Raw genomic sequence first — 55,320 nt, forward strand, 5'->3', positions numbered from 1 at the left:
GATGCTTGTGCGCCTTCTTGGCTACCGGGGCGGAAGCGTCGGCCTTGGCGGCTTGGGCTTTTTGCGCGGCGGAAGCTTCTTTCTTGGCGGCATGCTTTTTGGCGGCGTGCTTGTGAGCCTTCTTGGCTTTCGGAGCGGAAGCGTCGGCCTTGGCGGCTTGGGCTTTTTGCGCGGCCGGAGCGGAAGCGTGCTTCTTCACGCCGACTTTCTTCTTCACGACCTTCTTGGCCGGAACGGAGGCGTCAGCCTTGGCTGCCTGGGCCTTCTGGGCGGAAGCGGTGACTTTCTCGGCCTTCTTGGCGTGGTGGATCTTGGCCGGGGTTTTCTTTTCAACTTTCTTGGCGGCCGGGGCTACCTTGGCGGCCGGGGCGGAGGCCGGAACGGCTTGAGCGGCGAAACCAGCGGCGGAACTCAGGCCAAATACGGCGGACAAGGCAAGAAGGGTCAGCTTTTTCATGATTCATCTCCAGGTCGGTAACGGAGGCTTTCGGCCTTCCGGAGGCACCGTGTTTGGTGTTTCCTTGAGACGTATCCTAGCCCTGCCCCTTCCCGCCGTCTGTTAGTCGCATGTAAGGCCATGTAACGCTACGTACATGCCGCAATTTCAGTCTTTGCGCCGCGCCAGCGCGATCTGGTACACGCCACCGAACACCGTGCGCTTGCTCCAGTCGAAACGCTCCGCCTCGCGCGCGTAGGCGCGGATCTCCTGGTTCCACAGCGCCTCGGCGAACGGCTCCAGCGCGCGGTTCACCCATTTGAGCAGCCAGCCTATCGGCTGCCACGGCTGAGGCCGGTGGTAATCGACGAACAGCGCGCGGCCGCCAGGCGCCACCTGGGCCAGCATATTGTCGACGATGGCGGCCTTCATCTCCTCCGGCACCTCGTGCAGCAGGAAGAAGCTGCACACTAGGTCCTGCTTGCCGTCGGTGTGATAGCGGGCCGCGTCGGCGCGCACCACTTCGGCCTGCGGCAGGCCGGCCAGCTTGCCCGCGGCCAGTTCCACCTGGATGGGCGTGACGTCGGTCAGCGTGAAGCGGCCGGCCTCGCCGACGCGCGCGGCGGCGCGCTGCACCAGGTCGCCGTAGACGTGCGCCACCTGCCACACCCGCTCCCCGGGCCGGATTTCATCGAGATAGGCGCGCATCAGCCGCTGATCGTTGCCGAACAGCAGCGTGCGCACCACCAGCTTATGGTCCAGCAGCCTGGCCTTGCGCGGATTGACGTAGGCCCAGTCGTAGACCTCGGTCATGTAGGCGGGCACGTCCTGATAGTAGGGGTCGCCCGCGCTGGCGCGGGTATGCAATGTGGTCATGGTGGGTTACCGGCGGATGAGTGACGAAACCAGCTTAGCAAGCGGCGCGGCCCGCCGGCTTGAGCCAGGCCAAACCTTGGCCCGACCACCCGGAAGGCATATTCCATCATCGTTATAAGCGCCGGCAGCGTCCGGCGACAGCCGCCGGCCCCGCCAAAAGGAACGGCCCGGCGTCAAAGCCGGGCCGTCGCGCGTCCGTCGCCGAAGCGGAATCAGTCGGCCAGCGTCAGCACCACCGGGGTGTGGTCGGACGGGCGCTCCCACTTGCGCGGCGCCTTGTCTATCTCGCAGGACGCTGCGCGCGGCTTGAGCGCGTCGCTGACCAGGATGTGGTCGATGCGCACGCCCTTGTTGCGACGGAACATCATCTGGCGGTAGTCCCACCAGCTGTACTGCTTCTCCTCCTGGTTGAACAGGCGGAAGCTGTCGGACAGGCCCAGACCGATCAGGCGGCGGAAGGCCTCGCGTTCCGGCGTGCTGCACAGCACCTGCTCGTGCCAGCCTTCGGGGTCGTAGACGTCGCGGTCTTCCGGCGCGATATTGTAATCGCCCAGCAAGAGCAGCTGCGGATGCGCGGCCAGCTCGGCGGCGACATGGCCTTCCAGCTTGGACAGCCATTCCAGCTTGTACGGGTACTTGGGCGAGTCCACCGCCTCGCCGTTGACGAAATAGGCGCAGATCGTGCGCACGCCGGCGATGGTGGCGGTGATGACGCGGCGCTGCTCGTCGCCGTAGCCGGGAATGCCGGACACCACGTCCTCGATCTCCAGCGGCGCCTTGGCCAGGATGGCCACGCCGTTGTAGGTTTTCTGGCCGAACCAGACCGCGCGGTAGCCAGCGGCTTCGATCTCGGCCAGCGGGAAGACGTCCTGGTCCATCTTCAGCTCCTGCAGGCACAGCACTTCCACGCCGGTATCGGCCAGCCATTGGATCACCTGCGGCAGGCGGACTTTCAGGGAATTGACGTTCCAGGTGGCAAAGCGCATCGGCGGGTTCTCCGGAAAGGGACTAAAGGCCGACACCATAGCAGCAGCGCGGCCGGCTGTGCAGGGTTCGGCGCATAAAAAAACGCCCCCGCATGCCGCGGAGGCGTGTAATAGACACTTATCACTACCCCTGATACGCGTCTGGCTCGCTTGCTGCTCCGGAAGACAACCCTGAGCAAGTGATTAGAGCCAGCGCGGCGCCGGGGAGTTCCGGAAGTTTCCGATTTTTTTACGCGGCGTCCGCCACCATGCCGGAATGGCGCAGCAGCGCGTCGATTTCGGGGTCGCGGCCGCGGAAGGCGCGGAACGACTCCAGCGCCGGACGGCTGCCGCCGACCGCCAGAATCTCGTTCCAGAAGCGCTTGCCGGTCTCGGCGTCGGCGCCGCCCACTTCCTCGAACGCGGCGTAGGCGTCGGCCGACAGCACCTCGGCCCACTTATAGCTGTAATAGCCCGCCGCGTAGCCGCCGGCGAAGATGTGGCTGAAGCTGTTGGGGAAGCGGTTGTAGGCCGGCGGGATGTTCACCGCCACCTCGGCGCGCACTTCGGCCAGCAGCTGCAGCCAGTCGCCGCGCTCGGCGTCGAAGTTGCTGTACAGCGTCAGGTCGAACAGCGCGAATTCCAGCTGGCGCACGGTGGCCATGCCGCTCTGGAAGTTCTTGGCTGCCAGCATCTTGTCGAACAGCGCGCGCGGCAGCGTCGCGCCGGTTTCGGCATGCGCGGTCATGCCCTGCAGCACGTCCCATTCCCAGGCGAAGTTTTCCAGGAACTGGCTGGGCAGCTCCACCGCGTCCCATTCCACGCCGTTGATGCCGGACACGCCCAGCTCGTCGACGCGGGTCAGCATGTGGTGCAGGCCGTGGCCGAACTCATGGAACAGCGTGATGACTTCGTCGTGGGTGAACAGCGCCGGCTTGTCGCCGACCGGGCGGGTGAAGTTGCAGGTCAGGTAGGCTACCGGCGTCTGCAGCGCGTCGCCCTTCAGGCGGCGGCCGCGGGCGTCGTCCATCCAGGCGCCGGAACGCTTGCCGTCGCGGGCGTAGAGGTCGAAATAGAAGCTGCCCAGCAGCTCGCCGTCCTTCAGGATGTCGTAGAAGCGCACGTCCGGGTGCCAGACCGGCGCGCCGCTGTCGCGCACTTCCACGCCGAACAGCTTGTTCACCACGCCGAACAGGCCCTGCACCACCTTGGCCTCGGGGAAGTACTGCTTCACTTCCTGCTCGGAGAAGGCGTAGCGCGCCACGCGCAGCTTTTCCGCCGCGTAGGCCAGGTCCCAGGCCTGCAGCGTGTCCAGGCCCAGTTCGGACTTGGCGAAGGCTTCCAGCTCCTGGCGATCCTTCACCGCGAACGGCTTGGCCTTGGCGGCCAGGTCGCGCAGGAAGGCGATCACCTGTTCCGGGCTTTCCGCCATCTTGGTGAACAGCGACAGCTCGGCGAAATTGGCGAAGCCCAGCAGCTGCGCCTCTTCGCGCGCCAGCTGCAGCTTTTCGCGGATGATGGGGCCGTTGTCGCGCTCGGCGGGGCCGAATTCGGACGCGCGCTGCACGTAGGCCTGGTACAGCTTCTCGCGCAGCGCGCGGTTGTCGGCGTACTGCAGCACCGGGAAGTAGAACGGGAACTGCAGCGTGATCTTGTAGCCCGGCTTGCCGTCGCCCTCGGCCGCGGCGGCGAACAGCTCCAGCGCGTCTTCCGGCACGCCGGCCAGCTCGGCCTTGTCGTCGAGATAAAGGGTGAAGGCGTCGGTGGCGTCCAGCACGTTCTGCTCGAATTTGGCGGACAGCTCGGCCAGGCGGGTCTGGATCGCGGCGAAGCGCTCTTTGGCCGCGTCGTCCAGTTCTGCGCCGGACAGGCGGAAGTCGCGCAGATCGTTTTCCACTATCTTCTTGCGCGCCGCGCCGTACGACGCGTACTCGCCGCCGCCGGCCAGCGCCTTGAAGCGGGCGAACAGGTCCAGGTTCTGCCCCATCTCGGTCCAGAATTCGGAAATGCGCGGGATGTTGGCGTTGTAGGCCTCGCGCAGCTCCGGCGTATTCACCACCGCGTTCAGGTGCCCCACCACGCCCCAGGCGCGCGACAGGCGCTCGGTGGCGTCGGTCAGCGGCGACACGAAGCTGTCCCAGCCCGGCTCGCCCGGCTCCGCCGTCAGCCTGGCCACCGCGGCGCGCGCTTCCTCAAGCAGCGTCTCGATCGCCGGTCCGATGTGCTCGGGGCGGATTTCGGCAAAACGCGGCAGACCGGAAAAATCGAGTAGGGGGTTCTGGCTCATGGCTTCAACGTCCTGTTTGGTGAGGCTGATATGATAGGGGAATTTGCGCGCCGCCGGGCGGCGCCGGCACAATTCGGTCATGACCGAGATGAGGACAAAACGATGAAAAGCAATATCCGCCCGTACGACGGCCACCATCCCGACATCGCCGCCGGCTGTTACATCGACCCTGCCGCGGTGGTCATCGGCGAAGTGGCGCTGGAGAAGGGTGCCTCCGTCTGGCCGTGCGCGGTGCTGCGCGGCGACGTCAACCATATCCGCGTCGGCGAAAACAGCAATGTGCAGGACCACGCCATGCTGCATGTCAGCCACAAGACGGCGTCCGACCCGGCCGGCGCGCCGCTGATCATCGGCAAGCATGTCACCATCGGCCACCATGTGACGCTGCACGGCTGCACCATAGGCGACGAAGTGCTGATCGGCATCGGCAGCATCGTGCTGGACCGCGCGGTGATCGAGGACCGGGTGCTGATCGGCGCCGGCAGCCTGGTGCCGCCGGGCAAGCGGCTGGCGTCCGGCTACCTGTACCTGGGCAATCCGGTGAAGCAGGCGCGGCCGCTTACCGACAAGGAACTGGCCTACTTCAAGTACTCCGCCGAGCACTATCTGCGCGTGGCCGACAAGCACAAAGCCAATCTGGAGGACTGAGCCATGCATCCGACACCCCAGGCGCATGACGCCGAAGAGCTGGAATACGTGGGTTTCTGGCTGCGCGCGCTGGCGTCGCTGGTCGACACCGCGCTGCTCTTGATCGCCTCGCTGCCGCTATGGTGGCTGCTGGAGCCGAAGGCAGCGCCGGAACCGGCCGCCGGGACGCTGGATTTCTCCACGCTGCTCGGCATCGGCGGCCTGGGCGACATCCTGACCAACTACCTGCTGCCGGCGCTGGCGGTGATCCTGTTCTGGCTCTACAAAAGCGCCACGCCGGGCAAGATGATGCTGGGCGCGCGGGTGGTGGACGCCGACAGCGGCCAGGCGCTGAAGCCCGGCCAGGCGGTGCTGCGCTACCTCGGCTATTTCGCCGCCGCCATTCCGTTCTGCGTCGGGCTGATCTGGGTGGGGCTGGACCCGCGCAAGCAAGGCTGGCACGACAAGCTGGCGCGCACGGTGGTGGTGCGGCCCAAGCGCCGGGTGGAAGCCGTCTCCTTCCAGCCGCCGCGCTGAGCGTCAGCGCGGCGCCGGGGCGGGCGCAGCGAAGCGAACCTGCGTATCCGCGCCGCGCGCCGCCGCCGGCAGGCGGAACCAGGCCAAAGCCTGGTTGAGCCCGCTGGCCGACGCCGCCAGCTGCAGCATCAGCGGCTCCGCCTGCCCCATCTGGCTTTCGATGTCGTGCGCCAGGCTGGCAAGCTCGTGGCCATGCTGGCGGATGCTGCCGCCGGCGCGGCTTTGCCGCTCGCGCGCGTCGCTAATGTCCTCCATCAAGCCGGCCAGGCCGGACAGCGCGCCGTCCACCGTATCCAGCGCCTGCTCCAAGGCCAGCTGCGCATCCTGGCTGTCGCGGCTGGCGCTGCCGGCGGCGGCGATCGCCTCGCCCAGCGCGCCCTGCGCGCGCTCCATCTGCCGCAGGCTGTCGAAAATGCCGCTGGTGGCCGCCGCCGTCCGCTCCGACAGCTTGCGCACCTCGTCCGCCACCACCGCGAAGCCGCGGCCGGCCTCGCCGGCCCGCGCCGCTTCTATCGCCGCGTTCAGCGCCAAGAGATTGGTCTGGTCGGCCACCTCGCGGATCAGCGCGCTGATCTGGCCGATGGCGCCCACCGCCCGCCCCAGCTCGCGCATCTCGCGGGTGGCGGTATCGATGCGTTCGGCCAAGCGCTGCATGGTGGCGACATTGCGTCCGCCCAGCTCGCGCGCGCCGCCGGTGACCGCCGCGGCGCTGCGCGAACTGTCCTGCGCCGCTTCGACATGCTGCGCCACCCTTTCGGCGTGGCCGGCGATCTCGCCCGCCGCCTCGTTGCTCAGCCGGCTTTTCTGCGTCTGCTGCCGGCTGGCGTCGGCGCTCTGCCGCGTCAGCAGCTGCAGGCGCTGGCTGTCGCGCAGATTGTCGCCGGCATGCCGCCGCACCTCGTCCAGCAGCCCGGCCAGTCGGTCCAGGAAACGGTTGATGCGCGCAGCGGCATGGGCCAGCTCGTCGCCGCCGCTATCCGGCAGCCGCACGCCCAGATTGCCCTCGCTCAGCGCGTCGGCGGCCCTGGCCATCGCGCCCAGATGGCGCTTGAGCCGGCGCGCCAGCGTCAGCTGGATCAGCACCACCAGCGCGCTGGCCAAGGCCAGCGGTCCCAGGATCAGCGGCGCGAGCCAAGATAGCGCGGCCGCCAGCTCGGCTTTCTCGCGCCGCAGCTCGCCGTCGCGCCTGGCCACCTGGCTGTCGATCTGCGCCGCCAGCGGCGCCAGGTCCTGCTGATATGCCTGCTCCGGTATCGACAGCGCGTCCTGCGGCGCGGTTTCGGCGATATGGATGGCGCTGGCCAGGTTGCGGACGTAAGCCTGCCAGTGGCCGCGCAACGCCGCGCCTAAGGCCTGGCCGTCGGCCGCCGGCAAGTTGGACTGGATATCCCGTTGCAAATCAGCGACTTGCCGCTGCGCCGCCTGCAAGCGCAAACCGGTTTCCGGCAGCAGGGGATCGGCGCGCGCGAACGACAGCGCGATGGCCTTGAGCTGCTGCAAATCGCTGGCCAGTTGCTGCAGGCGGTTGTAGTTGTCGACATGGCGGGTGAAAGCATATAGCTGCTGCCCGGTGACCGATATCACCAGCGCCAAGCTGGCGAGGGTAAAGGCGATGGTCAGCCACAAGCGTTTGATCAGAGACATGGCGGGTACTGCGTGAGACTTCGGGGACCCCATCGTAGCCGCCATTGATGACACAAAGATTTCAAGACATATAAGTTGTAGCAAAAATTGTTCACATTACGTTACAATCCGCGCACCCGAAAATTCGGGTCGATATGTCGGACAAAATTCAGAGAAACGCCCGCAGTCGGGGGCAACATCATGATTTCCGTCGTCGGCCGCTGCCGGCCGTTTCGACCCCCCAGGCCGCTGCGGCGCTTCCGCCGACGCGGTCCGCCTGCCCAGCAGGCAGGCGCGATTTACATAAGACCGGGCCCACCCGGCTATGTGGGCAACCTCCTCCGGACACGTCTGGCGCGTGCGCGCCGCCCCGGCAGAGTCGTTGCCCGTCATCGTTCAAATGACAGGAGATTCGCCCTTGCAACAACAACACTCCCGCCACATCGGCCCGGTTGCGCTGATGCTGACCGGCCTGGGTTCCATCATCGGTTCCGGCTGGCTGTTCGGCGCCGCCCACGCCGCGCAGATCGCCGGCCCGGCCGCCATCGTCGCCTGGATCGTCGGCATGGTGATCATTCTTTCGATCGCGCTGAGCTACGCCGAACTGGGCGCCATGTTCCCCGAATCCGGCGGCATGGTGCGCTACGCCCGCTACTCGCATGGCTCGCTGCTGGGCTTCATCGCCGCCTGGGCCAACTGGATCGCCATCGTGTCGGTGATTCCGATCGAAGCCGAAGCCTCGGTGCAGTACATGAGCACCTGGCCCTACGAATGGGCGCACAACCTGTACCGCAACGGCGAGCTGAGCACCATCGGCCTGTCCTTCGCCGCGGTGCTGGTGATCGCCTACTTCCTGCTCAACTACTGGGGCGTCAAGCTGTTCGCCAAGGCCAACAGCGCCATCACCATCTTCAAGGTGATCGTGCCGGCGGTGACGGTGGGCGCGCTGGTTTACAGCGGCTTCCACTCGGAAAACCTGAACAACCCGGCGCTCGGCGGCTTCGCGCCGTTCGGCTGGGCCAGCGTGATGACCGCGGTGGCCACCAGCGGCATCGTGTTCAGCTTCAACGGCTTCCAGAGCCCGATCAACCTGGCCGGCGAAGCCCGCAATCCGGGCAAGAGCGTGCCCTTCGGCGTGGTCGGCTCCATCCTTCTGGCCGCGGTGATCTACGTCGCGCTGCAAGTGGCCTTCCTCGGCGCGCTGTCGCCGGCGGAACTGGTTCACGGCTGGAAGGGCCTGGACTTCAGCTCGCCGTTCGCCCAGCTGGCGATGGCGCTGGGCCTGAACTGGCTGATGATGACCCTGTATTTCGACGCCTTCGTCAGCCCCAGCGGCACCGGCGCCACCTATATGGCGTCCACCTCGCGGATGATCTACGGCATGCAGCGCAACGGCACCATGCCGGCCATCTTCGGCCGCATCCACCCGCTGTACCGCATCCCGCGTCCGGCGATGTGGTTCAACCTGGCGGTGTCCTTCGTATTCCTGTTCTTCTTCCGCGGCTGGGGCACGCTGGCGGCGGTGATCTCGGTGGCGACCGTGATCTCCTACCTGACCGGCCCGATCAGCGCCGCCGCGCTGCGCCGCTGCGCGCCGGACCTACCGCGCCCGCTGCGCCTGGCCGGCCTGAACATCGTCGCGCCGTTCGCCTTCGTCTGCGCCTCGCTGGTGCTGTACTGGGCGCGCTGGCCGCTGACCGGCCAGATCCTGTTCCTGATCGTGGCCGCGCTGCCGGTCTACATCTGGTACCAGGCCAAGGCCGGCTGGCCGGAATTCTCCCGCGAGCTGAAGGGCGCGATGTGGATGGTGCTCTACCTGCCGACGATGGCGCTGCTGTCCTGGATCGGCAGCACCGACTTCGGCGGCCTCGGCATCCTGCCGTACGGCGTGGACATGGCTGTGGTGGCCGCCGCTTCGCTGGGCTTCTACTTCTGGGGCGTCAACAGCGGCTGGTACACCCGCTACCTTCGCGACGAGCACGATCCCAAGCTGGTGGAGGCGATGCAGGCGGAAAACCAGCCGTCCGGCAAGCCCGCCGTCCAGCGCGGCTGATCCCGCGGGCCTCGCCCATGAAAAAAGCCGCCCTCCCGGGCGGCTTTTTCTTTTGCCAGAAGCCGACGCTTACAGCGCGGCCAACGCGGCGGCGTAGTCCGGCTCGTCGGCGATCTCGCCCACCAGCTGGCTATGCAGCACCTTGTTGTCGGCATCCAGCACCACCACCGCGCGCGCGGTCAGGCCGGCCAGCGGGCCGGAGGCCAGCTTGACGCCGTAGGCTTCGGCGAAGGCCGGATTGCGGAAGGTGGACAGGTTCACCACGCCCTCGATGCCTTCGGCGCCGCAGAAGCGTTTTTGCGCGAACGGCAGGTCGGCCGAGATGCACAGCACCACGGCGTCGGCCAGGCCGGCGGCCTTCTCGTTGAACTTGCGCACCGACATCGCGCAGGTGGGGGTATCCACGCTCGGGAAGATGTTGAGGATCTTGCGCTTGCCGGCGTAGGTATCCAGCGTCACTTCCGCCAGGTCGCCGCCGGTCAGTTGCAGCGCCGGCGCCGCGGCGCCTTTGGCCGGCAGCGCGCCCGCCACTTCCACCGGATTGCCGCGCAGGGTAACAGTTGCCATGTCTCAGTCCTTTTCAGGGTTGGGGATGGCGCTAGTGTGGGGCAAAGCCGGCGGAATGCAACCCCATGCCCGATATGGTTGCCGTGGATACCGCCCGGCCGCCGACCATCCCCACCCGCACTAAATGCCCAACTGGCCTAAATGGCGGCGAAAAATAAAACCATTCGTTATATAAAGAGCGGGTGACGCCGCTACCGTGGCGCCACGGCAAGCAAATGGGATGCGCGCTTACCGGCGCCATCAACCGTCATCCGATTTCACAGGAGTCCACATCATGGCTAACCAACTGGATCGCGATCAAAAGGCCGGCTTGTTCATCGTCAGCTACAACGTTTTCAAACCGGGCGTAGACGGCGGCTACAAGCTGCAGTTGAAGCTGTCGGTTTATCCGCCGTCTCGCCGCGTCAGCGGCGAGGCCGTCATCACCCACGCCACCGCCCAACCGCTGGTATTCAAGAGCCCGGTGCAAGGCCATTACGAGGAAAACGGCAGCAATATCGAGCTGTTCCTCTTCGGCCACCAGCTGCCGCAGGCCCAAGGCCAGCATCCGCAGCAGCAAGCGCACGCGCCGCTGGGCGAAGACTTCCACTTCGACGGCCAGCTGAAGGGCGGCTGGCAGGCCGACGCCGGCTCCAAGGCCCGCTACGCCTTCCTGCAAAACGGCCACTGGACCGAAGTGAGCGGCCAGGACATCCATTTGTCCGATGAGCTGCGCCACGCCGCGAAGTCGCTGAACCTGCGCTAAGCGCCGCAGGCCATCGCGCCGACCGCCAGCGCCTCCGGGCCTGGCGGTTTGCCCATTTTCGCCGCCGGCCTGTCCGTACTGCCATGCCCGGCGGCGCAATGCCGCCAACCGTGCTTGCATGCTGGATTAATATGCTTTTGCAGGCCGCGCCGCCGAGCGGGGCGCGGCTCCGCCCACCTCATCAGGGAGAATTCAGATGCAAGACTCGCCCATCGTCCGCGCGCAGCCGGAACTGGATCGCCGCGGCTTTCTGCTGGCCGCGGCCGGCAGCCTGGCCGCCATCGCGCTGCCCGCGTGGTCGCCGCGCGCCCGCGCCTCCTCCGCGCACGCGCTGCCGCCGCTGCCCTACGCCGACAACGCGCTGGAGCCGGTGATCTCGGCGCGCACCATAGGCTTCCACTACGGCAAGCATCACAAGGCCTATCTCGACAACCTGGCCAAACTGACAGCCGGCCGCGACTACGCCGATCTGTCGCTGGAAGACATCATCGCCCGCTCGGCCAAGCAAGCCGGCGACGCCGCCATCTTCAACAATGCCTCCCAGCTATGGAACCACACTTTCTACTGGAACAGCATGCGGCCCAAGGCCGGTGGAGCGCCGCCGCAGGCGCTGCGCGAGCGGATCGAGGCGTCGTTCGGCAGCGTGGATGCCTGTAAACAACAGCTGGCCGGCGCCGCCATCTCGCAGTTCGGCAGCGGCTGGGCCTGGCTGGTTCAGGACGGCGACAAGCTGCGCGTGGTGAAGACCGCCAACGCCGACACCCCGGCCACCGCCGGCCTGACGCCGCTGCTGAACGTCGACGTCTGGGAACACGCCTACTACCTGGACTACCAGAACCGCCGCGCCGATTACGTCAACGCGGTGCTGGACAAGCTGGTCAACTGGGAATTCGCGCAACAGAACCTGAAAGCCTGACCACCCTCACAACTGGTCGTAGACGCCGCCCAGCGCGCGCAGCACCGCGGCGGCGGCGTCCAGCGACCGCTCGTCCATATCGCGCAGCGCGCGCTCCAGCACCTCGGCCAGCAAACGCTCGCGCTCGCGATGGCGCGCCAGGCCCAGTTCGGTCAGTTGCACCAGCACCGAACGCTTGTCCAGCAAGGACTTCGCCTTCTCCACATAGCCCTGCTCGCTCAGGCCGTTCACCAACTGGGTGACCCCGGCGCCGGTGGTCTCGGTCAGTTCGGCCAGCCGCGCCACCGGCAGCGCCCCCTCCTCGGCCAATATCCGCAGCACTCTGGCATGCGACAGCGACAACGCGCCGGCCTGGCGCGTGGCGCGGCCGCGCAGCCGCGCGTCGGCGGCGCTCAGGCTGTAGGCGGCGCGGCTGAGACGCGCCAGCGCCTGGCGGCGGGCGTCTTCGGCCGCGCTGGACGCAGCGTCCCCTTGGGGCTTGGTTGACATGGGTTCCGGCTCCGCAATAATATAACTAAGTACTTAGTTATTTTTTGGTACGATCAATATACGAGGTGAAAATTATGTCACGTTCAGAAGCGCAAAGCTGGTCGCTGGACATCGCGCTGGCCCAAGGCGGTTTCGACGCCCTGCACCCGGAAGGCAAGAACACCCTGCTGCAGCTGGGCCACGACCCGGCGGATTTCGACGCGGTGTTCGCGCAGGTGAAAAGCGGCGCGATGCTGCCCAAGGCCTGGGCGGAAGTGGCCGCCCGCGCCGAACGGCGCGCCGCCCACTACGAGCGCGACGGCTACCGCCGCACCGCCGCCGACCTCTATCTGCGCGCCGCGGTGATGTGGGGCCGCGCCCAGTACTCGATCTTCGATGCCGCCGATCCGCGCAAGCTTGCCTTGCGCGCGCGCTGCAATCATTGCGTGGAGCGCATCGGCGAGCTGCGCGGGGGCCGAGTGCGGCGGGTGGAAATTCCATTCGAGGGCGGCGTCATCCACGCCTTGCTGCACCTGCCCGACGGCGAAGTCCGCCAGGCGGCGGCGGTGATCCTCGGCCCCGGCATGGACATGATCAAGGAAGACTATCTGTACGCCGCCGAGCGCTATTACACCTCGCGCGGCATGGTGGCGCTGTCGATAGAAGGCCCCGGCCAGGGCGAAAGCCGCGCCGGCGGCCTGACCGTCACCCTGGATAACTATGAGCGGGCGCTGGAAGCCTACGCCGGCTACCTGGCTGGCCTGCCCGAAGTGGACGCCGGCCGCATCGGCATGTTCGGCATCAGCATGAGCGGCTATTGGGGACTGCGCGCGGCCGCCGGCCGCACCCGGCTGGCCGCGCTGGCCGCCTACGAGCCGGTGTGCGGCGACTTCCTCACCATCTTCGAACGCGCCCAACCCAGCTTCAAGAAAAACTACATGTATATGAGCGGCTATCAGGAGGAAGCCCGCTTCGACCGCGACCTGCGCGATCAAATGCCGCTGGGCGCGCTGGCGGCCGACATCCGCATCCCGGTGCTGCTCGGCATCGGCGAATTCGACGAGCTGACGCCGCTGGAACAGGCACTGGCCTGCTACCAGCGCATCCGCGCGCCCAAGGAGATGCGCGTCTACGAAAACGAATTCCACCCGCTGGGCGGCGTGGCGGCCGAAGTCTTCCGCTACGGCGCGGAATGGCTGGAGCGGGCGTTGAACGGCGACCCGGCGCTGCGCGAAGCCGGCCGCGACATTCGCCACTATCTGCGCCGCGACGGCCATATCGGCGACGGCAGCGCCGCGCCGGACTGGTGGCAAGGCGCCGACCCGACCCGCCTGAGCGGAAACGGCTGACTCCGCCTCGCGCCAGGCAAAGCCCTTGCGCCTGCGCCACCGCTTGGTGCGCACGGTATTCGCCGACGATGGAGGAAGCGTGTAGCGGCCGCTAGCGGTTCACACCCCCAAGCCTATCGGCGCACGGCAGCGCTGCTCGATCTGCCGCCCGAGCGCGTTTGCCTGGTGGCGGCGCGCGATGGCGACCTGGCCGCCGCGCGCCGCTGCGGCCCCCGCACCGCCTTCGCCGCCCGGCCGCGAGCGTTCTGCCAGGAACAGACGAGCGATCCGGCGATCGGCAGGATTGGGATTGGCAGGCGGCAGATCTGCCGAAGCTGGCTGGCATGCTGGGCGGCTGAGCCGCGCAGTCCGGGCCCATGCGTGAAAAACGGGGCCGCTTTCGCCGCCCCGTTGCTGTTTACGCCTGCTCGCCGCCATCCACCCGGCGCCGCGTCTGCAGAATCGGCGGCGCCCAGGTTTCGCCGGGCCGCTTCTTGCGGGTGGCCAGGGTCAGCTCCGACGGCGCGAAGATATTGATGTTGTGGGTATTCGGCGTGGTGATCAGGTACTGCGCTTCCGTCGCCTTGAGGAAGCCGGCCACGCGGTCGATGTTGAAGATGTCGAGGTGGGCGAACGGCTCGTCGATGAAGACGAAGCCGGACGGATTGGACTCGTCCATCATCAGGCCGATCAACAGGATCAGCGACTTCATCACCTGCTGGCCGCCCGACGCCTCGCCGTCGTTCATGCCCATCATGCCCTTCTGGTCGAAGTTGAACTTCAACACCAGCCCGGCCTGCGCCAGCACCGCGTCGTCGTTGGACAGCTGCGGCAGCTCCACTTCCACCTGGATGCCGGCCAGCTCGCCCAGCCGCTTCACGTTCTGGCCGTAAGCGCGCACGGTGGCGCGCAGCTTGCCCATATAGGCGGCGCGCGCCTCCTCGGTCAGCTCGCGCGAACGATCCACCTCGCCCTGGCGGCGCTGGCGCTCGCGGTCGAGCTGGGTCAGGTCGTCCACCAGCTTGTCCTTCAGCATCAGCACCGCTTCGTCCTGCTCCCAGTCGCCGTTCTGCAAGCGCTCTTCCAGATAGCTCAGCTGATGGCGAGCGTCGGCGGCGGTGTCGAACTCGTTTTCGAGCGCGGCGACGTTGTCCGCCGCCAGCGCCGCGTCCGGCAGGCGCTCGGCCCACTCGCGCAGCTCGCCGATCAGCCGGCGCAACTGGCGGCGCGCCTGTTCCACGTCCTGCAGCTTCTGCTTGTACTTGGACAGGCTTTCCATCTCGCGCTGGCAGACGCGGTCGTGCGCCAGCCGCGCGTCGCCGTGGCGCTGGTCGGCGGCGTCCTTCTCCGCGCCGGCGTCGGCCAGCGCCGCGCCCTGGCGGGCGATCTCGGCTTCCAGCTCGGCCTTGCGCGATTCCAGCGCTGAAAACTCGTCGGCGCGGCTGTCGAGTTGACGGATGGCGTCCATGCCGCCCAGGTACTCGGCCAAGCCGGCCGCCTCGCGGGTGGCGGCCACCAGCCGCTCCTCGTCCCCCAGGATGCGCACATTCAGCGCTTTCAATTCGTCGCGCACCGCCAGCAGCCGCGACTGCCGCGCCGCCTCGCCGAACGCGTACTCGTGCGCCGGCACGCCGATGTGGCGCGCGCCGCGACGCTCGCGGAAATAGCCGTCGCGGGTGATCCAGTCTCCTTCAGCGCTAGCGCCTTCTAGTGCGTTCTCCACCCGCGTCACGCTGTTCATCTGCCGGTACAGCCATTCCGGCGCGTCGGCAGAGAAGCGCACCACTTCCAGCAGGCTGCCCTTGGCGGCGCGCGGCGGCGCGGCGCGTTCCGGCACCACGAAGTGCCGATAGCGCAGCTTTTCGCCGATTTTCCACGCCTCGCGGCGATCGGACTCCTTGTCCAGCAGCACCACGTGGCGGTAGCCGCGCAGCAAGGCCTCCACCGCGCCCTGCCAATTGGAATCCATCACCTCGACGATGTCGGACAGCATCGCGTGGGCAATGCCGGCCTCGTCCAGCGCCGCCTTGAACTGGCGCACATCCTCCGGCGAGCGGCCGCGGCCCACCTCCAGCGCCTGCAGATGCTCGGAACTGTCCTGGCGCTGCTTTTTCAGCCCGCGCAGGCCGTCCTTCAGTTGCTCCGCCTCGGCGCGCAGGGCAGAGAGCTTGTCGGCCAGCTGCGCGGCGTCGGCGCCGTACTCCTTGCCGGCCAGCGCTTGCAGCCGGTCGCGCTCCTTCAGCTGGCCCGCCACGCCGGCGTGCTCGCCCTTGGCCTTCATGAAGGCTTCCTGCGCCGCCAGCCGCACCGTTTCCGCCGCGCCGCGCGCCTCGCTGGCGCTGACCTCGGCCGCCTTCAGCTTGGCCACCAGCGCCAGGGTATCGGCATGCTCGGCGCGGGCCTGGTTCAGCACATGGTAGCCGCCGCGGTAGTCATGCCACTGCTTGCCAAACGATGACTTGGCGTCCAAATAGGCCAGCACCGGCAAGGCTTCGTCGCGCAGCCGGGCGATGCCGGTCTGCAGCTGCTTCCATTCCAGATAGCGGTTGGCGCGGTTCTTCATCGCCTCCACCCGCACCTGCAGCGCCTCTTCCTGGCGGCTCAGCGCCTCCAGCTCCAGCTCGGTGGCGCGCTGCTCGTCGCGCGCGCGCTGGTAGTTGTCCAGCACGTCCTTGTCGCCGAACACCTGGAACACCAGGTCCAGCAATTGGCGCGGGCTGTATTCGGTCAGCTTGTCGGTGTCGCCCTGCTCCAGCGCCAGCACCTCGGCCACCGCCGGGGTCAGGCCGGCGGCTTCCAGCCGGCGGCGATATTCCTGCACGCCCAGCCATTGCGCCTGGCCCTCGGCGTGCTCCAGCGCGATGTCGCCGTCCAGGATCGCGTAGTGGCGCACCCAGTCGCCGCCCTGCTTCTTGATCCGGCACAGCAGCGTCACCGACTCGGACACGATGGGGAAGAACGGCGTCGGATACAGGCCGCCGCTGGGGCGGCGCGGATTGTCGACCACACCGCGCAGATAGGCGAAGGCTTCCTTGTTGTTGCGCACATAGCGCTTGTAGTCGCGCTTGCCGGAGCATTTGATCGCCAGCAGCGTGCGCATCGCGTCGAGCAAGGTGGTCTTGCCGGAGCCATTAGGCCCGATGATGGTGACAATCTGGGCGTCCAGCGGCACGCTCAGCCGCTGCCAGAAGTCCCAATGCACCATTTCCACCGATTTCATCTGGAACATCAGCGCGCCTCCCCGTCGGCCGCGTCGTCCGGCGGCAGCTCAAACAGCGGGCCGGCCGACGCCATGTCGTCGTCCGCGCCTTCTTCTTCGATTTCGTCGTCGACTCGCTTATCCACCAACATGTCGCGGCCCTCGCGCCGCAGCAGCACGTCGGCCAGCGCGCCCTCGATGATGCGCGGCGCCAGCTGCGCGTAGTCGATCATCAAGTCCAGCATCGGCCCCTCGTCCAGCCAGCGGTTGCGGCGCACGATGAAGCCCAGGTTGACCAACCGGCCCAGATTGGCGCTGAAACGGGTGCGGCCGCCCAGCGCCTTGCCGAAGTCGGCGTACAACGCGTCCTCGGAAATGCCGGTGGACACCGTCTCGCCGGTTTCCAGCGGCTTTTGCGCGCCGAACATGTCGCTCTGGTTCTCCTTGCCGGCCTCGACGCGGGCGATCTGCCGCTCGCGCTTGGGCAGGATGATCAGCGCCCACAGGATCACCAGCAGCGCCACGCCGTCGCGCGGCAGGCCCAGATTATTGTTGAGCCAGGCGTCACCGGAGCCGAACACCGGCTCGGTCATCTCCGGCAGCAGCGCCGCGGCGATGTGCTCGGCGTACGGGTTCTCCACCAGGCGCAGGCCGACGGCGGCCAGGCTTTTGTCCAGCTCGGCGCGGAAGATGTCGTCCAGCAAGGCCTTGCGCGCCAACGCGTCGGCTCGCGGCACCACACGCTGCGCCAGCAAACGGGCGGTGAGGGTTTTGATTTCGTGTTCCATATCTTCTCTTGCCACGAACCCCACGAAAAACACGAAAATATCCAAAGAAAGATTGATTTGAAAGCTGTCTTCTTCAGCCCTCAGCGAGAGGACTAAGCATCTCGCTGAATTTGCACTTTTCGTGTCTTTCGTGGTTTTCGTGGCGAAATAAAGGGTTCAACTCTTGGGTTGCGCCGCCACCAGCCTGGCATCCGACAAAGTCGCCACCTCGGGGTGATCCATCTCTATCACCGCGTCGCCGCCCTGCAGGCTGAACGGCAGCTTGGCCAGCGCGGCGACGATGCTTTGATCGTTGCTGGTTTCCGGGTCGCCGATCAGCGACAGCAAGGACAGGCGGTACGCTGTTTCGTTGTAGCTGTCGGCCAGCACCGCCTGGCTGATGTGGGCGTCGGCCGCGCCGCTCATGCCCAGCTGCAGCAGCAGGTCGTACATCTCCTCTGCCTCCAGCAGCCGCTCCATTTCCGGCGCGTCGGCCACCGGCGCGGCTTCGCTGCCGGGCAGCACCTGCGCGCCGGCCTTGGCGCGCTCGCGGGCCAAGAGCTCGAACTCGGCCACGTCGGCCAGCTCCGGCGTGGACAGGAAGGCCGGCTCCGGACAGATGGACCAGGCGCCGGCCAGCTTGCCGGCCAGCGTGGCCGCCCCCTGGCGGCGCAGCCAATCGGCGATGTCGGTGGAGGTGAGGCCGGAATTGCCGAGGTGCACGCGCTGCGCGGCCAGTTGCGCCAGCCGGCGCTCGAAGGTGCCGGCCAAGGCCAGCATCCGGCTTTGCGCCAGCGCGATGGCCTGCGCCTGGTTCAGCACGGTCAGGCTCAGCGTGTCGTCCTGCGTCAGCCCCTTCACCACCTCGGTGGACTTGGCCACCCAGCGCCACACCGCTTCCAGCCGGTGCTGGGCGGCGCGGATGCGGAATTCGGACTGCGACTCCAGCGCCTCCTCGAATTCCGCGTACAGCTCGTTCAGCCGCGCCAGCAGATGCCGCAGCGCCTCGTCGGACACCTGGCCCACCGCCTGGCCGGCCGCCACCTGGCTAGCCAGATAGCCCAGCTCGACGTCGTCGCCGGAAAAATCGATCAGGGTAGCCAGCGCCGCCAGCGCCACGCGCGCGCCCTCGGACAGCTGGTAGACGCCGCCGTCGCTGTCGTAGACCAGCAACTCGCCCTCGCGCAAACGCCCCAGAATGGTGGCCAGTTTGGTATCGTTAAGATAAGAGAAGCGCCGGGCGATTTCCTGCGGCGTCCACAACGGCGCCTCGGCGCGGCCGCCCAGTTCGCGCAGCACCAGGAGGCGCATCAGCACCTCTTCGTCGCCGCCGCGGAACAGCGTGACGAACACCGACAGGTAGGACCAGGCGCCCTGCAGCCGCGATACCGCCTGCAACGAGCCGGGCTCGATGCCGGGCTGGAAGAAATCGGACAGTGAATCCAAGCGCGCTCCACGGACGGGGATGAATCGAAGCAGCGATTGTCCCGACCGCCTGCCGCTTAGTCAACGCGGCGGCGCGTTTTATGCCGTAAGCAAGCCGATAACAATCCAATGAGGAGATCCCATGCTAACCCGCCACCATCCGCTGCTGTCGCCCAGTCTGGGCAGCCAGCGCGCGCTGACCAGCTTCCACTTCGGCCAGGCCGGCCGCGGCGAGAAAGTGCACATCCAGGCCAGCCTGCACGCCGACGAGCTGCCCGGCATGCTAGTGGCCTGGCACCTGAAGCAGCGGCTGCTGCAGCTGGAAAGCGAAGGGGCCATCCTGGGCGAAATCGCCGTGCTGCCGGCCGCCAATCCGATCGGCCTCAACCAGAACCAGCACAACCGCCTGCTGGGCCGCTTCGAGATGATGAGCGGCCAGAACTTCAACCGCCACTACCACGCGATGGCGCAGCCGGTGTTCGCCGCCGTGCGCGGCCAGCTGGGGCCGGATCCCAGGGCCAACACCCGCCTGATCCGCGCGGCGATGAAGGAAGAACTGGCGCGCCAGCAGCCGCAGAGCGAGCTGCAATCGCTGCGCCACGCACTACATAGCCTGGCTTTCGACGCCGACATCATGCTGGACCTGCATTGCGACAGCCGCGCCGAGCTGCACGTCTACACCGGCACGCCGCTGTGGGACCAGTGCGAGCCGCTGTCGCGCTATCTGGGCGCCTGCGCCAGCCTGCTGGCGGAAGACTCCGGCGATCAGCCCTTCGACGAAGCCTGCAGCCAGCCCTGGTGGCAGCTGCGCGAGCTGGCGGTCCAGGCAGGCATCGACGCGCCGATCGAGATGGCTTGCCTGGCGGTGACGATAGAGCTGCGCGGCGAAAACGACGTCAACCATGAATACGCCGCCAAGGACGCCGAAGCCATCATCCATTTCCTGCAGCATCGCGGCGCGATCGCCGGCGACGCGCCGCCGTTGCCGCCGCTGCGCCACCCGGCCACGCCGCTGGCCGGCTCGGAAGACTTGCTGGCGCCGCATGCCGGCGTGGTGGTGTACCGCGCCGCGCCCGGCAGCCTGCTCAGCCCCGGCGACCTGGTGGCCGACGTGATAGACCCGCTGAACGACACTGTCAGCCAGGTCTGCACCCAGCGCGGCGGCGTGCTGTACGCCACCAGCGACCGGCCCTATGCCACCGCCGGCCTGGGCCTGGCCAGGGTGGCCGGCAGCACCGCGTTCAAGAGCGGCAAGCTGCTGACCGCCTGACGGAATTTTTGCCGGCGGCGGCCATCCAACCGCTTTTGATGCGCCGCCCGGACTTCCGCCATGAAACCCTCGCTCCCCGCCCTGCTGCCGCTGTTGCTGCTGCCCTTGCTGTCTCCCGCGCCGGCCCGCGCCGGCGACGCCGCCACCGCGGTGTTCGCCGAACTGCCGGCCCAGCCCGCCTACCACGCCGCCTGGCAAACCATGCTGGCCGGCGAAAAAAAGGTGCCGCGCTGGGTCAGCCGCGCGCGCGCCACCAGTTCGCCCTACCAGGCCGCCAGCATAGACGGCCAAAACTATCTGGCCGGCGAGATGTGCAAGCCGCATGATTGCAGCGCCAACCGCTTCTACGGCGTCTTCCGCGCCGACAAGCGCCAGGCCTGGGGGCTGCTGGTGACCGTGGCCGACGTGCCGGACGCGGTGGAGCATCCGGCCCGCCATGCCCGCTACCGCTGGTTCGGCAAACCCGGCGCCAAGATCAAGGCCTATCTCAACGATCAGCTCAAAGCCGATCCCAACTGGAAATGAAACAATGAAGATTCTCGCGATCGCCGCCATCCTGGCGCTGGGCCTGGCCGCCTGCGCGCAAACCCCGTCCGCGCCGCCGCGCGCCGTCGGCATGGCCAATCCGGCCTCGGTGTTCTGCGTGCAGCAAGGCGGCACGCTGCTGCCGCAAAAAGACGCCAACGGCGGCGAATACGCGCTGTGCCGGCTGGCCGATGGCCGCGAAGTGGAAGAATGGACGTATTTCCGCGAAATGCATCCGCATTGATCCCGGCCCGCCGACGGGCCTGAAATCGAGGCAAGGCCGTCGCGCGCCGGCTTATCCACAGCCATCGGGAAATATCGAAGATATCCACAGCGACAGGCAAAAACAAACCCGCCGGCTAACCGCTCCGGCGGGTTTCCCACCCCCTTTGGCAGGGATGGTTTTACTTTAGACTACCGGACAGGAAAGCTTTCAGCCGTTCGCTCTTGGTATTGCCGAACACTTCGTCCGGATGGCCTTCTTCTTCCACCAGGCCCTTGTGCAGGAACATCACGTGGTTGGACACGTTGCGGGCGAAGCCCATCTCGTGCGTCACCACGATCATGGTGCGGCCTTCCTCGGCCAGCGCCTGCATCACCTTCAGCACTTCGCCCACCAGCTCCGGGTCCAGCGCCGAGGTCGGCTCGTCGAACAGCATCACTTCCGGCTCCATCGCCAGCGCGCGGGCGATGGCCACGCGCTGCTGCTGGCCGCCGGACAGGTGGGCCGGATACTTGGCCTGGGCGCGTTCGTCCAGGCCCACTTTTTCCAGGTACTTCTTGGCGCGGGCGACGGCCTCGTCGCGCGGCAGGCCCAGCACGTGCACCGGCGCCTCGATGACGTTTTCCAGCACCGTCATGTGGCCCCACAGATTGAAGTGCTGGAACACCATCGCCAGCTTGGTACGCATGGTCTGCAGCTGCTTCTGGTCGGCCGGGATCAATTCGCCGCGCTTGTCCTTCGCCAGGCGGATTTCCTCGCCGTTGAGGGCGATGCTGCCCTGGTTCGGCTTTTCCAGGAAGTTGATGCAGCGCAGGAAGGTGCTCTTGCCGGAACCGGACGAGCCGATGATGCTGATGACGTCGCCGGCCTTGGCCTTCAGCGAGATGCCTTTCAGTACTTCGTGGTCGCCGTAGCTCTTGTGAATGTTGCTGATGTTCAGCTTGTCCATCTTGAATTCCCCAGTCATTCTCAGCTCTTGATCGGACGCAGGTAGGCGAGCCAGCGCGACTCCGCCTTGCGGAACAATCCGACCAGGATAAAGGTGATGCTCAGATACAGCAGCGCGGCCAGGCCAAAGGCGTTGAAGGAATCGTAGGTGGCGGCGTTGGCGTCGCGCGCGACCTTCAGGATGTCCGGCACGGTGGCGGTAAAGGCCACGGTGGTGGCGTGCAGCATCAGGATCACTTCATTGCTGTAGGCCGGCAAAGCGCGGCGCAGCGCCGACGGGATGATGACCCGGCGGTACAAGGTGAAGGTGCTCATGCCGTAGGCGCGCCCGGCCTCGATCTCGCCGTAGGGCGTCGCCTTGATCGCGCCGGCGAAGATCTCGGTGGTGTAGGCGCAGGTATTGAGCGCAAACGCCAGGATGGTGCAGTTGTAGCCTTCGCGGAAGAAGTGGTTGAGGAAGCCTACCTCGCGCACCACGTCCAGGCTGTACATGCCGCTGTAGAAGAACAGCAGCTGCACGTAAAGCGGCGTGCCGCGGAACACATAGGTGTACAGCCACACGCTGCGGGCCAGCCATTTCACCTTGGACACCCGCGCCACCGCCAGCGGCACCGAAACCACGAAGCCGAAGGCTATCGACAGCACCAACAGCCACATGGTAACAGCCAGGCCGGACAGGTGGTAGCCGTCGCTCCACAGAAACGCGCGCCAATATTGCTGGATGATGTCTATCATAGCTCGGCCTCCCTCACGCCCATCGAATAGCGGCGCTCCAGCTTCATCAGCACGAAATTGGACAGCGTGGTCAACAGCAGGTAGATGGCGCCGGCCACCAGGGTGAAGAAGAACACCTTGTAGGTGCTCTTGCCGGCGTCGACAGACGCCTTCACCACGTCGGCCAGGCCGATGATGGACACCAGCGCGGTGGCTTTCAGCATCACCTGCCAGTTATTGGAAATGCCGGGCAGCGCGAATCGCATCATCTGCGGGAACTGCACGCGGCTGAAAACCTGCCAGTGGCTCATGCCGTAGGCGATGCCGGCCTCGATCTGGCCCTTGGGCACCGACAGGAAGGCCCCGCGCAGCGTCTCGGTGAAATAGGCGCCGTAGATGAAGCCCAGCGTGACAATGCCGGACACGAACGGGTCCAGGTCGATTTGATCGATATGCAGCGCATCGGTCAGCTTGTTCATGCCGATCTGCAGGCTGTAGAAGATCAGCAGCATCAGCACCAGGTCGGGCACGCCGCGCACCAAAGTGGTGTAGATGGTGGATAGCCCGCCCAGTACGGGATTGCTGGACAATTTTGCGCCTGCGCCCGCCAGGCCGATGACGAAGGCCAGCAGCAGCGACAGCACCGACAGCTCCAGCGTCACCAGGGTCCCCTGCCAGATAATGGGACCGAATCCGTCCAGAAACATGATGTTCCCCCTTCGAGTGGCCCGCGCCTGCGGCTTATCTTGCCGGATGGCGGCGGGTCCTCCAGATTAATACGCCCCGGCGGACCGGGGCGCATCGCAACAGCAGACGGGCGGCGCGCCGCCCGTCCGTCAGCACTTAGTTGCCGTATACGTCGAAGGAGAAGTATTTCTTCTCGATCTTCTTGTAGGTGCCGTCTTTCAGCATGCCGGCGATGGCCTTGTCGATGGCGGCCTTCAGGTCGGTGTCTTCCTTGCGCAGGCCGATGCCGGCGCCTTCGCCCAGGGTTTGCGGATCGACCAGATCCTTGCCGGCGAAGGCGAAGCCCTTGCCTTCAGGCTTTTTCAGGAAGCCCATGTCGGCTTGCACCGCATCCTGCAAGGACGCGTCCAGACGGCCCGCGGTCAGGTCGGCCAGCACCAGGGTCTGGTTCTGGTAGGGAACCACTTCCACGCCGGCCGGCGCCCAGTGTTTCTTGGCGTAGGCTTCCTGGATGGTGCCCTGCTCCACGCCCACGCGCTTGCCCTTCAGCGATGCCGGGGTCGGCATCAGGCCGGCGCCGGTCTTGGCGATCATGCGGGTCGGGGTGTTGAACAGTTTGGCGGAGAAGGCGATTTCCTTCATCCGGGCTTCGGTCATCGACATCGACGACAGCACGCCGTCGAACTTCTTGGCCTTCAGCGCCGGGATCATGCCGTCGAAGTCGTTCTCCACCCATACGCACTTGGCTTTCATGCGCTTACAGATTTCGGTGCCCAGGTCGATGTCGAAACCGACGATCTGGCCGTTGGCGGCCTTGGATTCGAACGGCGCGTAGCTGGCGTCCACGCCGAAACGCACTTCCTTCCAGTCCTTGGCGTAAGCCCCCATCGATGCGGCCACCAAACCTACGGCCAGCGCAGCAAGTGCCTTCTTCATGTGATTCTCCTCATCAAAGCAAACTTCTTTGTTGGTCTGTCCGGCTTGTGCCGGACTTTGTCTCCCAGGCAAACCGCGCCCGGACCGGGACAGCAAACTGCAATCGATGCCACGTGGGCGGCCAGCTCCGCTGCCGCGGGGATGGCTGCACCATGTTATATAGTTAGAGCAATTTGTCTAGCAAGCCCGATTTTCTGAAAATGCCATCTTCATCGATGAAGCATATGGCGCTTCACTTAGCAGAATTCATGCCATCTCTATGGAAAACCGGCTGCCGCCGTGGTGTTTGTCTGAGGACAAAATACAACATCCAATCGACTTGAGAAGTAACGACACGTGAAGAGATCGGTGTACAGCAAAGCGACAAAAATTGGCAAAAACCCGTCAAACCCCTGCATTTTGCCCAATGTGAATAAAAAAACGGGTCAGATATGCCTCTGACCCGTTTGCCTATCACATAAACATGAACCTGCCGTTACGCTTGGTCGCCTTCTGTTGCCGATGACGGCGCTTCCGGCGCGATCACGGTCTGGCGCGCGGCGGCGGCGGCTTCGCGCTCCTTCTCCGCCTGCTTGCGGGCGGCGGCGCGCACCACGTCGAGGTAAGCCATGATGGCGAAGGTCAGCTCGCGGGTGCCTTCGTGGTTCAGCGCGGAGATGGAGAACACGCGCGGCGCCTTGATGTCGAAGCCATCGCTGTCGTCCGGCTTGTCCGCCGGCCAGCCGTAGGCGTTGAGGAAGGCCGACACCGTCAGTTCGCGCTCGTCCGGCGGCAACATGTCCACCTTGTTCAGCACCAGCCAGCGCGGCTTCTCATGCAGCTCTTCGTCGTACTTCTTCAGCTCTTCGACGATGGCGCGCGCCTCGCGCACCGGGTCGACATCCGGATCGAACGGGGCGATGTCCACCACGTGCAGCAGCAAACCGGTGCGCTGCAGGTGCTTCAGGAAGCGGTGGCCGAGGCCGGCGCCTTCGGCCGCGCCTTCGATCAGGCCCGGAATGTCGGCGATCACGAAGCTGCGGCTGTCGTCCATCCGCACCACGCCCAGATTCGGGTGCAGCGTGGTGAACGGGTAATCGGCCACCTTGGGGCGCGCGGCGGAAACCGAGCGGATGAAGGTGGATTTGCCGGCGTTGGGCATGCCCAACAGGCCGACATCGGCCAGCACCTTCAGCTCCAGCTTCAACGTGCGCTGCTCGCCCTGCTCGCCCGGCGTGCATTGGCGCGGCGAACGGTTGGTCGACGACTTGAAATGGATGTTGCCGAGGCCGCCCTTGCCGCCCTTGGCGATCATGATGCGCTGGCCGTGGTGGGTGAGGTCGGCCACCAGTTCGCCGGTGTCGTGGTCGGTAATCACCGTGCCCACCGGCATTTTCAGCTCGATGTCGTCGCCGCCCTTGCCGTAGCAGTCGGCGCCGCGGCCACGCTCGCCGTGCTCGGCCAGGTATTTCTTGACGAAGCGGAACTCCACCAGGGTGTTGACGTTCTCGTCGGCCACCGCGAACACGCTGCCGCCCTTGCCGCCGTCGCCGCCATCCGGGCCGCCGAACGGAATGTATTTCTCGCGGCGGAAACTGGCCACGCCATTGCCGCCGCGGCCGGCCATCACTTCAATCCGGGCTTCATCGATGAACTTCATGTCTACAACCTCTGTATCTGCGAGGAGTCAGGGGTCAGGACTGGCGCCAGCCCTCACGCCTTGCCCCTCGGTATGAAAAAAGCCCTATCGTAGGATAGGGCTTTCTCGGATGCTGGAAAGCGAATTATTCGCCGTCAACACCGGTGTACGGAATCACGTTAACGGTCTTGCGCTGTTGCGCGCCCTTAACGGTGAATTCAACGTAGCCATCAACCTTGGCGAACAGGGTGTGATCCTTGCCCTGGCCAACGTTTTCACCAGCGTGGAAGCGGGTGCCGCGCTGACGCACGATGATGGAACCAGCCGGAATCAGTTCGCTGCCGTAAACCTTAACGCCCAGGCGTTTGGCTTCGGAGTCACGACCGTTGCGGGAGCTACCGCCTGCTTTTTTGTGTGCCATGACTGTTTATCCTTACTTCGAAATCGCGTCGATGCGGATTTCGGTGAAGTTTTGACGATGACCCTGGTGTTTCTGGTAGTGCTTACGACGACGCATCTTGAAGATGCGGATCTTGTCGCCACGACCGTGGGAAACAACGGTGGCCTTAACAGTGGCGCCGGCAATCATCGGGGCGCCTACAACAACCTGTTCACCGTCAGCAATCATCAGCACTTCTTCAAGTACGATCTGGCTGTCGACGTCTGCAGGTATCTGTTCTACTTTGAGTTTTTCACCAACGACAACCTTGTACTGCTTGCCGCCGGTTTTTATGACCGCATACATTCGCATGAGCTCCTGATTTGAAAATCCCCACGCCTGTTGCGCAGGGAACGCGAGAATATACGTGCCTGAAGTCAAGTTGTCAATGATTTCATCAACTTAAGGCCCCACTACGGTGGCATGGCGAGCGGCGGGCCTTTTCTGGTAAGATTCTGCACTTTGGCGTAGCCATCGCAACGATACTGGTTGAAAACGTGTCCACCCCGCTTTTCCGTACCCTGATAGCCGACGACATGCAGACGGTAGACCGCGTCATACGCGCCCGCCTGCACTCCGACGTGGTCCTGATCCGCCAGGTGGCGGAATACATCATCTCCGCCGGCGGCAAACGCTTGCGCCCGGCGCTGACCCTGCTGTCCGGCCGCGCGCTGGGCTACCAGGGGGAACACCTGTTCGAGCTGGCGGCGATGATAGAGTTCATCCACACCGCCACCCTGCTGCACGACGACGTGGTGGACGAATCCGACCTGCGCCGCGGCCGCAAGACCGCCAATGCGCTGTTCGGCAACGCCGCCAGCGTGCTGGTGGGCGACTTCCTCTATACCCGCGCGTTCCAGATGATGGTCACCACCCGCAACATGACCATTCTGGAAGTGATGGCCGAAGCCACCAACATCATCGCCGAAGGCGAGGTGCTGCAGCTGTTGAACATCGGCAACACCGACGTCAGCGAAGACGAATACCTGAAGGTCATCCAGTACAAGACCGCCAAGCTGTTCGAAGCCGCCGCCCGCGTCGGCGCGCTGATCGCCGACGCCGCGCCGGAACAGGTGCAGGCGATGGCCGACTACGGCATGTACCTGGGCACCGCCTTCCAGATCATCGACGACGTGCTGGACTACAGCGGCGACGCCGAAACCATAGGCAAGAGCCTGGGCGACGACCTGGCCGAAGGCAAACCCACGCTGCCGCTGATCTACACCATGCGCCACGGCAGCCCGGAAGCCTCCTCCACCGTGCGCGCGGCGCTGGAAAATGCCAGCCGCGACGGTTTCCAGGATGTGCTCGCTGCGGTACAATCCTGCGGCGCGCTGGACTACGCCAAGAACGAAGCCACCAAAATGGCCGAAAAGGCCATCGCCGCCTTGCAAGCCATCCCCGATACGGAAACCCGCCAAGCTCTGACCGAGCTGGCCCGCCTGTCGGTGGACCGCAGCGCCTGACCACAGTTTTCCGTCGTGTCTCCGTAGTTAAATGGATATAACGGCCCCCTCCTAAGGGGCAGTTACAGGTTCGATTCCTGTCGGGGGCACCACCCACACTTCCAAAGCAGTCCAAGAAAGTCCACAAACCCGCGCCAAATAAGGCTTTGCGGGTTTTTTTACGTCCAGAGCCATCCAAGACCATCCAGTAACATCTACATTTTTTGTGTATAGATTTGTGCACATGCGCCAAACCATCGATAAAATCTATACACAACGTCCCTAGCACCTTTTGCAATCCATACTCTGGTTGGAAAAATGCATGAATGCCAACAACCAGATGTAGGCCCTGGAGCCTTGAGAGCAACGCCCTCAAGACCGCAGCAGCCTCCCCGCAGAAATCGCATGGTGACGATGGTGACGTAGTGACATTTTTGATTTGCAAAGGCTTCCCTTCCTCATCGACTGGTGACGATTGCACACAGTCACTAGTGACGGACAAGCCGCACCTTCGCCCAGCGCCTGATAGCAAAAGCTTCAGGCCCCAAAAATAAGCGCTGAGCGGGCCCTGTACGCCCGACTAACTGGTCTGTCCCATTCCCCGTGGACACTAACTTAAGGTGGATAATCCCCACCAAGGAGCAGTGTTCATGACCAAGACCAGACGTACTTTCCCGGAGGCCCTCAAGCGCGAAGCGGTTGAGCAGGTGCTTGCCGGCACCCCGTTACGGCATGTTGCCCAAGCCTTTGACATTACCGAGTCGCTGCTGGGCAAGTGGAAGCGTCAACTCCAAGACGCAGGACCCGATGCCTTCCCTGGCCGAGGCAAACAGACCGGTGAAGCCGCCGAGCTCAAGCGACTGCGGGATGAACTGGCCCGCGTTACCATGGAGCGCGATGTCCTAAAAAAGGCGCTCGCCATCTTCTCGCAACCCACGAAGTGAAATTCCGCGCGATTCAGGCGCTGTCGGACCGCTACCCGGTAGCCCCGATGTGCCAACTGTTTCGTGTGTCCCGCAGTGGCTACTATGCGTGGCTACACCGCCCACCTTCGGCGCGAGAGATGGCGAACCGACAACTACTACGTGAAATCCGGCTGGTGCATGCCGAGGTCAATGGTATTTATGGCCATCGGCGTATTCATGCCGAACTTCTTGCACAGGGCTTCGCCTGCGGGCGGCATCGCATCGCGGGCCTGATGCGGCGAAACGGTATCAGGGTTAGAACGCGTAAACATTGTCGACCCGTCAGTGGTGGTCAACACCTTCTACCCGTGGCGCCTAATCTGCTGCAGCGACAATTTGCTGCTGGTGGCGACATCAATCAGCGTTGGGTGTCGGATATGACCTATATCCGGACCGGTGAAGGGTGGCTGTACTTGGCGGTGGTGCTCGACTTGTACTCCCGGGCGATAGTGGGCTGGGCCATGCATCATCGAATGCCGCAAGAACTGGTGCATGCTGCCCTGACGATGGCAGTGGCGCGCCGCCAGCCTTCAGGAGAGGTGATTCTGCATTCGGACCGCGGGAGTCAGTACTGTGCCTTTGACTACCAGGCATTGCTGAAACGGCACGGAATGGTACCGAGCCACTCCCGCACCGGGAACTGCTGGGATAATGCAGCAATGGAGAGCTTCTTCCGTTCATTGAAGTCGGAACGTGTTTATCTGACCCACTACCGGAGCTACGAGGAGGCGCGTACGGATGTGTTTGATTACATCCGCTTTTACAATCACCAACGACGTCATTCAACCCTGGGGTATCTGACCCCGGTTGAATTCGAACGCCGCCGTTCAGAGCTTAGTGCTTAACCCGCTGTCCATGGGGAGTGGGACAGACCATTACATCCCACTGCGTTCCATATCCCATCTACACACATGACAGCCTATCAAGTAGCTCTCGGCCCTCAGCTTCCTAACGCATGACTCACAACAGACCACTGCCGACACGGCAACGCATCCTAGGCGCCACCCTCCACCCGGTTGCGGCCGCCGGCCTTGGCCTGGTACAGCGCCTGGTCGGCGCGCTTCACCACCGCTTCCGGCTGTTCATCGGCACGGCCGGCCACCGCCAGACCGATGCTGACGGTGATGCGGCCGACATCCGGCGCTTGCGATTGCTCGACCACGGCGCGGATCTTCTCCGCCAACACCGCCGCGCCTTCGGCATCGGTGGCCGGCAGCAGCAGCAGAAATTCCTCGCCGCCGTAGCGCGCGACGAAATCGGTGGCGCGGGCCGCCTGGCGGATGACTTGGGCGAGATGGGCCAGCACGCGGTCGCCGGCGTCGTGGCCGCAGCTATCGTTGACGCGCTTGAAATGGTCGATGTCCAGCAGCAGCACGGCATAGGGTTCGCCGCTGCGGCCATAGCGCTGGTGCTCGTCCTGCAGCTGCTCGTTGGCGGCCATGCGGTTGTTCAGGCCGGTCAGCGCATCGTTGCGCGCCAGTTTGGCCAGCTGTGTGGCCTTGGCCACCAGCAGCCGGTTGGCCTCGCGCAATTCATTGGTGCGGTCTGCCACCGCGCCTTCCAGGCTGGCATTGATGTCGGCCAGTTGCTGCTTGCGGGCCAGCAGCGCGGTGGTCATTTCACGCATGGATTCCGACAGCTGGCGCAGCTCTTGCGCGCCGCCATGGATTTCCCAATCGGCCCCCTCTTCCCCGCGGCCGACGCGCTCGGCGATCTCCGCCAGTTCCTCCAGCGGCCGGCTGAACGAGGTCGCCAGCCGGTACACCGCCGCCATCAGCAGCACGCTGGCCGCCAGCCCCAGCAGCAGCAATACCCCGCGCAGCTGATTCAAGGCCGCCAGCGCCTGCTGCCGCGGCTGGCGGACAATCACGCGCCAGCCCACCCCGGCATGCTGCGCCCAGGCTTCGCTGTACAGGTAGTCGCCGCCGTCCGGCCAGGCGCCCAGGCGGAAGGTTTGGCCGACGGGCAGCGGCGCGGGCGCCCGCGTCCGCCCTATCGCCTCGAACGGCGACAGGATGTTGTTCTGTTTATCGACGATGAAAGCCTCCAGCCCGCCCTTGGCCGGTAGCCGCGTCCGGATGATTTCTTCCACCCAATCCCATAGCGCGTGGGTAGCCAGCACGCCGCGCAGCTTGCCCGAGGCGTCGTACAGCGGCGAAGCGAAGTCGACGAAGCGCAGCGGCTCGCCCTGGAGCTTGGCCGACGGCAGCAGCTTGGCCAGCAGCACCGCCTGGTGGATGTCGCCGACGAAAGGCGCGTGCCGGCCCTGGATGAACCACGGCCGCTTGGCCACGCTTTGGCCCAGCAGCATGCCGCCGGTGGAGGACAGCACCTTGCCCTGAGTGTCGGCGACGCCGATCCAGGCGTAGTAGCGGTAGGTTTGCTTGGTGCGCTCCAGGCTTTGGCGCAGCTCGTCGCCATCCAGCGGCGCGCTGACGTAGGTGGGCGTCTGCGCCAGCAGCATCACCTCGCGGTGGCGTTCGCGCAGATTGCTTTCTATCGCCTGGGCGATGCTGCCGGTCAGGCTGCCCATCGCTTCGCCCTGGTCCCGCAGCATGCGCTGGGACAGCACCTGATCCAGGCACAGCCCTGCCACCAGCGCCGAGGCGAGAAACAGCCCCCCAAACAACGCGGCCAGCCGCAAGCGGAAACTGCCGGGCAAGGCGAAACGATGATGGCTCATTGCTACCCTTCGCTCAGGACTAGGACATGGATGCACTATCCTACCCCAAAGCGCGCCGCCTCTTTCAATGCCCGGCCGCCCCGGTTAGCCACCGCGTTCCGCCAGCAGCCGGCGCGCCCGCGCCTGCCCGGCCGTGGAAATGGCCAGCGCCGCCGCCACCAGCAGCGCGGCCGCCGCGAAAGTGGCGCGCATGCCGGCGGCCGCCGCTTCCGCCGGCCCGGCGCCGGAGTGGGCCGATGCCGCCGCGAATACCGCGCCCAGCGCCGCCGCGCCGGTGATCAAACCCAGATTGCGCGACAGGCTGAGCATGCCGGCCGCCACGCCGCGGCGCGCCGCGCCGGCGTTCGCCATCAGCGCCGTATTGTTGGCCGCCTGGAACAGCGCGTAGCCGGCGGTGGTCATCCCCATGGGGCAGAGATAGCCGAATATGCCCAGGCTGGACGGCAGCAGCGCCAGCAGAAGCGTCCCGCCCAGCATGCCCAGCAGGCCGGCGCGGCTGACGCGCCCGCCGCCGAAACGATCGACCAGGCGGCCTGCCGGCACGCCGCAGCAGGCAGACAACAGCGGGCCGACCGACAACGCCAGCCCCACCCGCGCCGCTTCCAGCCCCAGCGCGCGGGACAGGTAAAAGGGCCCGACCACCAGCGTGGACATGATGACCGTGGACACCAGCGCGCTCATGGCCAGACCCGCGGCCAGCTCCGGTTGGCGCAGCATGGCCGGCTGCAGCAACGGCGATGCCGCGCGCGCCTCCACCCGGATGAACAACGCGGCGCCGGCCGCGGCGGCCAGCAGCAAGCCGCCGCCCAGCGCGCCGAAGCGGCCTTGCCCCTGCGTCATCGCCAGCGCGTAAGCCGCCAGCGTCAAGGCCAACAACAGCGTGCCCAGCGGGTCGAAATCCTGGCGTCCGGGTTTGGCCGCCCGCCGGTCGGCCGGCAGGTAACGGCGCGCCAGCGCGAAATTGACCAAACCCAGCGGCACGTTGACCAGGAAAATGGCGCGCCATCCCAGGCCCGCGGTCAACAAACCGCCCAGCGACGGCCCCAGCGTGGTGCCGATGGCCGACATGCTGCCCAACAGCCCCATCGCGCTGCCTGTCCGCCCCTGCGCCGCCGCCTCCCCAGCCATGGCGATGGCCAGCGCCATCATCACCGCCGCGCCCAGCCCCTGCGCCGCGCGGGCGGCGATCAAGGCCGGCAGCGTCGGCGCCAGCCCGCACAGCAGCGACGCCGCGGTGAACAGCGCGATGCCCGCCAACAGCAGACGGCGGCGGCCCAGCAGGTCGCCCAGCCGGCCGACGCTGACAATCAGCGTGGTCACCGCCAACAAATAGGCCAGCACGATCCATTGCGCCTGCTGGAAGGTGGCGTCCAGCGCCTGCGCCAGCGCCGGCAGGCCGGCGTTGGCGATGCTGGTATCCAGCGAAGGCATCAACATGGTCAGCGCCAGGCTGGCCACTGCCCAGGCGGCCGACGGCGCCGCGCCGGCCTCACGATTATCCGATTTCAAAGTCCGCTCCTTGCCATTGCGCGCGGCCCGCCGCGCGGGGCCGCATGCCAAGCAAGGTAAACCCTGGCCAGAGATGGCGGAAGGCGCAGCATTTGCATTTCATTAATGCACACGACGCCATATATGCTAAGGTCCAGCCATGTCCAAACCCGATTTGAACCTGCTGATCGCCCTGGACGCGCTGCTGGCGGAAAACAATGTGGCGCGCGCGGCCAAGCGCTTGCGGCTCAGCCCGTCGGCCATGAGCCGCACCCTGGCGCGCCTGCGCGAAACCACCGGCGACCCCTTGCTGGTGCGCGCCGGCCGCAGCCTGACGCCCACTCCGCGCGCGCTGGCATTGCGCGAGCAAGTCGGCCGGCTGGTGGAAGAAGCGGAAGCCGCGCTGCGCCCGGCGCAGACGTTGGATCTGGCGCAGCTGGCCCGCACCTTCGTGCTGCGCGCCAACGAAGGCTTCGTGGAAAACTTCGGCCCGGCGCTGCTGGCGCGCGTCGGCGCGCAGGCGCCCGGCGTGCGGCTGCGCTTCGCGCCCAAGCCGGACAAGGACAGCGGGCCGCTGCGCGACGGCAGCGTCGACCTGGAAATCGGCGTGGTGGGCAAAGCCACCGGACCGGAAGTGCGCGCCCGCGCGCTGTTTCGCGACCGTTTCATCGGCGTGGTGCGCGATGGCCATCCGTTGGCGCAGGGCGAAATCACGCCCGCCCGCTATGCGGCCGGCCGACATGTGCTGGCATCCCGCCGGGGCCTGGAGCGCGGGCCGATAGACGACGCGCTGGCCGCGCTGGAGCTGGAGCGGGACATCGCCGCCACCGTGGCCGGCTTTTCCAGCGCGCTGGCGCTGGCGCGCGAATCCGACCTGATCGCCAGCGTGCCGGAGCGCGGCACCGGCAAGCTGCGCGCCGGCATGTTCAACTTCGCGCTGCCGCTGGCCGCGCCGGAAATCACCGTTTCCATGCTGTGGCACCCGCGCCTGGACGCCGATTTGGCGCACCGCTGGCTGCGCGGCTGCCTGCTGGCGGTGTGCGAGCCGCCGGCTCAAACCGGATGCACGCCGCCATCCGGGCTAGCCGCCTCGCGCTGCCGCTGATGGCGCTGCTGGCCGCCGTCCCGGCGCGGGCAATGGACTGCGCCGCCCCCCGCCTCAGCGGGGCGGAAACATGGATCTGCGCCACGCCAGCGCTCTTGATGGCGGACATGAGCCTCAACGACAGCTACCGCATCGCGGCATTGCTAGCCCCATCCCGGCCGGCGCTGCGCCGGGAACAACAGGCCTGGCTGCGCGCGCGCGAACAATGCCGCGACCAGCGCTGCCTGCGGCAAAGTTATGTCGACCGAGCCCGGCAGCTGCGCGCCCGCATCCGCGACTGGGCCCAGCCCTGCGCCGTCGACCCGCGCCGCATCCTCGGCGACTGGGAAAGCATCCGCAGCGGAACCTTCGACCAATTCCAGCTTGCCCCCGGCCATCGGTTCCACAGCTGGCTGCACCAGCGGCCAGAATTCAACGACAAGCCATGGACCTTCGCCGCTAGCGATTGCCGTCTGAGCATCGGTGCCGGCCGCGACGGGATCGCATTCGCGTTCCTGCTGGCCCAGCCCCGGCCGGACCGGCTGATCCTGATCGACTCCGGCAGCCTGGATGCCCAGCTGTATAAAAAGCTGCGCTAGGAAACCGCCTGCGCCGCCCGCCGCCCCGCGCGCCAGGCGGAATAGCCCAGGCACAGCAAGGACGCCGCGCTCAGCAAGTGCTTGCCGCTGGTCATCGCGCCGCCCGCCCAGGCTATCGGCGGGTAAAAATCCGGATAGGAAACCAGATCGATATAGCTGCACAGGTTTTCCAGCGCGTCGGCGCCCGCCACCATCAGCGGCAGCAAGTTGAACCAGCCGGGCCGCGGCAGCCGCCGGCGCAGCAGGCTGATCAACAAGGCGAAGCCGGCGCCGTAGCACAGCAGGAACAGCGTGTCGAAAGCCAGAAAATGCAGATAGCCCTGGCGGCCAGCCGCGCCGTAAGCCGCCAGCAGCGCCCGCACCGCGTCGGCCGAATACCAGGGCCGCAAGTCCAGAATGGGCTGGCCATACAGGCGCGCCAGCCGGCTGACCGACAGCGCGGTGTCGGAGAAGTTGAACAGCCAGGCCAGCGCGGCCGCCGCCAGCAGCAAAACCAGCGCGGCGGGCGCCGAAGAGCGGCGGTACAGCCACAGGCTCAGGCCGCGCATGCGCCGCCCTCCGCCGCCACCTCCTGGCCGAGCTGCCGCAGCGATTGGGCCAGCGCCGTGTCCAGCGGCGTCGGCGTCCAATCGCCCAGCCGCGCGCGCAGCGCCCGGCCATCCAGCGCATGCGGACGCCGCCACAGGTAGCGGTTGCCCCACATCGACCGCAGCATCGGCGAGAACGGCCGCATCAGCCCCAGCCAGCCCCAGGGCAGCGCGCGCGCGCGCAGCGGCCGGCCCAACACCCGCTGCAACGCCTCCTGCAGCTGCCGGCCAGTCAGGTCGTGGCCCGGCATCATCATCCGGTTGAAGCCGCGGATGCCGGCGCGCTGGTCGGCCAGACGGGCAAAGGCCTCGGCCAGGTCCGCCAGATGGGTCCAGGCGTGGACGCTGTCCAGCGGGCCGGGGTAAGTGAACACGCCACGCTGCAGGCCGGCGGCAATCACCTTGTCGAACCATACGCCGGTGCCCTGGCCGAAGAAATCGCCGGCGGTGAGCACGAAGCTGTCCAGGCCGGGCGCCGTCGCCAGCCGCCGCTCCATTTCGATGCGGATGGCGCCGAACACATGGCCCGGCGCGGCCGGCGTGCCTTCCGTCAGCGTCGCCGGCAGGCTGGAGCCGAAGTTGTAGACCGTGCCCGGCAACAACAGCAGCGCGCCGGCCGCCTGCGCCGCGGCGATGGCGTTGTCCAGCATAGGCAGCGCGTCGCGCCGCCAGCAGGCCTGGGTGTATTGCGAAGGATTGAGCGCGTGCGCCACCACCTGGCAACCGCGCGCGGCGGCGAGGATCGCGGCGCGGTCGTGGCCGTCGCAATGGACTTCCTCCACCCGGCCCTCGCCGCGCCAGCCGGCGCGCGTTTGCGCCCTTACCTGCCAGCCCCGCTCGCGCAGCGCTTGAACCATCGCCATGCCGAAACGGCCGTTGGCGCCCAATACCAGTGCTTTCCGGGTATCCATCCGTCTGCTCCTCTCTCATAGGGAAGCCTCATTCTCTGGCTTCCGGCCAGGGCGAGGAAGACGCATAATGGGATACTGGATATGCATTTTTGAATGACTGAATCATGGACTGGAATCTGGTGCAAGCCTTCCTGGCGGCGGCGGAAGCCGGCTCGCTCAGCGCGGCGGCCGACAAGACCCGGCAAAGCCAGCCCACGCTGAGCCGGCAAGTGGCGGCGCTGGAAGCCGCCATGGGCGTGAGCCTGTTCGAACGCAGCCCGCGCGGCCTGCGGCTGACGCAGGCGGGCGAAGCGCTGCTGGCGCCGGCCCGCGCCATGCGCGCGGCGGCGGCGGAGGTGGCCACCGCCGCGGAACAAGGCCGGCAATTGCTGCCGGGCACGGTGCGCGTCGCCGCCAGCGAGATGACCGCCGCCTACCTGCTGCCCGACATGCTGAGCGCGCTGCGGCGCGACTACCCGCAGATCGCCATCGACATCGTGGTCAACAACGGCCTCGACAACCTATTGGAGCGGGAGGCGGACATCGCCATCCGCCATGCCAGGCCGGCGCAGGGCGCGCTGATCGCCCGCCAGCTGGGAGAGCTGAAAATCCAGGCCTGGGCGCACGACAGCTACCTGGCGCGGCACCCGCCGCTCAAACGGCTGCAGGACTACGACTGGATAGGCATGGACCGTTCCGATTTCCTGCTGCGGCGGATGCGGGAAGCCGGTTTCGACGTGGATCGCGACTTCTTCGCGCTGCGCTGCGACAACCAGGTGGTAGGCTGGCAGCTGGCGCTGGCCGGCGCCGGCGTCGCTTTCGCGCCGGCGGCCACCGCCAGCCGCTTCCCCGGCATGCGGCCGGTGCTGCCCGAGCTGGCGCAAGGCATGATGCCGGTGTGGCTGGCCTGCCACCGCGAACTGCGGCAAAACGCGCGCATACGCTGCGTGTTCGATCATCTGGCCGCCAGCTGGCAAAACCTGCTGGCTAGCCAGCCGCCAGCCGCGCTTCGCCACTGAGCGCGTTCCGGCGCGCCGCCAGGCACAGTCCCAGCAGCAGGCAAGCGATCCCCGCGCCGACCAGGCACACCCCCAGCCAGCCGGCATAGGCGTAGGCCAGGCTGGCCGCGCCGGAACCCAGCGCGCCGCCGAGGAAATAGCTGACCAGGTAAACCGTGGTGATGCGGCTGCGCGCCTCCGGCGCCAGCGCGTAGATCACGCTCTGGTTGGAGATGTGCAGCGCCTGCACGCATACATCCAGCAACAGCACCCCGGCCAGCAGCGCCGCCAGCCATTGGCCGCCCAGCCACAACAGGCCGAAGGCCAACAGAATGCCCAGGCAGCAGCAACGCGTGACCAGCCCGCCGCGGCCGCGGTCGGCCAGGCGGCCGGCGCCGCTGGCCGCCAGCGTGCCCGCCGCCCCCACCAGGCCGAAGGCGCCGATCTGCGCCTCGCTGTAAGCGTACGACGGCTGGCTGAGCAGAAAGGTCAGGCCGGTCCAGAACAGGCTGAAGCAGGCGAAGGCCAGCGCGCCGTACAGCGCGCGCAGCCGCAGCGCCGGATGGGCGCGCGCCAGCGTCAGCAGCGAGGCCAGCAGTTCGCGGTAGCGCAGCGGCGGCTTGCCGCCGTCGCGGGGCAGCGCCCGCGCCAGAATCACGGTGAACAGCAGCACCACCGCGGCGGCCAGCCAGTACACCAGCCGCCAGCCGCCCAGCTGGGCCACCAGGCCGGCGAAGGTGCGCGCCAGCAGAATGCCCAGCAGCAGACCGCTCATCACCGTGCCCACCACCCGGCCGCGCTCGCGCTCCGCCGCCAGCGAGGCGGCGAACGGCACCAATAGCTGCGCGGCGCAAGTGCACAGGCCCAGCGCCACGCAGGCCGCCGCGAACCAGGCGAGGCCCGGGCTCAGCGCCACCGCCAGCAAGGCCAGCGCGCTGCTGCCCAGCAGCGTCACGATCAGCCGGCGCCGGTCCCACACATCGCCCAGCGGCACCAGCAGCAGCAAGCCGCAGGCATAGCCCAGCTGGGTGAGAGTGACGACGAAGCCCAGGCTGGCGGCCGGCTGGCCGAAGCCATGGGCGATGACCGCCAGCAGCGGCTGCGAATAATAGATGTTGCCGATGACGGCGCCGCAGGAAACCGCGAACAGCAGCGTCATGGCGCGGCTCAAGCCGGTGGAAGGGGTATCCATGTCCATCCTTGGGAAAAACGGAAAAACAAAAACGGCCGCGTCGGAAACGCGGCCGCCGGTGCCCGAATCAATAGGGCTTGTTGGGCAGGAATTTGCCGTCCAGCGTGATCACCGCGCGCTCGCCGCCTTCGGGATCGGCCACTTTCTGGATGTCCAGCCGGAAGTTGATGGCGCTGATGATACCATCGCCCAGTTTCTCATGGACCAGCGCCTTCAGCGTGGTGCCGTAGATCTGGATCATTTCGTAAAAGCGGTAGATGGTGGGGTCGGTGGGAATGCCGCCCGGGATGCTGCCGCGCAGCGGAATGGCCTGCAGATTGGCGGAATCCGCCGCGTCCAGGCCCAGCTTGTCGCACACCCGGTCGGCGGCGGCCTTGGGCAGCGCGTGCTGCCCCAACAGGGCGGCGGTGACATAGGCCAAGCTGAGGCCGGTGCCGGCGGCCAGCTGCTCCCAGCTCAGATCCTGCAAAGCCTTGGCGGCGATGATGCGGGCGGTCAGTTCGACGCGGGCGTCCTGGGTGGTATGCGATTGCTGCATGGTATTTCCTTTCTTGAGTGAAACGCGCCCGGCGGGCGCGGAGTGCGATGGCGCTCAGGCGGCGCGGGTATGTGGAAAGTCGCCCAGCGGGACAAAGCGCTTGGCGGCGCCGTCCAGCGTTTCGATGTTGCCGGTGCCGATGTCGTAGACCCAGCCGTGCAGGCGCAGCCGGCCTTGCTCCAGCGCCACGGCCACCGCCGGGTGGGTTTTGAGGTTGGCCAATTGGGCGATGACGTTTTCCCTGACCATGTCGCTCAGCCTGGCTTCGGCCGAGGCGTGAGTTCGAGCGGCGTTGACCGCCTTGGCCGCGTCGGCGTGGCGCAGCCAGCCGGCCACCGCCGGCATGTGGTCGAGACAGGCGCAGCGGGAAATCGCGGTCATCGCGCCGCAGTCGGAATGGCCGCAGATGACGATGTCGCTGACGCCCAGCGCGGCCACCGCGTACTCCACCGTGGCGGTGACGCCGCCCGGCTCGGGGCCGTAGCCGGGCACGATGTTGCCGGCGTTGCGGATCACGAACAGGTCGCCCGGCTCCTGCTGCGTCAGCAATTCCGGCACCACCCGGCTGTCGGAGCAGGTGACGAACAGCACGCTGGGGCTCTGGCTGGAAGCCAGCTGGCGGAACAGCTCGGAACGTTTGGGGAAAGCTTCCTGCTGAAACTTGAGGAAGCCGTCGATGATGGCTTGCATGGGGGGTTCTCCTTGGCGGGTGAAACGATGGCGCAAGGATGAACCGATCAGACTATAGCGTCCAAGACTGATATAGAATCATATCAATAAGAAAAACCTATAGTTCATTCATGATACTCAGACACATCCGCTATCTGGTCGCCGTGGCCGAACACGGCAACTTCACCCGCGCCGCCGAGGCGCTGCACGTGTCGCAGCCGACGCTGTCGCAACAGATCCGCCAATTGGAAGATCAGGTGGGCGCGCCGCTGCTGGACCGCAGCGGCCGCGCGGTGCGGCCGACCGATGCCGGCGCGGCCTACCTGGAATACGCGCGGCGGGCGCTGCGCGAGCTGGCGGCCGCCCAGCGCGCCACCCAAGAGGTGGCGGACCTGTCGCGCGGCGCGCTCCGGCTGGCGATGACGCCCACGTTTACCTGCTATCTGCTGGGACCGCTGGTGGAACGCTATGCGGCGCGGCACCCCGGCGTGAAGCTGGAAATCCGCGAGATGACGCAGGATGCGATGGAGGCGGCGCTGGCAGCCGACGAGCTGGATCTGGGCATCGCCTTCGATACCGCAGGCGCGCCGGAAATCCAGCGCCAGCCGCTATTCGCGGAAAAGCTGTGCGTGGTGGCCGGCCCGCGCCACCGCTGGCGCGAGCTAGCGACGCCGTTGGACGCGCGCGCACTGGAACAAGCGCCGCTGGCGCTGCTGAGCGCGGACTTCGCCACCCGAGGCCATATCGACGCGCACTTCCGCCAGCTGGGCATCGCGCCGCGCGTAGCCATGGAGGCCAATACCATAGGCGCCATCCTGGAAACGGTGCGCCGCGGCGCCATGGCCACCATCCTGCCGGAGGCCATCGCCCGGCAAGACCCGGCCTTGCATGCGCTGGAAATGCGGCCGGCGCTGCCAGCGCGCACCGCCGCCCTGCTCTGCCGGCGGGACGGCTACCGCAGCGCCGCCGCCCGCGCCTGCCTGCCGCTGCTGGAAGAGCTGGCGGGACAACTGGCCTAAACGAAGCCGTAAAAAAACCGCATGGCGCTCACATGCGGTTTTCTCTCGAAGGCCGGCCTCACTCGGCCAGCGCCTCCTCCAGCGCGGCCGTGTCCTCATAGAAGTGATACAAAACGATTTTGCCGTCCCTCACCTTGCCGATCAGCGCCCAATCGCTGGCGAAGGGTTTGCCGGTGGCCACGCTGTAATGCCGCAGCCGGCCGTGCATCGCCGCGTGCTCGCCGTCGCCGAAAGCCGACTCCACTTCAAATTCGCCAGGCTTCAATTCGGCGGCGAAAGATTGAAACACCTGGGCCGCGCCGGCCTGCCCCCGGTAAGTGCCGTACAGGGACACCTTGGCGCTGGCCTGCGGCCGGCTGGGAATGAAAACCGCGTCATCCGCCACCAAGGCCAACGCTTCCGCCATCCGGCCGCTGAATACGTGGTCGAGGAAAGTCTGCACGATCTGAATGCTGCTCATACTGGCTCCTGAAAGTTGGAAAAACCGGACAAGGTCAATTTGCCTATGGCGTCGCCCCGCTCCAGCCGGGCATGGGCGTCGCCGAGCGCGCGGGCGGAAAGCTGGCCCAGGTGCTCGCGCCGGGTACTGCGTATCCGCCCGGCCTCCGCCAAAGCGGTCAACCGGGCCAGGATGTCCCCCTGCCGCGCCATGTCGGCAGTCTGGAACATGGAGCGGGTGAACATGTAGTTCCAGCTGAAGCTGGCGCTCTTGCGCATCAGCGCGTTGAGTTCGACCGGCCGGGAAAACGGCACGACATTGGCGATATGGCCGAACGGCGCGATCAGTTCGGCCAAGGCGGCGAAGTGCTCATCCGGGCGATTGAGCAGCAAAACGGATTGCACGGCCGGGATGCCGATGGCCTCCAGTTGCGGCCGCAAAGGCAGACTATGGTCGATCACCTCATGCGCGCCCATCTGGCGGCACCAGGCCGTGGACTCCGCGCGCGAGGCGGTGGCCACCACCCGCAAGCCGGGCACCAGCCGCGCCAGCTGGATGGCGATGGAGCCGACGCCGCCGGCGCCGCCCACCACCAGCAAGGTTCGCCCATCGGCCGGCGCGTCCGGCGCATAACCCAGGTGCTCGAACAGCGCCTCCCAGGCAGTCAGCCCGGTCAAAGGCAGGGCGGCGGCCTCCACCGCGCTCCAGTTGGCGGGACGGCGCGCCGCCAGGCGCGCGTCCACCAGCTGGTAGGCGCTATTGCAGCCGGGCCGGTTCACATCGCCGGCATAGTATATCGAGTCGCCGGGCTGGAACCACGCCGCCGCCTCAGCCCCGCAGGCCGCCACCACACCGGCGGCGTCCCAGCCGAGCACCGCCGCCTGGCGCCATCATCCGCCTTGCGCCGGCGCACGCGGCAATCGGCCGGATTCACCGCCACGGCGTCCACCCGGACCAACACATCCCAGCCAGCAGGCGTGGGCACCGGCAGGATCAAATCGCGCAGTTCGGCCGGCGGCGCGGCCAGGATGCCGACCGCGGGCATCTGCGGGGGAAGTCTGTCCATATCGGCCGCTCGCGTGAAATGAAGATGCCGTCAGTGTAGCGCCTTGATTTATTCGGCATAAGTCGAATAAATTGGCCACATCTGTGCATTTATGATCGGACTGCCATGCAATGGGACGATGTGCGTTATTTTCTGGCGCTGGCGCGCGAAGGCAGCCTGTCGGCCGGGGCGCGGGCCTTGGGGGTGGAGCACAGCACGATATCGCGTCGGGTGGGCCAGCTGGAAGCCGCGCTGGGGCTGCGGCTGTTTGATCGCCTGCCGCGCGGCTGGCAGTTGACCCAGAAGGGAGAAAGCCTGCTGCCGCAGGCCTTGGCGCTGGAAACCGGCATCGCCGGGATGCTGCGCTCGGCCTCGGCGAAGAACGCGCTGGCCGGCCAAGTGCGGCTGACCGCGCCGCCGCAGTTGCTCAACCATGTGCTGCTGCCGCTGTTGACGACGTTCCGCCAGCGTTACCCGGATATCGATCTGACTTTGCTAGGCGAGCGGCGCCGCGCCCGGCTGGAACAAGGCGAAGCCGACCTGGCGCTGCGGCTGGACGTGCCCGACACGCCGGAGCTGATCGCCCGGCCGCTGGCCCTGGTGGGCTACGCGCTGTATGGCACCGCGCGCTGGCGGCAAACCGAGGCAAGCGAATGGCTGTTCATCGGCTTCGACGACAGCCAGGCCGGCTTGTCCCTGAAGCGATGGCTGGGAGAACACGCCGGCGCGCGCCGGGTGGCGCTGCGCGGCAACGATCTGGATACCCATTTCCAGGCGGCGAGACAGGGCCTGGGCGTAGCGCTGCTGCCGCGCTTCCTGGCGCGCGCCGCGCCGGAGCTCGCCGAACTGGACAGCCCGCCGCCGCCGGACAAGCAGCTTTACCTGCTGATGCATCCGGACGTGCGCCGCGCGCCGCGGGTGCGCGCGCTGGCGGACTTCATCGCCGCGGCGCTGCCGGGCGCGCTGGCTTGAGCCGAATCAGCCCCAGCTGCCCCAGAACAGCCACAGCACGATGGGGCCGCCCAGGATCAGCCACTTCAGCAGATAGTAGGTGAAACGGCTCTGCGCCTTGATCCTCTTGCCGAACAGGCGCACCTGCTGAATGTAGCGGAAGGCGCGGTTGAGCGCGCCGACGCGGTCGCCGGCTTCGTTCGGCGCATTGGCCGCGCCCACCAGCACGCGGCTGACGATGCGGTTGATCACTCGCGCCGGCCAGAACCACATCGGCCGCTCCACGTCGCAGAACAGAATGATGCGGTTCTGGTCGGTGGTGTTTTCCGCGTAGTGCAGATAGGTCTCGTCGAAAATCACCGCCTCGCCGTCGCGCCAGCTGTATTGCTGGCCGTCCACGTCGATGTAGCAGCGGTCGTCGTTGGGCGTGATCAGCCCCAGGTGGTAGCGCACCGAACCGGCGAACGGATCGCGGTGGCGCACCAGGCGGCTGCCCGGCGGCAGCGCGGTGAACATCGCCGCCTTGATATTGGGAAACTGCTTCAAAAGCTCGGTGGTGTACGGGCACAGCGCCTGCGCGGACGGGTGGTCCTGGCCGTACCATTTCAGGTAGAAGCGCTTCCAGCCGGTCTTGAAGAAGGAATTGAAGCCCAGATCGTCGTACTTGTCCGAGGCCTTGATGTTGCCGCGGTCGTACAACGCCACCGCCTCTTCGCGGATCTTCTCCCAGTTGGCGGTCAGCGCCTGCAGCTCGGGGAAGCGCTCCACCGGCAGATACGGTTTGGGCGGCACCTTGGAAAACAGATACATGAAGCAGTTGATCGGGGCCATGATGGTGGAGTGGTCGCTCAACTGGCGCCAAAAACCAAGCCGTACGCGGCCGCGGAAATGAACGTAGACGGTGGAGAGGATGAAGATCGCCACCACCAGAATCTTGATATAAGGCATCGGGACTCCTGCGGAACTAAAAACGGCATGACTGCCGCAGCCAATCATTTTAAACGATGCGGCGCGAGGCGTAGTAGCCGACACTGAAATTAATAACAAAGGCCAGTACCGGCGCCGCGCGGCAAACGCCCGGCATAGGATCCGCGCCGCCGCAGCGCGGCCAGCCCCTCTCGCCGCCCCTGCGTCATGCCGCACACCGACAAACAACTTATATGACATGGCAGTATCGCCGGCGCTGCCATATAATGGCGCACAGGCGCTGCGAGCGGTTCGCGCCGCCAACAACAGACTGAACAGCGCATTCACCCGATCCACCCCGACAGACACGCGAAACCCTCGAACGGCAGCATGCTGCACGGACAGCACCGGCGGAACCCTAATGCCTTTTCAAACCTTGCGCCATTTCAAAAATTGGATTGTCGGCATCTTCAATCCGCCCTACCAGCTCTCGCTGTGCGAAATCCTGCCGGGCCGGCAAGGCGGCGGCACCGTCTACGTTTTCAAGCAATACGGCACCCACGACATCGTCAAGCTGAGCCATAAGGACATCATCGGCAATGTCCAGATTCTGGCCGCCATTAATCCCAAGGATTTGATCGGCATCGCGCTGTACGAAAACAACCTGAAGGAAGCCGCCGGCGAATGCCAGGTGCTGGAGACCATCCGCGGCAATCAATACCGGATCGCCAGCCACGGCCGCGAAGAGGTGTATTCCGGAGAAAGCATCTGCGGCAACCTGGACCTGTTCCAACGCCTGCCGCCGCACGAAATTTGCAAGATCGCCTACGAAACCGGCTTCAGCAAGGGCCGCAAGGTGTCCGGCCAACTGCGCGCGCTGGCCGAGCAGGGCCGCGCCGAAGCCGGCGCGGCCGCGGCCAATGTGGTGCCGCTGCGCTCACGCCAATGAAGTGGCCACCCGATAGCCGTCCGCGGAGAAGCTGAACAAGCGGTAGCCCTGGCGGTCGTCGATATCGATGTCGCTGGCCCCCGCCTGCCACTGGAAACAAGTGGCCGGGCCAACCTCCAGCATGCGGCCGCGGTAATCGATACTGTGAGCGCCATGCACATGGCCGCAGATCACCAGCTTCAGCCGCTCGGCCCGCGCCGCCTGCCAGAACTGCGAACTCTGGCGCAGCATGCAGTCGTCCAGCAATGGCGTCCCGACCGCCAGCGGATGGTGGTGCAGCACTACGGCGGCGTGGCCATCGTCCACCGCGGCCAGCTGCTCGCGCAAACGCGCCAGTTCGTCGGCGCCGATCAGCCCTTCGTCCAGCCCCGCCACGCAGCTGTCCACGCCGATGAAGGTCCAGCCGGCCAGCTTCACCTCATCCAGCGGCCGCAACAGCGGATAGCCGGCGAACACCTCGGCCATCGTCGAGCGGCAGTCGTGATTGCCGGCGATCCAATACACCGGCCGTCCGAGCCCGGCCAGCGCCTCGGCCGCCAGCCGGTACGACGCCGCGGACTCATCCTGCGACACATCGCCGGTGAGAAACACCGCGTCGACCGCGTCCGGCCCCAGCGCCCGCACCGCGGCCAATACCTTTTGCAGCGCCGCGTAGGTATCGCGGCCCAGCAACCGGCCGTCGCGCGCGGCGAACAAATGCAGATCGGTCAGTTGCAGGATATTCATGCCTTGGCGCTCTCAAAACGGTTGCGTTCAATGGCGCCGTCGCTATCGCGGAACACCGTCAGCGGATTGTAGGAAACTTCCCAATCGAAATAATCGGTGCGCTCTATCTTCTTGATCACCGACACCAGATAGTAGCCCAGCGGCAGCAGCAACACCGACATCACCACCTTGTACGACCAGGTGGTGGCGATGATGTTGACCAGCTCATGGCCGCTGTACTTGGAAGACAGGCTGATAGGATAGGCGGTGAGCAGCAGCACAGCCTGCGCCAGCATCGAGGCGATCAGGTAACGGGCGAAGAAGAAGCGGCCGGCAAAAAATATCTTCATCCGCGAAACGATGAAGCCATTGCAGAAATAGGAAGCCGGCACCGAAATCCAGGTGCCCACCATCACGCGCCAGAATTCGTGGAATAACTGGTAATACTGCTTGGAGATGGCGTTGTTGTCCGGCTGGATCAGCGCGAAAGCGTTGAGAATCAACACGAACAGGGTCTGGCAAATCACGATGATCCAAACCGTGCGGCCGCCCAGCTTGTAGCCGTACACCTCGGTGGAAATGGTGGACAACAAATAGCACAGCGAAAACACGATGCCGCTGGCGGTGATTTTCAGGCTGAAGACATCTACGGTTTTGTACACCAGCGAATCACAGATAATCATGATGGTGACAGTCAAACCAACTATCAATCCATACAAGCGAAACTCGTTCAACGCACGCCTCCAGACAAGGTTTTGATGGCTTTCAACACCACGGCCAGCACCTGATAGTTTTTATAAAGCGACGGCGCCACATCGTTCTGTGGCGATATCGACGAAAACAGCAAAAAATCCTCTTCGACATACACCCGGCGCAGACAGGGAGAGTTGGCGCCTATCGTCACCAGCACGATATCGCCATCCTGCGGCCGGCTCTCCCGCACCATCACGAAAACCGTGCCCTGCGCGTAATGCGGGTACAGCGTGTCGTTATTGACCAATACCGCGAATAGCGGCCGCTCGGCATAGCCGACAACCTCCGCGCAATAATCTCCTTGGTCGGCGATACCGGTTTCGATGAAATCGCCGACATGGCCGATGCCGACCAAGGGCATGGAAAAAACCGCCTGCCGCGGCAGCGCCGACTGCTTGGCGCCGGATGCCGCCAATTCGCCGATGCTGACCTGGAAATAGCGCGCCAACTCGACCAGCGTGGACAAGGTGGGATTGCCGACGCCTCGCCGCAAATTGTTGATGGTGGCAATGCCCAGGCCGGTCTCATCGCTCAGCCGCACAGCATCCACGCCATGCCTTTGCATCAGGCTGGCCAAATTGCCGGAGATCACCGCCAACGGGTCATCATTCGCCGGCAGCGCCTTTTCCACTCCCTTCACCATTCGCTCATCCCAAAGCGTTGACAGAAACCGCCACCCCTCCCGCGAACCCTTGCCGCGACGCGATGGCGCGGCCGATCAGGCCGCCAAATATAAAGCGGCGAAACTCTCATTGCAAATACAAATCCGCCAGCATAAAGTACTAAGAGAGATAAAAAATTCTTAATTAATTCAAACAAGAAAGAAACTAATAAAAACTATTTCGGCACGGCGCGCCTGTTTACTGCCTAAGAAAAAATGATAATATAATATCAAGCGGGACAATAAAATGTTTGTCGCGCGATTTCCATAATTGCAGTCGAAATTTTTTATCCCAAACGTTGTCGCCACTCCGAGGTTGCTTCGCCATGCACAACCCAAACCTGACTGAATGCATTCATGAAGATGAATTCGCGGTAGACGTCATCAATGGAGAAAAGGTCCTGATCACCCTGCCCACCATGCTGGGTCAGCAAGGCAGCGAATGGGAGGGCTCGCCCATCTTCGGCAGGAGCTACCTGATGTCGCTGATCCGGCGCGGCATAGAAAACGACGTGCTGCACCCGGCGGATATCCAGCGCGCGCTGAGTCGCGAAGCCAGCCTGCGCGCCTGCTCGATGGAATGACCGGGAAACCCCGGCATGAAAAAGCCCCGGCGCGATCGCTCTGCGCCGGGGCTTGTCTTCAACTGGGCCGTTGATTAGAACAGCTGGTCCTTGACGTTTTCCACCGCGTCCTGGGCCGCCGGCTTGTCGTCGGCGGCCGGCGCGCTGGCGTCGTCGCCGCTGCCCGGCACCGTGCCCTGGTTGTCGATGTGCAGCTCCGGATTGGTCTTCTGGAACTCTTGGTAGTAGTACTCGTCGCCGCCGCGCTGACCGGCGCCCGGCTTCACCACGATGCCCTGCGGCACCGGCAGCTCGACTTCAGGCTGGCCCTTCAGCGCGTTGCCCATGTAGTTGATCCAGATCGGCAAGGCCGCGGAGCCGCCATAGCCGTAACGGCCCAGCGAGCGCGGCTGGTCGAAGCCTACCCAGGTGGCGGCCACCAGGTTGGGGTTGAAGCCGACGAACCAGGCGTCTTTCCAGTCCGAGGTGGTGCCGGTCTTGCCGGCCAGGTCGGTGCGGCCCAGGCTCATCGCGCGGTAGCCGGTGCCGTAACGCACCACGTCCCCCATCATCGAACGCATGATGAAGGCGTTGCGCGGATCAATCGCCTGCTGGGCGTTCTGGCCGGCCACCGTGGGCACGGTCTTGGCCAGCACGCGGCCGGACTGGTCTTCAATGCGGTCGATGAAGTAAGCCTTGGTGCGATAGCCGCCGTTGGCGAACACCGAATAGCCCTCCACCATCTGCAGCGGCGTCACCGAGCCCGCGCCCAGCGCCATCGGCAAGTAGGCCGGATGCTGCTTGGCGGAGAAGCCGAAGCGCTGGATGTATTGCTGCGCGTAATCGGTGCCCACGGCCATCAGCACCCGCACCGACACCAGGTTTTTCGACTGGGTCAGGCCGCGGCGCAGGGTGATCAGGCCGGAGAACTTGCCGTCATCGTTCTTGGGCTCCCAGTTCTGGCCGTTGATGCCGGGCACCGACAGCGGCGCGTCGTTGATCATGGTGGAAGGCGTGATGCCGCGCTCGATGCCGGACGAATAGATGAACGGCTTGAACGACGAGCCGGGCTGGCGCCAAGCCTGGGTCACGTGATTGAAGCTGCGGCGGTTGAAATCAAAGCCGCCCACCAGCGATTTGATCGCGCCGGTATGGGTATCCAGCGACACGAAAGCGCCTTCCACTTCCGGCATCTGCACCACTTCCCAATAGCCCTTGGCATTGGCCGACACGCGGATCACCGAGCCGCGGCGGATCTGCAGCTGCTGCGACGCCTTGCCGCTCAGCGCGCGGCGGGCGAATTCAAGGCCAGCGCCCTTGATGGAGATGGTCTTGCCGCCGCGCATATAGGCCTGGATTTCCGACGGGCTGGCCGACAGCACGATGGCCGGCAGCATGTCGCCGCTGTCGCGCAAATCACCCATCGCCTCGTCCAGCGCCTCGGTCAGGTCCTCGCCACCGCCGCTGGGCAGGTCGATGGTGCTTTCCGGGCCGCGATAGCCCATCTTGCGGTCGTAATCAACCAGGCCGGCGCGCAAGGCGTCATAGGCCCATTTCTGGTGGCGGCTGTCCAGCGTGGTGTAAACCTTGAAGCCCTCGGTGTAAGCCGCTTCCTTGTAACGCTCGTACATCGCCTGGCGTACCATTTCCGCAACATACTGGCCCGGCTGGCTGGTATCGGCAGCCTGGCTGGCCAGTTTCAGCGGCTCGTTCAGCGCCTCGTCGTACTGCGCCTGGGTGATGAAGTTGAGCTCGCGCATGCGGCGCAGCACGTATTGCTGGCGCAGCTTGGCGCGCTCGGGGTTGACGATGGGGTTGTAGGCCGACGGCGCCTTCGGCAGGCCCGCCAGCATCGCCATCTGGGCGACGCTGAGCTCGTTGATCGGCTTGCCGTAATAGGCCTGCGCCGCCGCCGCGAAGCCGTAGGCGCGCTGCCCCAGGTAGATCTGGTTGAAGTACAGCTCGAGGATCTGGTCCTTGCTCAGCGTGTGCTCGATCTTGAACGCCAGCAGCGCCTCGTTGAACTTGCGGGTGAAGGTTTTCTCGCTGGACAGGAAGAAGTTCTTCGCCACCTGCATGGTGATGGTGCTGGCGCCGGAGCGGGCGTGGCCGGACACCAGATTGCCGACCGCCGCGCGCATGATTCCCAGGTAGTCGATGCCGCTGTGCTGGTAGAAACGCTCGTCCTCGGCGGCCAGCACGGCCTGCTTCATCAGCTGCGGGACTTCGTGGATGCGGGAAAAGGATCGCCGCTCCTCGCCGAACTCGCCCAGCAGCTGATTATCGGCCGAATACACCCGGAGCGGGATTTTCGGACGGTAATCGGTGATTACATCAAGGCTTTGCAGGCGCGGATAAGTTATGATGATGGCAATTGCGGCGGCTCCCGCCAGCAGCACCACACCACCTAGAAACACGCCTGCCATTATTGCAAGAAATCGTCTGAGCATATTTACGATGGGCTTTCACTGGAAACAGGATTATAACGTCTTGTGAAAGCCAACAAGACAAACAATGGCGGCGACAGTGCGAAAATCTGTTGCACAAGACCGGATTGAGGCGCAGATGCTAGTCGATAAATTGAGGCTCGGGCATCCATTGCTCGAACAACTGGGACTGGGGCAATCCCGCAACGCTTCCCTGCTTGGCCTGGACATCAGCAGCACGGCGGTCAAGCTGGTGGAGCTGTCGCGCAACGGCAAGAATTACCAGGTGGAGCGCTACGTGATCGAGCCGCTGCCCAAGGAGGCGGTCAACGACGGCAACCTGGTGGAAATTGACGGCATCGCCGAGGCGCTGCGCCGCGCCTGGAAACGTCTGGGCAGCCCGATCCGCAGCGTCGCCATCGCCATTCCCACTCCGATGGCCATTTACAAGAAGCTGCTGGTGCCGGTCAGCCAGACCGAAGAGCTGGACCAGATGATAGAGTCCGAAGCCAACCAGATCATCCCCTTCCCCCTCGACGAAGTGAACCTGGACCACCAGGTGCTGGGCCCCTCCCCGTCCAGCATCGACGACCTCGAGGTCCTGCTGTGCGCGGCGCGTAAGGAAAAGGTCGAGGAGCGCGTGGCGGTGGTGGAAATGGCCGGCCTGCGCGCCCTGGTGGTGGACGTGGAGTCATTCGCGATGATGACGGCGTTCGAGCAGATCCAGCACCAGCTGCCCGACCAGGGCATGAATCAGACTTTCGCCATGTTCGACATCGGCGCCACCCGCATCCACTGCAACATCATCCGCAACGGCCAGCAGATCTACTACCGCGAGCAGATGTTCGGCGGCCACCAGCTGACGCGCGACATCCAGCGCCGCTACAACATCAGCTTCGAGGAGGCGGAAAGCGGCAAGCGCAGCATGGCGATGCCCGACGGCTACGAATCGGAGCTGATGCACCCGTTCATCGATTCGCTGGCACAGGAAATCCAGCGCGCGCTGCAGTTTTTCTACACCACCGTCAGCGTGTCGCAATACCTGCGCGTCGACTACATCCTGCTGGCCGGCGGCTGCAGCATGCTGCCCGGCCTGGACGACGCGGTGGCCGGCCGCACCCAGATCAGCACCATGATCGCCAACCCCTTCACCACCATGGTGCAATCGAGCGCCATCCGCCTGAAAGAGCTGCTGATGGATGCGCCGGCGCTGCTGATCGCCTGCGGGCTGGCCCTCAGGAGGTTCGACTGAATGATACGGATCAACCTCCTCCCCCACCGCGAGCAGCGCAAGGCCGCGCACCGGCTGCGCTTCCAGCTGCTGCTGGCCGGCACCGCCGTATCGGCGCTGCTGCTGGTGGGCATCGCCTACCTGGTGCTTGAGCACCAGCTGTCGCGCCAGGAGCAGCGCAACCGCTACCTGCAGGCGGAAATCGGCCGGCTGGACGGCCAGATCAAGGACATCGGCAAGCTGAAGAAGCAGCGCGACGACCTGCTGGCGCGAAAACAGCTGGTGGAGCGGCTGCAGGAGGGCCGCAACGAGGCGGTGCACCTGTTCGACCAGCTGGTGCGCCAGACGCCCGACGGCGTCTACCTGCGCAGCTTCCGCCAGAACGGCAACCAGATCGTGCTGACCGGCTTCGCGCAGTCCGGCGCGCGGGTGTCCAGCTACATGCGCATGCTCGGGCAATCGGAAACCTTCGAGGCGCCGGTGCTGGTCGAGGTGTCGTCGTCCATCGTCAACAACCAGCGCGTCAGCGCCTTCACCCTCAACGCCAGCCTGCGCCAGGCGCCCGCGGGCGGTCCGCAAGGAGCCAAGCCATGACGCTGGACGAACTGCGCGGACTCGACCCCAAGGACATGGCCAACTGGCCGCTGCAGGCGCAGGCGCTGATGCTGGCGATCCTGACGCTGCTGGTGGCCGGGCTGGGCTATTTCTTCGTGCTGGGCGATCAGCTAGACCATTTGAACCAGGCCCGCCTGCAAGAGGCCCAGCTCAAGCAGACCTTCGTCGACAAGAAGCGCCAGGCGGTGAACCTGGACGCGCTGCAGCAGCAGTTGCGCGAGATCGACGCCTCCTTCGGCGCGCTGCTCAAGCAACTGCCCACCAAATCGGACATGGACACCCTGCTGACCGAGATCAACCAGGCCGGACTGGGACGCGGCCTGCAGTTCGAGCTGTTCAAGCCCGGCAGCGAATCGCGCTCCGCCGAAATGGCCGAGGTGCCGATCAGCATCCGCCTGTCCGGCAGCTACAACGACCTCGCCGCCTTCGTCAACGACGTCGCCCAGCTGTCGCGCATCGTCACCATCAGCGACATTTCCCTCAACCCGGGCGGCGGCAAGGACAACCGCCTGACGATGGACGCCACCGCGCGCACCTACCGCGCGCTGGAGCCCAGCGAGCGCAGCGGCCTGCCCGCCGCCCAGCCAAAGTGAGGGACGCGCCAAGATGAAGAAAACCTGCGTCTGCCTGCTGCCCCTGCTGCTGAGCGGATGCGGCGGCCCCGGCACCGAGGACCTGCAGCAGTGGATGGCCAGCAGCAGCCAGGGCCTGCGCGGCCAGATCGAGCCGCTGCCGCAGGTGCAGACCTACAAGCCGTTCAACTACCAGGCCTACGATCTGCTCGACCCGTTCAACGCGCAAAAACTACAGGCCGGCAAACAGCAAAACTCCGCCAACGCGCCCGACCTCAAGCGCCCGCGCGAGGCGCTGGAAAATTACGATCTGGACAAGCTGGCGATGGTCGGCACGCTGAAGCGCGGCGACTCGCTCTACGCGCTGGTGCGCACGCCGGAGGGCGCCATCTACCGAATCCAGCCCGGCAACTACGTCGGTCCCAATTTCGGCAAGGTGACCGCCATCCACGATTCGGAAATCGTGCTCTCCGAAACCGTCGAAGACCTGAATGGAGAATGGGTGCAGCGCGACAGCAGCCTGCACCTGGACGAACAAGGGCAAAACAAATGAAAAAGCTTGCGATCAGATGGATGGCGGGGCTGCTGCTGAGCCTGGCGGGCGGACTCGCCGCCGCCGGCCCGGCCATCACGGCGATAGAACCCGGCAAGGTGGACGGCAACCTGCAGCTCGTGCAGATCACCTTCGACGGCCCCGCGGTGCGGCCGGGCAGCTTCGCCATGTCCAACCCGCCGCGCATCGCGCTGGACTTCGCCGGCGCCAGCGTCAAGCTCGCCCGCCCCGCCATCAATATCGACAGCGCGCTGCTCAAGTCGGCGGTCGCGGTGGAGGCGCCCGGCCGCTCGCGGCTGGTATTGAGCCTGGCGCGCAACGCCTCCTTCCGCAGCGTGGTCAACGGCAACAAATTGCTGCTGACGCTGGACGGCTCGATGGCGCCGGCGCTGGATGCCACCCCGCAAGAGCAAACCTCGGCGGCAGCCCCCCAGGCCGCGGGCCAGGCGCAGATCGGCCAGGCCGGCCTGGACTTCCGCCGCGGCGCCAATGGCGAAGGCCGGGTGGAGCTGGCCCTGCCCAACGCCAACACCCCGGTGGATGTGCGCCGCGACGGCAAAAACCTGGCGGTCGACATCGCCGGCGCGGTCCTGCCGCGCCAGCAGGTGCGCCGGCTGGACGTGACCGACTTCGGCACCCCGGTGGCCAAGGTGGATGCCGCCAACCAGGGAAACAACATCCGCATCCAGATCATCCCCCAGGGCGACTGGGACTATTCCTCCTATCAGACCGACGGCAAGCTGGTGGTGGAAGTGCGCCGCCCGGCGCCGGAAACGCTGGCCAACAGCGACGGCGGCAAGCCGGTGTACAAGGGCGACAAGCTGTCGCTCAACTTCCAGAACATCGAAGTCCGCACCGTGCTGCAAGTCATCGCGGAATTCACCGGCCTCAACATCGTCACCAGCGACTCGGTCAGCGGCAACATCACCCTCAGGCTGAAGGACGTACCCTGGGATCAGGCGCTGGACCTGATCCTGCAGACCAAGGGCCTGGATCAGCGCCGCAACGGCAACATCATCCAGATCGCGCCGCGCGACGAGCTGCTGGCGCGCGACAAGCAGCTGCAGGAAGCCCGCCAGCAGCTGGCGACGCTGGAGCCGCTGCGTTCGGAAACCTTCGTGCTGCGCTACCGTTCGGCCGAAGACTTCAAGAAAGTGCTGGATGGCGACAACACCTCCGGCAAGAAAGAAAGCCTGCTGTCCGAACGCGGCAGCGTGCTGATCGATCCCAAGACCAACACCCTGATCGTCAACGACATCAACGCGGTGATCGACAAGATCCGCGACGTCATCGCCAAGACCGACATCCCGGTCAAGCAAGTGCTGATCGAGGCCCGCATCGTCGAAGCCACCGACAACTGGGAACGCGACCTCGGCATCCAGCTCACCTACGACCGGATGGACCCCAAGGGCATCATTTCGGGCAGCCCGCTGGGCACCGCGGTCAACAACGTCACCAACCTGAACACCGGCCAGCCCTACGTGATCCAGACCACGCCGGCCGGCGTCAACCTGCCCATCGCCAATCCCTCCGGCACGCTGACCGCGCTGTACAACGTCGGCCACTCGGTGATCCTGGGGCTGGAGCTGCAGGCAATGCAGGCCGAGGACAAGGGCCGCATCATCTCCAGCCCGCGGGTGATGACCGCCGACCGCCAGGAAGCGACCATCGAGCAGGGCACCGAGATTCCCTATCAGGAAGCCAGCTCCAGCGGCGCGACCTCGGTATCGTTCAAGAAAGCGGTGCTCAGCCTCAACGTCAAGCCGCAGATCACCCCGGACAATCACGTGATGCTGGACATCAAGGTCAACAAGGACTCGGCCAACTTCCAGCAAACCGTCAACGGCACGCCGTCGCTGACCACCGAGAAAATCGAAACCCAAGTGCTGGTGGACAACGGCGGCACGGTGGTGCTGGGCGGCATCTATCAGCAGCAACTGGACAATGTCGTCAACAAAGTGCCTTTCCTCGGCGACATACCGCTTCTGGGCGCGCTGTTCCGCAGCTCGCAGAAGATAGACAAGCGCAGCGAATTGCTGATTTTCATCACGCCCAAGGTGGTCAACGACCTGATCGTCGCGGGACGCTGACGGGCAGAGACAGAGCCGCGATCCATCGGCTACAATGGCTGCCATGGAGAGATTGGCAGGCAACTTTTTTCTGGTCGGCCTGATGGGCGCGGGCAAGACCACGGTAGGCAGGGCGCTGGCGCGCCGCACCGGCAAGACGTTCTACGATTCCGACCAGGAAATCGAGGCGCGCACCGGCGTGCGGGTCGCTACCATCTTCGACATCGAAGGCGAGCTGCGGTTTCGCAACCGCGAAACCTGCGTGATCCGCGACCTGGCCCAGCAGAGCGACATTGTGCTGGCCACCGGCGGCGGCGCGGTCCTGCGCCAGGAAAACCGCCAGGTGCTGATGCAATACGGCACCGTGATCTACCTGCGCGCGCCGATCGACGACCTGCTGGCCCGCACCCAGCACGACAAGAACCGTCCGCTGCTGCAAATCGCCGACCCCCGCGCCAAACTGGAAAGCCTGTTCAACGAGCGCGACCCTCTCTACCGGGAAATCGCCGACGTCATCGTCGACACCACCCAGCAAAACGTCAACCT

Annotated in this window: 56 protein-coding genes and 1 tRNA gene (1 of these 57 only partly in view); 26 read left to right on the forward strand and 31 right to left on the reverse strand. The window is 65.7% G+C overall.

Features of this window, described 5'->3' with window-relative positions:
* The 4 genes from MY55_RS05745 to MY55_RS05760 form a co-directional block, all read right to left on the reverse strand.
* Nucleotides 1–457 (reverse strand): hypothetical protein (locus MY55_RS05745; RefSeq protein ID WP_065202098.1); only part of this gene is annotated, 457 nt, incomplete at its 3' end.
* A 147-nt stretch (nt 458–604) separates the two neighbouring features.
* Nucleotides 605–1,312, reverse strand: coding sequence for a rhodoquinone biosynthesis methyltransferase RquA (gene rquA / locus MY55_RS05750; RefSeq protein ID WP_047237967.1), 708 nt, complete (start codon nt 1,310–1,312; stop codon nt 605–607).
* A 212-nt stretch (nt 1,313–1,524) separates the two neighbouring features.
* A complete protein-coding gene (xth, locus tag MY55_RS05755; RefSeq protein ID WP_043577048.1) occupies nt 1,525–2,298 on the reverse strand; it encodes an exodeoxyribonuclease III in 774 nt (257 codons plus the stop codon).
* A gap of 229 nt (nt 2,299–2,527) precedes the next feature.
* Nucleotides 2,528–4,564: a M3 family metallopeptidase gene (locus MY55_RS05760; protein WP_043577225.1), complete on the reverse strand. Its 2,037-nt coding sequence runs from the start codon at nt 4,562–4,564 to the stop codon at nt 2,528–2,530.
* Nucleotides 4,565–4,666: 102 nt separating this feature from the next.
* Here MY55_RS05760 and MY55_RS05765 point away from each other — a divergent pair, with 102 nt between their 5' ends.
* A complete protein-coding gene (locus tag MY55_RS05765) occupies nt 4,667–5,212 on the forward strand; it encodes a gamma carbonic anhydrase family protein (protein ID WP_043577045.1) in 546 nt (181 codons plus the stop codon).
* 3 nt (nt 5,213–5,215) lie between these two features.
* Nucleotides 5,216–5,728, forward strand: a complete 513-nt coding sequence (locus MY55_RS05770; RefSeq protein WP_043577043.1) for an RDD family protein — start codon at nt 5,216–5,218, stop codon at nt 5,726–5,728.
* Between the two features lie 3 nt (nt 5,729–5,731).
* Here MY55_RS05770 and MY55_RS24425 read toward each other — a convergent pair whose 3' ends face one another.
* Nucleotides 5,732–7,372, reverse strand: a complete 1,641-nt coding sequence (locus MY55_RS24425; protein WP_052258133.1) for a methyl-accepting chemotaxis protein — start codon at nt 7,370–7,372, stop codon at nt 5,732–5,734.
* A gap of 397 nt (nt 7,373–7,769) precedes the next feature.
* Here MY55_RS24425 and MY55_RS05780 point away from each other — a divergent pair, with 397 nt between their 5' ends.
* A complete protein-coding gene (locus tag MY55_RS05780; RefSeq protein ID WP_043577041.1) occupies nt 7,770–9,404 on the forward strand; it encodes an APC family permease in 1,635 nt (544 codons plus the stop codon).
* Between the two features lie 69 nt (nt 9,405–9,473).
* On the opposite strand, the gene tpx is transcribed toward MY55_RS05780, so the two are convergent.
* On the reverse strand, nt 9,474–9,971 hold the full coding sequence (gene tpx / locus MY55_RS05785; protein WP_043577039.1) for a thiol peroxidase: 498 nt from the start codon (nt 9,969–9,971) through the stop codon (nt 9,474–9,476).
* A 274-nt stretch (nt 9,972–10,245) separates the two neighbouring features.
* Here tpx and MY55_RS05790 point away from each other — a divergent pair, with 274 nt between their 5' ends.
* On the forward strand, nt 10,246–10,716 hold the full coding sequence (locus MY55_RS05790) for a DUF1842 domain-containing protein (protein WP_052258131.1): 471 nt from the start codon (nt 10,246–10,248) through the stop codon (nt 10,714–10,716).
* 196 nt (nt 10,717–10,912) lie between these two features.
* Nucleotides 10,913–11,632, forward strand: coding sequence for a superoxide dismutase (locus MY55_RS05795; protein ID WP_080509499.1), 720 nt, complete (start codon nt 10,913–10,915; stop codon nt 11,630–11,632).
* Nucleotides 11,633–11,638: 6 nt separating this feature from the next.
* On the opposite strand, the gene MY55_RS05800 is transcribed toward MY55_RS05795, so the two are convergent.
* Nucleotides 11,639–12,121, reverse strand: coding sequence for a MarR family winged helix-turn-helix transcriptional regulator (locus MY55_RS05800; protein WP_047237966.1), 483 nt, complete (start codon nt 12,119–12,121; stop codon nt 11,639–11,641).
* Between the two features lie 74 nt (nt 12,122–12,195).
* On the opposite strand from MY55_RS05800, the gene MY55_RS05805 reads away from it, so the two are divergent.
* Nucleotides 12,196–13,449 carry an alpha/beta hydrolase gene (locus MY55_RS05805; RefSeq protein ID WP_208856024.1) on the forward strand — a complete coding sequence of 418 codons (1,254 nt, stop codon included), beginning with the start codon at nt 12,196–12,198 and terminating at the stop codon, nt 13,447–13,449.
* A 397-nt stretch (nt 13,450–13,846) separates the two neighbouring features.
* Here the strand turns inward: MY55_RS05805 and MY55_RS05810 are convergent, their stop codons facing one another.
* From MY55_RS05810 to MY55_RS05820, 3 genes are all read right to left on the reverse strand, one after another.
* A complete protein-coding gene (locus MY55_RS05810) occupies nt 13,847–16,657 on the reverse strand; it encodes an ATP-binding protein (RefSeq protein ID WP_065202099.1) in 2,811 nt (936 codons plus the stop codon).
* The gene (locus MY55_RS05815; protein WP_065202100.1) at nt 16,657–17,415 is read right to left on the reverse strand and encodes a hypothetical protein; all 759 of its coding nucleotides are present in this window, start codon (nt 17,413–17,415) and stop codon (nt 16,657–16,659) included. Before MY55_RS05815 ends, MY55_RS05810 begins: the two co-directional genes overlap by 1 nt.
* 156 nt (nt 17,416–17,571) lie before the next feature.
* Complete coding sequence (locus MY55_RS05820; RefSeq protein ID WP_236686485.1) at nt 17,572–18,840, reverse strand: hypothetical protein; 1,269 nt, start codon at nt 18,838–18,840, stop codon at nt 17,572–17,574.
* A gap of 121 nt (nt 18,841–18,961) precedes the next feature.
* On the opposite strand from MY55_RS05820, the gene MY55_RS05825 reads away from it, so the two are divergent.
* Genes MY55_RS05825 through MY55_RS05835 form a run of 3 tightly spaced genes read left to right on the forward strand, consistent with a single transcriptional unit; the run spans nt 18,962 to nt 20,858 of the window.
* On the forward strand, nt 18,962–20,089 hold the full coding sequence (locus MY55_RS05825; protein ID WP_043577030.1) for a succinylglutamate desuccinylase/aspartoacylase family protein: 1,128 nt from the start codon (nt 18,962–18,964) through the stop codon (nt 20,087–20,089).
* Between the two features lie 60 nt (nt 20,090–20,149).
* Entirely contained in the window at nt 20,150–20,614 is a 465-nt protein-coding gene (locus MY55_RS05830) for an inhibitor of vertebrate lysozyme family protein (protein ID WP_043577028.1), read from the forward strand.
* A 4-nt stretch (nt 20,615–20,618) separates the two neighbouring features.
* Nucleotides 20,619–20,858: a putative hemolysin gene (locus MY55_RS05835; RefSeq protein ID WP_043577027.1), complete on the forward strand. Its 240-nt coding sequence runs from the start codon at nt 20,619–20,621 to the stop codon at nt 20,856–20,858.
* Nucleotides 20,859–21,018: 160 nt separating this feature from the next.
* Here MY55_RS05835 and MY55_RS05840 read toward each other — a convergent pair whose 3' ends face one another.
* From MY55_RS05840 to rplU, 7 genes are all read right to left on the reverse strand, one after another.
* Nucleotides 21,019–21,786 (reverse strand): ABC transporter ATP-binding protein, encoded by a 768-nt coding sequence (locus MY55_RS05840; RefSeq protein ID WP_043577203.1) that lies wholly within the window; start codon nt 21,784–21,786, stop codon nt 21,019–21,021.
* A gap of 20 nt (nt 21,787–21,806) precedes the next feature.
* Entirely contained in the window at nt 21,807–22,520 is a 714-nt protein-coding gene (locus MY55_RS05845) for an ABC transporter permease (protein ID WP_043577024.1), read from the reverse strand.
* Nucleotides 22,517–23,206 carry an ABC transporter permease gene (locus MY55_RS05850; protein ID WP_043577020.1) on the reverse strand — a complete coding sequence of 230 codons (690 nt, stop codon included), beginning with the start codon at nt 23,204–23,206 and terminating at the stop codon, nt 22,517–22,519. The genes MY55_RS05845 and MY55_RS05850 overlap by 4 nt, the downstream gene beginning before the upstream one ends.
* 136 nt (nt 23,207–23,342) lie before the next feature.
* A complete protein-coding gene (locus tag MY55_RS05855) occupies nt 23,343–24,122 on the reverse strand; it encodes an ABC transporter substrate-binding protein (RefSeq protein WP_043577019.1) in 780 nt (259 codons plus the stop codon).
* 475 nt (nt 24,123–24,597) lie between these two features.
* Nucleotides 24,598–25,761: a GTPase ObgE gene (gene obgE, locus MY55_RS05860; protein WP_043577016.1), complete on the reverse strand. Its 1,164-nt coding sequence runs from the start codon at nt 25,759–25,761 to the stop codon at nt 24,598–24,600.
* A gap of 124 nt (nt 25,762–25,885) precedes the next feature.
* The gene (gene rpmA, locus MY55_RS22565) at nt 25,886–26,161 is read right to left on the reverse strand and encodes a 50S ribosomal protein L27 (RefSeq protein WP_021476841.1); all 276 of its coding nucleotides are present in this window, start codon (nt 26,159–26,161) and stop codon (nt 25,886–25,888) included.
* 12 nt (nt 26,162–26,173) lie between these two features.
* On the reverse strand, nt 26,174–26,485 hold the full coding sequence (gene rplU / locus MY55_RS22570) for a 50S ribosomal protein L21 (RefSeq protein ID WP_039753142.1): 312 nt from the start codon (nt 26,483–26,485) through the stop codon (nt 26,174–26,176).
* Between the two features lie 179 nt (nt 26,486–26,664).
* On the opposite strand from rplU, the gene ispB reads away from it, so the two are divergent.
* The 4 genes from ispB (at nt 26,665) to MY55_RS05885 (ending at nt 29,434) form a co-directional block, all read left to right on the forward strand.
* Nucleotides 26,665–27,645 carry an octaprenyl diphosphate synthase gene (gene ispB, locus MY55_RS05870; RefSeq protein ID WP_043577013.1) on the forward strand — a complete coding sequence of 327 codons (981 nt, stop codon included), beginning with the start codon at nt 26,665–26,667 and terminating at the stop codon, nt 27,643–27,645.
* Between the two features lie 17 nt (nt 27,646–27,662).
* Nucleotides 27,663–27,737, forward strand: a tRNA-Arg gene (locus MY55_RS05875).
* 537 nt (nt 27,738–28,274) lie between these two features.
* Nucleotides 28,275–28,568, forward strand: coding sequence for a transposase (locus MY55_RS05880; RefSeq protein ID WP_046158739.1), 294 nt, complete (start codon nt 28,275–28,277; stop codon nt 28,566–28,568).
* Nucleotides 28,565–29,434, forward strand: coding sequence for an IS3 family transposase (locus MY55_RS05885; RefSeq protein ID WP_065202101.1), 870 nt, complete (start codon nt 28,565–28,567; stop codon nt 29,432–29,434). The genes MY55_RS05880 and MY55_RS05885 overlap by 4 nt, the downstream gene beginning before the upstream one ends.
* A 149-nt stretch (nt 29,435–29,583) precedes the next feature.
* On the opposite strand, the gene MY55_RS05890 is transcribed toward MY55_RS05885, so the two are convergent.
* Together MY55_RS05890 and MY55_RS05895 are read right to left on the reverse strand one after the other, a co-directional pair.
* Nucleotides 29,584–31,272: a sensor domain-containing diguanylate cyclase gene (locus MY55_RS05890; protein ID WP_043577002.1), complete on the reverse strand. Its 1,689-nt coding sequence runs from the start codon at nt 31,270–31,272 to the stop codon at nt 29,584–29,586.
* An 84-nt stretch (nt 31,273–31,356) separates the two neighbouring features.
* A complete protein-coding gene (locus tag MY55_RS05895) occupies nt 31,357–32,781 on the reverse strand; it encodes an MFS transporter (RefSeq protein WP_236686484.1) in 1,425 nt (474 codons plus the stop codon).
* Between the two features lie 139 nt (nt 32,782–32,920).
* On the opposite strand from MY55_RS05895, the gene MY55_RS05900 reads away from it, so the two are divergent.
* Complete coding sequence (locus MY55_RS05900) at nt 32,921–33,865, forward strand: LysR family transcriptional regulator (protein ID WP_047243879.1); 945 nt, start codon at nt 32,921–32,923, stop codon at nt 33,863–33,865.
* Entirely contained in the window at nt 33,823–34,443 is a 621-nt protein-coding gene (locus tag MY55_RS05905; protein WP_047243880.1) for a lysozyme inhibitor LprI family protein, read from the forward strand. Before MY55_RS05900 ends, MY55_RS05905 begins: the two co-directional genes overlap by 43 nt.
* Here the strand turns inward: MY55_RS05905 and MY55_RS05910 are convergent.
* Nucleotides 34,440–34,991, reverse strand: coding sequence for a hypothetical protein (locus MY55_RS05910; RefSeq protein ID WP_043576993.1), 552 nt, complete (start codon nt 34,989–34,991; stop codon nt 34,440–34,442). The two genes, MY55_RS05905 and MY55_RS05910, sit on opposite strands and share 4 nt — an antisense overlap.
* Complete coding sequence (locus MY55_RS05915) at nt 34,979–35,941, reverse strand: NAD-dependent epimerase/dehydratase family protein (RefSeq protein WP_043576992.1); 963 nt, start codon at nt 35,939–35,941, stop codon at nt 34,979–34,981. Before MY55_RS05915 ends, MY55_RS05910 begins: the two co-directional genes overlap by 13 nt.
* 104 nt (nt 35,942–36,045) lie before the next feature.
* Here MY55_RS05915 and MY55_RS05920 point away from each other — a divergent pair, with 104 nt between their 5' ends.
* Entirely contained in the window at nt 36,046–36,939 is an 894-nt protein-coding gene (locus MY55_RS05920; RefSeq protein ID WP_043576989.1) for a LysR family transcriptional regulator, read from the forward strand.
* Here MY55_RS05920 and MY55_RS05925 read toward each other — a convergent pair.
* The 3 genes from MY55_RS05925 to MY55_RS05935 all read right to left on the reverse strand — a co-directional run bounded on the left by MY55_RS05925 (nt 36,908) and on the right by MY55_RS05935 (nt 39,338).
* Nucleotides 36,908–38,110: an MFS transporter gene (locus MY55_RS05925; RefSeq protein ID WP_065202186.1), complete on the reverse strand. Its 1,203-nt coding sequence runs from the start codon at nt 38,108–38,110 to the stop codon at nt 36,908–36,910. The genes MY55_RS05920 and MY55_RS05925 overlap by 32 nt on opposite strands.
* A gap of 67 nt (nt 38,111–38,177) precedes the next feature.
* Nucleotides 38,178–38,648 (reverse strand): cyanase, encoded by a 471-nt coding sequence (gene cynS, locus MY55_RS05930; protein WP_043576986.1) that lies wholly within the window; start codon nt 38,646–38,648, stop codon nt 38,178–38,180.
* A gap of 54 nt (nt 38,649–38,702) precedes the next feature.
* Nucleotides 38,703–39,338: a carbonic anhydrase gene (locus MY55_RS05935; protein ID WP_043576983.1), complete on the reverse strand. Its 636-nt coding sequence runs from the start codon at nt 39,336–39,338 to the stop codon at nt 38,703–38,705.
* Between the two features lie 110 nt (nt 39,339–39,448).
* Here MY55_RS05935 and cynR point away from each other — a divergent pair, with 110 nt between their 5' ends.
* Nucleotides 39,449–40,336 carry a transcriptional regulator CynR gene (gene cynR, locus MY55_RS05940; RefSeq protein WP_043576981.1) on the forward strand — a complete coding sequence of 296 codons (888 nt, stop codon included), beginning with the start codon at nt 39,449–39,451 and terminating at the stop codon, nt 40,334–40,336.
* A gap of 58 nt (nt 40,337–40,394) precedes the next feature.
* On the opposite strand, the gene MY55_RS05945 is transcribed toward cynR, so the two are convergent.
* On the reverse strand, nt 40,395–40,796 hold the full coding sequence (locus MY55_RS05945; RefSeq protein WP_052258126.1) for a nuclear transport factor 2 family protein: 402 nt from the start codon (nt 40,794–40,796) through the stop codon (nt 40,395–40,397).
* Nucleotides 40,793–41,650, reverse strand: coding sequence for a zinc-binding alcohol dehydrogenase family protein (locus tag MY55_RS05950; protein WP_208856025.1), 858 nt, complete (start codon nt 41,648–41,650; stop codon nt 40,793–40,795). Before MY55_RS05950 ends, MY55_RS05945 begins: the two co-directional genes overlap by 4 nt.
* Before the next feature lie 296 nt (nt 41,651–41,946).
* Between MY55_RS05950 and MY55_RS05955 the strand changes: the two genes are divergently transcribed.
* Complete coding sequence (locus tag MY55_RS05955) at nt 41,947–42,792, forward strand: LysR family transcriptional regulator (RefSeq protein WP_065202102.1); 846 nt, start codon at nt 41,947–41,949, stop codon at nt 42,790–42,792.
* A 6-nt stretch (nt 42,793–42,798) separates the two neighbouring features.
* Here MY55_RS05955 and lpxO read toward each other — a convergent pair whose 3' ends face one another.
* Nucleotides 42,799–43,719 carry a lipid A hydroxylase LpxO gene (gene lpxO / locus MY55_RS05960; RefSeq protein WP_197466000.1) on the reverse strand — a complete coding sequence of 307 codons (921 nt, stop codon included), beginning with the start codon at nt 43,717–43,719 and terminating at the stop codon, nt 42,799–42,801.
* A gap of 379 nt (nt 43,720–44,098) precedes the next feature.
* Between lpxO and MY55_RS05965 the strand changes: the two genes are divergently transcribed.
* Entirely contained in the window at nt 44,099–44,626 is a 528-nt protein-coding gene (locus tag MY55_RS05965) for a hypothetical protein (RefSeq protein WP_043576976.1), read from the forward strand.
* On the opposite strand, the gene MY55_RS05970 is transcribed toward MY55_RS05965, so the two are convergent.
* The 3 genes from MY55_RS05970 to MY55_RS05980 are packed head-to-tail and all read right to left on the reverse strand — an operon-like array spanning nt 44,615 to nt 46,727.
* A complete protein-coding gene (locus tag MY55_RS05970) occupies nt 44,615–45,352 on the reverse strand; it encodes a metallophosphoesterase (RefSeq protein ID WP_047258261.1) in 738 nt (245 codons plus the stop codon). The two genes, MY55_RS05965 and MY55_RS05970, sit on opposite strands and share 12 nt — an antisense overlap.
* Entirely contained in the window at nt 45,349–46,014 is a 666-nt protein-coding gene (locus MY55_RS05975; protein WP_059184293.1) for a VUT family protein, read from the reverse strand. The genes MY55_RS05970 and MY55_RS05975 overlap by 4 nt, the downstream gene beginning before the upstream one ends.
* Nucleotides 46,015–46,061: 47 nt before the next feature.
* Nucleotides 46,062–46,727 carry a helix-turn-helix domain-containing protein gene (locus MY55_RS05980; RefSeq protein WP_052258124.1) on the reverse strand — a complete coding sequence of 222 codons (666 nt, stop codon included), beginning with the start codon at nt 46,725–46,727 and terminating at the stop codon, nt 46,062–46,064.
* Between the two features lie 344 nt (nt 46,728–47,071).
* Between MY55_RS05980 and MY55_RS05985 the strand changes: the two genes are divergently transcribed.
* The gene (locus MY55_RS05985) at nt 47,072–47,329 is read left to right on the forward strand and encodes a hypothetical protein (protein WP_047237130.1); all 258 of its coding nucleotides are present in this window, start codon (nt 47,072–47,074) and stop codon (nt 47,327–47,329) included.
* Nucleotides 47,330–47,403: 74 nt separating this feature from the next.
* Here MY55_RS05985 and MY55_RS05990 read toward each other — a convergent pair whose 3' ends face one another.
* The gene (locus MY55_RS05990) at nt 47,404–49,758 is read right to left on the reverse strand and encodes a penicillin-binding protein 1A (RefSeq protein WP_065202103.1); all 2,355 of its coding nucleotides are present in this window, start codon (nt 49,756–49,758) and stop codon (nt 47,404–47,406) included.
* A gap of 115 nt (nt 49,759–49,873) precedes the next feature.
* Here MY55_RS05990 and MY55_RS05995 point away from each other — a divergent pair, with 115 nt between their 5' ends.
* The 6 genes in view from MY55_RS05995 to aroK are tightly spaced (at most 34 nt apart) and all read left to right on the forward strand, a layout consistent with a single transcriptional unit that may run on beyond the window.
* Nucleotides 49,874–50,986, forward strand: coding sequence for a pilus assembly protein PilM (locus MY55_RS05995; RefSeq protein WP_047237132.1), 1,113 nt, complete (start codon nt 49,874–49,876; stop codon nt 50,984–50,986).
* The gene (locus MY55_RS06000; RefSeq protein WP_043576967.1) at nt 50,987–51,559 is read left to right on the forward strand and encodes a PilN domain-containing protein; all 573 of its coding nucleotides are present in this window, start codon (nt 50,987–50,989) and stop codon (nt 51,557–51,559) included.
* The gene (locus tag MY55_RS06005; protein WP_043576965.1) at nt 51,556–52,173 is read left to right on the forward strand and encodes a type IV pilus inner membrane component PilO; all 618 of its coding nucleotides are present in this window, start codon (nt 51,556–51,558) and stop codon (nt 52,171–52,173) included. The genes MY55_RS06000 and MY55_RS06005 overlap by 4 nt, the downstream gene beginning before the upstream one ends.
* A 13-nt stretch (nt 52,174–52,186) precedes the next feature.
* Nucleotides 52,187–52,705 carry a pilus assembly protein PilP gene (locus MY55_RS06010; RefSeq protein WP_043576963.1) on the forward strand — a complete coding sequence of 173 codons (519 nt, stop codon included), beginning with the start codon at nt 52,187–52,189 and terminating at the stop codon, nt 52,703–52,705.
* Nucleotides 52,702–54,795, forward strand: a complete 2,094-nt coding sequence (locus tag MY55_RS06015) for a type IV pilus secretin PilQ (protein ID WP_047237133.1) — start codon at nt 52,702–52,704, stop codon at nt 54,793–54,795. The genes MY55_RS06010 and MY55_RS06015 overlap by 4 nt, the downstream gene beginning before the upstream one ends.
* 34 nt (nt 54,796–54,829) lie before the next feature.
* Nucleotides 54,830–55,320 carry the 5' portion of a shikimate kinase AroK gene (gene aroK, locus MY55_RS06020; protein WP_062961531.1) on the forward strand. The gene runs 61 nt beyond the window's last position, so the window shows 491 of its 552 coding nt (coding positions 1–491); the start codon lies at nt 54,830–54,832; its stop codon lies beyond the right edge, outside the window.

Origin of the sequence: Chromobacterium subtsugae (assembly GCF_001676875.1) — a bacterium.
Taxonomy (GTDB): domain Bacteria; phylum Pseudomonadota; class Gammaproteobacteria; order Burkholderiales; family Chromobacteriaceae; genus Chromobacterium; species Chromobacterium subtsugae.

Bases quoted from the DNA above. Each gene is read 5' to 3' on its own strand.
- rquA (WP_047237967.1), bottom strand. From the start codon at position 1,312: ATGACCACATTGCATACCCGCGCCAGCGCGGGCGACCCCTACTATCAG.
- xth (WP_043577048.1), bottom strand. From the start codon at position 2,298: ATGCGCTTTGCCACCTGGAACGTCAATTCCCTGAAAGTCCGCCTGCCG.
- MY55_RS05760 (WP_043577225.1), bottom strand. From the start codon at position 4,564: ATGAGCCAGAACCCCCTACTCGATTTTTCCGGTCTGCCGCGTTTTGCC.
- MY55_RS05765 (WP_043577045.1), top strand. From the start codon at position 4,667: ATGAAAAGCAATATCCGCCCGTACGACGGCCACCATCCCGACATCGCC.
- MY55_RS05770 (WP_043577043.1), top strand. From the start codon at position 5,216: ATGCATCCGACACCCCAGGCGCATGACGCCGAAGAGCTGGAATACGTG.
- MY55_RS24425 (WP_052258133.1), bottom strand. From the start codon at position 7,372: ATGTCTCTGATCAAACGCTTGTGGCTGACCATCGCCTTTACCCTCGCC.
- tpx (WP_043577039.1), bottom strand. From the start codon at position 9,971: ATGGCAACTGTTACCCTGCGCGGCAATCCGGTGGAAGTGGCGGGCGCG.
- MY55_RS05790 (WP_052258131.1), top strand. From the start codon at position 10,246: ATGGCTAACCAACTGGATCGCGATCAAAAGGCCGGCTTGTTCATCGTC.
- MY55_RS05795 (WP_080509499.1), top strand. From the start codon at position 10,913: ATGCAAGACTCGCCCATCGTCCGCGCGCAGCCGGAACTGGATCGCCGC.
- MY55_RS05800 (WP_047237966.1), bottom strand. From the start codon at position 12,121: ATGTCAACCAAGCCCCAAGGGGACGCTGCGTCCAGCGCGGCCGAAGAC.
- MY55_RS05805 (WP_208856024.1), top strand. From the start codon at position 12,196: ATGTCACGTTCAGAAGCGCAAAGCTGGTCGCTGGACATCGCGCTGGCC.
- MY55_RS05810 (WP_065202099.1), bottom strand. From the start codon at position 16,657: ATGTTCCAGATGAAATCGGTGGAAATGGTGCATTGGGACTTCTGGCAG.
- MY55_RS05815 (WP_065202100.1), bottom strand. From the start codon at position 17,415: ATGGAACACGAAATCAAAACCCTCACCGCCCGTTTGCTGGCGCAGCGT.
- MY55_RS05825 (WP_043577030.1), top strand. From the start codon at position 18,962: ATGCTAACCCGCCACCATCCGCTGCTGTCGCCCAGTCTGGGCAGCCAG.
- MY55_RS05830 (WP_043577028.1), top strand. From the start codon at position 20,150: ATGAAACCCTCGCTCCCCGCCCTGCTGCCGCTGTTGCTGCTGCCCTTG.
- MY55_RS05835 (WP_043577027.1), top strand. From the start codon at position 20,619: ATGAAGATTCTCGCGATCGCCGCCATCCTGGCGCTGGGCCTGGCCGCC.
- MY55_RS05840 (WP_043577203.1), bottom strand. From the start codon at position 21,786: ATGGACAAGCTGAACATCAGCAACATTCACAAGAGCTACGGCGACCAC.
- MY55_RS05845 (WP_043577024.1), bottom strand. From the start codon at position 22,520: ATGATAGACATCATCCAGCAATATTGGCGCGCGTTTCTGTGGAGCGAC.
- MY55_RS05850 (WP_043577020.1), bottom strand. From the start codon at position 23,206: ATGTTTCTGGACGGATTCGGTCCCATTATCTGGCAGGGGACCCTGGTG.
- MY55_RS05855 (WP_043577019.1), bottom strand. From the start codon at position 24,122: ATGAAGAAGGCACTTGCTGCGCTGGCCGTAGGTTTGGTGGCCGCATCG.
- obgE (WP_043577016.1), bottom strand. From the start codon at position 25,761: ATGAAGTTCATCGATGAAGCCCGGATTGAAGTGATGGCCGGCCGCGGC.
- rpmA (WP_021476841.1), bottom strand. From the start codon at position 26,161: ATGGCACACAAAAAAGCAGGCGGTAGCTCCCGCAACGGTCGTGACTCC.
- rplU (WP_039753142.1), bottom strand. From the start codon at position 26,485: ATGTATGCGGTCATAAAAACCGGCGGCAAGCAGTACAAGGTTGTCGTT.
- MY55_RS05880 (WP_046158739.1), top strand. From the start codon at position 28,275: ATGACCAAGACCAGACGTACTTTCCCGGAGGCCCTCAAGCGCGAAGCG.
- MY55_RS05890 (WP_043577002.1), bottom strand. From the start codon at position 31,272: ATGAGCCATCATCGTTTCGCCTTGCCCGGCAGTTTCCGCTTGCGGCTG.
- MY55_RS05900 (WP_047243879.1), top strand. From the start codon at position 32,921: ATGTCCAAACCCGATTTGAACCTGCTGATCGCCCTGGACGCGCTGCTG.
- MY55_RS05905 (WP_047243880.1), top strand. From the start codon at position 33,823: ATGCACGCCGCCATCCGGGCTAGCCGCCTCGCGCTGCCGCTGATGGCG.
- MY55_RS05910 (WP_043576993.1), bottom strand. From the start codon at position 34,991: ATGCGCGGCCTGAGCCTGTGGCTGTACCGCCGCTCTTCGGCGCCCGCC.
- MY55_RS05915 (WP_043576992.1), bottom strand. From the start codon at position 35,941: ATGGATACCCGGAAAGCACTGGTATTGGGCGCCAACGGCCGTTTCGGC.
- MY55_RS05920 (WP_043576989.1), top strand. From the start codon at position 36,046: ATGGACTGGAATCTGGTGCAAGCCTTCCTGGCGGCGGCGGAAGCCGGC.
- MY55_RS05925 (WP_065202186.1), bottom strand. From the start codon at position 38,110: ATGGATACCCCTTCCACCGGCTTGAGCCGCGCCATGACGCTGCTGTTC.
- cynS (WP_043576986.1), bottom strand. From the start codon at position 38,648: ATGCAGCAATCGCATACCACCCAGGACGCCCGCGTCGAACTGACCGCC.
- MY55_RS05935 (WP_043576983.1), bottom strand. From the start codon at position 39,338: ATGCAAGCCATCATCGACGGCTTCCTCAAGTTTCAGCAGGAAGCTTTC.
- cynR (WP_043576981.1), top strand. From the start codon at position 39,449: ATGATACTCAGACACATCCGCTATCTGGTCGCCGTGGCCGAACACGGC.
- MY55_RS05945 (WP_052258126.1), bottom strand. From the start codon at position 40,796: ATGAGCAGCATTCAGATCGTGCAGACTTTCCTCGACCACGTATTCAGC.
- MY55_RS05955 (WP_065202102.1), top strand. From the start codon at position 41,947: ATGCAATGGGACGATGTGCGTTATTTTCTGGCGCTGGCGCGCGAAGGC.
- lpxO (WP_197466000.1), bottom strand. From the start codon at position 43,719: ATGCCTTATATCAAGATTCTGGTGGTGGCGATCTTCATCCTCTCCACC.
- MY55_RS05965 (WP_043576976.1), top strand. From the start codon at position 44,099: ATGCCTTTTCAAACCTTGCGCCATTTCAAAAATTGGATTGTCGGCATC.
- MY55_RS05970 (WP_047258261.1), bottom strand. From the start codon at position 45,352: ATGAATATCCTGCAACTGACCGATCTGCATTTGTTCGCCGCGCGCGAC.
- MY55_RS05975 (WP_059184293.1), bottom strand. From the start codon at position 46,014: ATGATTATCTGTGATTCGCTGGTGTACAAAACCGTAGATGTCTTCAGC.
- MY55_RS05980 (WP_052258124.1), bottom strand. From the start codon at position 46,727: ATGGTGAAGGGAGTGGAAAAGGCGCTGCCGGCGAATGATGACCCGTTG.
- MY55_RS05985 (WP_047237130.1), top strand. From the start codon at position 47,072: ATGCACAACCCAAACCTGACTGAATGCATTCATGAAGATGAATTCGCG.
- MY55_RS05990 (WP_065202103.1), bottom strand. From the start codon at position 49,758: ATGCTCAGACGATTTCTTGCAATAATGGCAGGCGTGTTTCTAGGTGGT.
- MY55_RS05995 (WP_047237132.1), top strand. From the start codon at position 49,874: ATGCTAGTCGATAAATTGAGGCTCGGGCATCCATTGCTCGAACAACTG.
- MY55_RS06000 (WP_043576967.1), top strand. From the start codon at position 50,987: ATGATACGGATCAACCTCCTCCCCCACCGCGAGCAGCGCAAGGCCGCG.
- MY55_RS06005 (WP_043576965.1), top strand. From the start codon at position 51,556: ATGACGCTGGACGAACTGCGCGGACTCGACCCCAAGGACATGGCCAAC.
- MY55_RS06010 (WP_043576963.1), top strand. From the start codon at position 52,187: ATGAAGAAAACCTGCGTCTGCCTGCTGCCCCTGCTGCTGAGCGGATGC.
- MY55_RS06015 (WP_047237133.1), top strand. From the start codon at position 52,702: ATGAAAAAGCTTGCGATCAGATGGATGGCGGGGCTGCTGCTGAGCCTG.